The 56774-nt window shown below is 54.5% G+C and carries 55 protein-coding genes and 2 pseudogenes (2 of these 57 cut by a window edge); 31 read left to right on the forward strand and 26 right to left on the reverse strand.

Features of this window, described 5'->3' with window-relative positions:
• Positions 1-232 carry the 3' end of a 2,4'-dihydroxyacetophenone dioxygenase family protein gene (locus AC2FJ5_RS00275; protein WP_050606110.1) on the forward strand. Its footprint begins 287 nt before the window's first position, so 232 of the gene's 519 nt are visible here — the last part of the coding sequence; its start codon lies off the left edge, out of view; the stop codon is at positions 230-232.
• A complete protein-coding gene (locus AC2FJ5_RS00280; protein ID WP_496791976.1) occupies positions 213-626 on the forward strand; it encodes a methylglyoxal synthase in 414 nt (137 codons plus the stop codon). The genes AC2FJ5_RS00275 and AC2FJ5_RS00280 overlap by 20 nt, the downstream gene beginning before the upstream one ends.
• A gap of 24 nt (positions 627-650) precedes the next feature.
• Here AC2FJ5_RS00280 and AC2FJ5_RS00285 read toward each other — a convergent pair whose 3' ends face one another.
• The 4 genes from AC2FJ5_RS00285 to AC2FJ5_RS00300 all read right to left on the reverse strand — a co-directional run bounded on the left by AC2FJ5_RS00285 (position 651) and on the right by AC2FJ5_RS00300 (position 4700).
• Positions 651-1796, reverse strand: a complete 1146-nt coding sequence (locus tag AC2FJ5_RS00285; protein ID WP_496791977.1) for an alpha-hydroxy acid oxidase — start codon at positions 1794-1796, stop codon at positions 651-653.
• 47 nt (positions 1797-1843) lie between these two features.
• On the reverse strand, positions 1844-3127 hold the full coding sequence (locus tag AC2FJ5_RS00290) for a TRAP transporter large permease (protein ID WP_496702296.1): 1284 nt from the start codon (positions 3125-3127) through the stop codon (positions 1844-1846).
• Positions 3128-3137: 10 nt separating this feature from the next.
• Entirely contained in the window at positions 3138-3623 is a 486-nt protein-coding gene (locus AC2FJ5_RS00295; RefSeq protein ID WP_496702549.1) for a TRAP transporter small permease, read from the reverse strand.
• A gap of 78 nt (positions 3624-3701) precedes the next feature.
• A complete protein-coding gene (locus AC2FJ5_RS00300) occupies positions 3702-4700 on the reverse strand; it encodes a TRAP transporter substrate-binding protein (RefSeq protein ID WP_496791978.1) in 999 nt (332 codons plus the stop codon).
• Positions 4701-4817: 117 nt separating this feature from the next.
• Between AC2FJ5_RS00300 and AC2FJ5_RS00305 the strand changes: the two genes are divergently transcribed.
• Complete coding sequence (locus AC2FJ5_RS00305) at positions 4818-5489, forward strand: GntR family transcriptional regulator (protein WP_496691456.1); 672 nt, start codon at positions 4818-4820, stop codon at positions 5487-5489.
• 1002 nt (positions 5490-6491) lie between these two features.
• Here AC2FJ5_RS00305 and AC2FJ5_RS00310 read toward each other — a convergent pair.
• The 9 genes from AC2FJ5_RS00310 to AC2FJ5_RS00350 all read right to left on the reverse strand — a co-directional run bounded on the left by AC2FJ5_RS00310 (position 6492) and on the right by AC2FJ5_RS00350 (position 13400).
• Positions 6492-6749, reverse strand: a complete 258-nt coding sequence (locus AC2FJ5_RS00310) for a hypothetical protein (RefSeq protein WP_496691457.1) — start codon at positions 6747-6749, stop codon at positions 6492-6494.
• Between the two features lie 13 nt (positions 6750-6762).
• Positions 6763-7464 (reverse strand): NapC/NirT family cytochrome c, encoded by a 702-nt coding sequence (locus AC2FJ5_RS00315; RefSeq protein WP_496702551.1) that lies wholly within the window; start codon positions 7462-7464, stop codon positions 6763-6765.
• Positions 7465-7493: 29 nt separating this feature from the next.
• Positions 7494-7931 (reverse strand): nitrate reductase cytochrome c-type subunit, encoded by a 438-nt coding sequence (locus AC2FJ5_RS00320; protein ID WP_496702553.1) that lies wholly within the window; start codon positions 7929-7931, stop codon positions 7494-7496.
• A 12-nt stretch (positions 7932-7943) separates the two neighbouring features.
• Positions 7944-8861, reverse strand: a complete 918-nt coding sequence (napH, locus tag AC2FJ5_RS00325; RefSeq protein WP_496791979.1) for a quinol dehydrogenase ferredoxin subunit NapH — start codon at positions 8859-8861, stop codon at positions 7944-7946.
• Positions 8858-9676 (reverse strand): ferredoxin-type protein NapG, encoded by an 819-nt coding sequence (gene napG / locus AC2FJ5_RS00330; RefSeq protein ID WP_496791981.1) that lies wholly within the window; start codon positions 9674-9676, stop codon positions 8858-8860. The genes napH and napG overlap by 4 nt, the downstream gene beginning before the upstream one ends.
• Positions 9677-9703: 27 nt before the next feature.
• Entirely contained in the window at positions 9704-12196 is a 2493-nt protein-coding gene (gene napA, locus AC2FJ5_RS00335; protein ID WP_496791982.1) for a nitrate reductase catalytic subunit NapA, read from the reverse strand.
• Positions 12193-12486, reverse strand: a complete 294-nt coding sequence (locus AC2FJ5_RS00340) for a chaperone NapD (protein WP_496791983.1) — start codon at positions 12484-12486, stop codon at positions 12193-12195. The genes napA and AC2FJ5_RS00340 overlap by 4 nt, the downstream gene beginning before the upstream one ends.
• Positions 12483-12998 carry a ferredoxin-type protein NapF gene (napF, locus tag AC2FJ5_RS00345; protein ID WP_496791984.1) on the reverse strand — a complete coding sequence of 172 codons (516 nt, stop codon included), beginning with the start codon at positions 12996-12998 and terminating at the stop codon, positions 12483-12485. The genes AC2FJ5_RS00340 and napF overlap by 4 nt, the downstream gene beginning before the upstream one ends.
• Before the next feature lie 183 nt (positions 12999-13181).
• Positions 13182-13400 carry a transposase gene (locus AC2FJ5_RS00350; protein ID WP_496791986.1) on the reverse strand — a complete coding sequence of 73 codons (219 nt, stop codon included), beginning with the start codon at positions 13398-13400 and terminating at the stop codon, positions 13182-13184.
• Between the two features lie 5 nt (positions 13401-13405).
• Between AC2FJ5_RS00350 and AC2FJ5_RS00355 the strand changes: the two are divergent.
• The 5 genes and pseudogenes from AC2FJ5_RS00355 to AC2FJ5_RS00375 form a co-directional block, all read left to right on the forward strand.
• Positions 13406-13666: pseudogene (locus AC2FJ5_RS00355) on the forward strand (IS110 family transposase); the annotation flags it as partial.
• Between the two features lie 476 nt (positions 13667-14142).
• The gene (locus AC2FJ5_RS00360) at positions 14143-16065 is read left to right on the forward strand and encodes a DUF3604 domain-containing protein (protein ID WP_496791987.1); all 1923 of its coding nucleotides are present in this window, start codon (positions 14143-14145) and stop codon (positions 16063-16065) included.
• 160 nt (positions 16066-16225) lie between these two features.
• Entirely contained in the window at positions 16226-17056 is an 831-nt protein-coding gene (locus AC2FJ5_RS00365; RefSeq protein WP_496791989.1) for a peptidyl-prolyl cis-trans isomerase, read from the forward strand.
• Positions 17053-18042: a HupE/UreJ family protein gene (locus AC2FJ5_RS00370; RefSeq protein WP_496791990.1), complete on the forward strand. Its 990-nt coding sequence runs from the start codon at positions 17053-17055 to the stop codon at positions 18040-18042. The genes AC2FJ5_RS00365 and AC2FJ5_RS00370 overlap by 4 nt, the downstream gene beginning before the upstream one ends.
• 7 nt (positions 18043-18049) lie before the next feature.
• Positions 18050-18157 (forward strand): annotated as a pseudogene (locus AC2FJ5_RS00375) (IS6 family transposase); the annotation flags it as partial.
• 119 nt (positions 18158-18276) lie between these two features.
• Here the strand turns inward: AC2FJ5_RS00375 and AC2FJ5_RS00380 are convergent.
• Complete coding sequence (locus tag AC2FJ5_RS00380) at positions 18277-21153, reverse strand: autotransporter family protein (protein WP_496791991.1); 2877 nt, start codon at positions 21151-21153, stop codon at positions 18277-18279.
• A 231-nt stretch (positions 21154-21384) separates the two neighbouring features.
• Between AC2FJ5_RS00380 and AC2FJ5_RS00385 the strand changes: the two genes are divergently transcribed.
• The 9 genes from AC2FJ5_RS00385 to AC2FJ5_RS00425 all read left to right on the forward strand — a co-directional run bounded on the left by AC2FJ5_RS00385 (position 21385) and on the right by AC2FJ5_RS00425 (position 33179).
• Positions 21385-23484, forward strand: coding sequence for a tetratricopeptide repeat-containing sulfotransferase family protein (locus AC2FJ5_RS00385; RefSeq protein ID WP_496791992.1), 2100 nt, complete (start codon positions 21385-21387; stop codon positions 23482-23484).
• 576 nt (positions 23485-24060) lie between these two features.
• Entirely contained in the window at positions 24061-24816 is a 756-nt protein-coding gene (locus AC2FJ5_RS00390) for an SDR family oxidoreductase (RefSeq protein WP_496702273.1), read from the forward strand.
• Between the two features lie 1094 nt (positions 24817-25910).
• Entirely contained in the window at positions 25911-26570 is a 660-nt protein-coding gene (locus AC2FJ5_RS00395) for an ester cyclase (RefSeq protein ID WP_496791994.1), read from the forward strand.
• Between the two features lie 123 nt (positions 26571-26693).
• The gene (locus tag AC2FJ5_RS00400) at positions 26694-27932 is read left to right on the forward strand and encodes an ABC transporter substrate-binding protein (RefSeq protein WP_496709696.1); all 1239 of its coding nucleotides are present in this window, start codon (positions 26694-26696) and stop codon (positions 27930-27932) included.
• A 60-nt stretch (positions 27933-27992) separates the two neighbouring features.
• Positions 27993-29021: a carbohydrate ABC transporter permease gene (locus tag AC2FJ5_RS00405; RefSeq protein ID WP_496791995.1), complete on the forward strand. Its 1029-nt coding sequence runs from the start codon at positions 27993-27995 to the stop codon at positions 29019-29021.
• Positions 29021-29902: a carbohydrate ABC transporter permease gene (locus AC2FJ5_RS00410; RefSeq protein ID WP_496791996.1), complete on the forward strand. Its 882-nt coding sequence runs from the start codon at positions 29021-29023 to the stop codon at positions 29900-29902. The genes AC2FJ5_RS00405 and AC2FJ5_RS00410 overlap by 1 nt, the downstream gene beginning before the upstream one ends.
• A gap of 139 nt (positions 29903-30041) precedes the next feature.
• Positions 30042-31043, forward strand: coding sequence for a nuclear transport factor 2 family protein (locus tag AC2FJ5_RS00415; protein ID WP_496791997.1), 1002 nt, complete (start codon positions 30042-30044; stop codon positions 31041-31043).
• Positions 31040-32191 carry a nuclear transport factor 2 family protein gene (locus AC2FJ5_RS00420; RefSeq protein WP_496791999.1) on the forward strand — a complete coding sequence of 384 codons (1152 nt, stop codon included), beginning with the start codon at positions 31040-31042 and terminating at the stop codon, positions 32189-32191. The genes AC2FJ5_RS00415 and AC2FJ5_RS00420 overlap by 4 nt, the downstream gene beginning before the upstream one ends.
• Entirely contained in the window at positions 32184-33179 is a 996-nt protein-coding gene (locus tag AC2FJ5_RS00425) for a nuclear transport factor 2 family protein (protein WP_496792000.1), read from the forward strand. The genes AC2FJ5_RS00420 and AC2FJ5_RS00425 overlap by 8 nt, the downstream gene beginning before the upstream one ends.
• On the opposite strand, the gene AC2FJ5_RS00430 is transcribed toward AC2FJ5_RS00425, so the two are convergent.
• The gene (locus tag AC2FJ5_RS00430) at positions 33180-34205 is read right to left on the reverse strand and encodes a LacI family DNA-binding transcriptional regulator (protein ID WP_496792001.1); all 1026 of its coding nucleotides are present in this window, start codon (positions 34203-34205) and stop codon (positions 33180-33182) included.
• 529 nt (positions 34206-34734) lie between these two features.
• On the opposite strand from AC2FJ5_RS00430, the gene AC2FJ5_RS00435 reads away from it, so the two are divergent.
• Positions 34735-35313 (forward strand): tyrosine-type recombinase/integrase, encoded by a 579-nt coding sequence (locus tag AC2FJ5_RS00435; RefSeq protein WP_496792002.1) that lies wholly within the window; start codon positions 34735-34737, stop codon positions 35311-35313.
• 339 nt (positions 35314-35652) lie between these two features.
• On the opposite strand, the gene AC2FJ5_RS00440 is transcribed toward AC2FJ5_RS00435, so the two are convergent.
• From AC2FJ5_RS00440 to AC2FJ5_RS00455, 4 genes are all read right to left on the reverse strand, one after another.
• Entirely contained in the window at positions 35653-36285 is a 633-nt protein-coding gene (locus AC2FJ5_RS00440; RefSeq protein ID WP_496792004.1) for a tyrosine-type recombinase/integrase, read from the reverse strand.
• A 308-nt stretch (positions 36286-36593) separates the two neighbouring features.
• Positions 36594-38480, reverse strand: coding sequence for an adenylate/guanylate cyclase domain-containing protein (locus tag AC2FJ5_RS00445; RefSeq protein ID WP_496702260.1), 1887 nt, complete (start codon positions 38478-38480; stop codon positions 36594-36596).
• Positions 38481-38728: 248 nt separating this feature from the next.
• Positions 38729-39355: a DUF2306 domain-containing protein gene (locus AC2FJ5_RS00450; protein WP_496792005.1), complete on the reverse strand. Its 627-nt coding sequence runs from the start codon at positions 39353-39355 to the stop codon at positions 38729-38731.
• The gene (locus tag AC2FJ5_RS00455) at positions 39348-40058 is read right to left on the reverse strand and encodes a hypothetical protein (RefSeq protein WP_496792006.1); all 711 of its coding nucleotides are present in this window, start codon (positions 40056-40058) and stop codon (positions 39348-39350) included. Before AC2FJ5_RS00455 ends, AC2FJ5_RS00450 begins: the two co-directional genes overlap by 8 nt.
• Positions 40059-40141: 83 nt before the next feature.
• Here AC2FJ5_RS00455 and AC2FJ5_RS00460 point away from each other — a divergent pair, with 83 nt between their 5' ends.
• From AC2FJ5_RS00460 to AC2FJ5_RS00470, 3 genes are read left to right on the forward strand one after another with little or no spacing between them, the layout of a single operon-like run.
• Positions 40142-40594 (forward strand): MarR family winged helix-turn-helix transcriptional regulator, encoded by a 453-nt coding sequence (locus AC2FJ5_RS00460; protein ID WP_496691472.1) that lies wholly within the window; start codon positions 40142-40144, stop codon positions 40592-40594.
• Position 40595: 1 nt separating this feature from the next.
• On the forward strand, positions 40596-40820 hold the full coding sequence (locus tag AC2FJ5_RS00465; protein ID WP_496792007.1) for a hypothetical protein: 225 nt from the start codon (positions 40596-40598) through the stop codon (positions 40818-40820).
• Positions 40821-40825: 5 nt separating this feature from the next.
• Positions 40826-41449 (forward strand): SAM-dependent methyltransferase, encoded by a 624-nt coding sequence (locus AC2FJ5_RS00470; protein WP_496691474.1) that lies wholly within the window; start codon positions 40826-40828, stop codon positions 41447-41449.
• 868 nt (positions 41450-42317) lie between these two features.
• Here the strand turns inward: AC2FJ5_RS00470 and AC2FJ5_RS00475 are convergent.
• From AC2FJ5_RS00475 to AC2FJ5_RS00485, 3 genes are read right to left on the reverse strand one after another with little or no spacing between them, the layout of a single operon-like run.
• A complete protein-coding gene (locus AC2FJ5_RS00475) occupies positions 42318-43694 on the reverse strand; it encodes an MATE family efflux transporter (RefSeq protein WP_496792009.1) in 1377 nt (458 codons plus the stop codon).
• 12 nt (positions 43695-43706) lie between these two features.
• Entirely contained in the window at positions 43707-44294 is a 588-nt protein-coding gene (locus AC2FJ5_RS00480) for a helix-turn-helix domain-containing protein (RefSeq protein WP_496691476.1), read from the reverse strand.
• A gap of 11 nt (positions 44295-44305) precedes the next feature.
• A complete protein-coding gene (locus AC2FJ5_RS00485; RefSeq protein WP_496691477.1) occupies positions 44306-44884 on the reverse strand; it encodes a carboxymuconolactone decarboxylase family protein in 579 nt (192 codons plus the stop codon).
• 334 nt (positions 44885-45218) lie between these two features.
• Here AC2FJ5_RS00485 and AC2FJ5_RS00490 point away from each other — a divergent pair, with 334 nt between their 5' ends.
• Genes AC2FJ5_RS00490 through AC2FJ5_RS00510 form a run of 5 tightly spaced genes read left to right on the forward strand, consistent with a single transcriptional unit; the run spans position 45219 to position 49221 of the window.
• Positions 45219-45947: an amino acid ABC transporter ATP-binding protein gene (locus AC2FJ5_RS00490; RefSeq protein WP_496792010.1), complete on the forward strand. Its 729-nt coding sequence runs from the start codon at positions 45219-45221 to the stop codon at positions 45945-45947.
• 1 nt (position 45948) lies between these two features.
• Positions 45949-46791 (forward strand): amino acid ABC transporter permease, encoded by an 843-nt coding sequence (locus tag AC2FJ5_RS00495; protein WP_496698218.1) that lies wholly within the window; start codon positions 45949-45951, stop codon positions 46789-46791.
• Between the two features lie 36 nt (positions 46792-46827).
• Positions 46828-47661 carry a transporter substrate-binding domain-containing protein gene (locus AC2FJ5_RS00500; RefSeq protein WP_496691480.1) on the forward strand — a complete coding sequence of 278 codons (834 nt, stop codon included), beginning with the start codon at positions 46828-46830 and terminating at the stop codon, positions 47659-47661.
• A gap of 55 nt (positions 47662-47716) precedes the next feature.
• Complete coding sequence (locus AC2FJ5_RS00505; protein WP_496792011.1) at positions 47717-48598, forward strand: amino acid ABC transporter permease; 882 nt, start codon at positions 47717-47719, stop codon at positions 48596-48598.
• Positions 48599-48612: 14 nt separating this feature from the next.
• Positions 48613-49221, forward strand: coding sequence for a glutathione S-transferase family protein (locus AC2FJ5_RS00510; RefSeq protein WP_496792012.1), 609 nt, complete (start codon positions 48613-48615; stop codon positions 49219-49221).
• Positions 49222-49251: 30 nt separating this feature from the next.
• On the opposite strand, the gene AC2FJ5_RS00515 is transcribed toward AC2FJ5_RS00510, so the two are convergent.
• The 3 genes from AC2FJ5_RS00515 to AC2FJ5_RS00525 form a co-directional block, all read right to left on the reverse strand.
• Positions 49252-49569 (reverse strand): non-heme iron oxygenase ferredoxin subunit, encoded by a 318-nt coding sequence (locus AC2FJ5_RS00515; RefSeq protein ID WP_496792014.1) that lies wholly within the window; start codon positions 49567-49569, stop codon positions 49252-49254.
• Between the two features lie 3 nt (positions 49570-49572).
• Entirely contained in the window at positions 49573-50529 is a 957-nt protein-coding gene (locus tag AC2FJ5_RS00520) for a fatty acid desaturase family protein (protein WP_496702245.1), read from the reverse strand.
• A gap of 156 nt (positions 50530-50685) precedes the next feature.
• The gene (locus AC2FJ5_RS00525; RefSeq protein WP_496792015.1) at positions 50686-51771 is read right to left on the reverse strand and encodes a hypothetical protein; all 1086 of its coding nucleotides are present in this window, start codon (positions 51769-51771) and stop codon (positions 50686-50688) included.
• Positions 51772-51865: 94 nt separating this feature from the next.
• Between AC2FJ5_RS00525 and AC2FJ5_RS00530 the strand changes: the two genes are divergently transcribed.
• A complete protein-coding gene (locus AC2FJ5_RS00530; RefSeq protein ID WP_496691486.1) occupies positions 51866-52795 on the forward strand; it encodes a LysR substrate-binding domain-containing protein in 930 nt (309 codons plus the stop codon).
• 96 nt (positions 52796-52891) lie between these two features.
• Entirely contained in the window at positions 52892-53941 is a 1050-nt protein-coding gene (locus AC2FJ5_RS00535) for an aromatic ring-hydroxylating dioxygenase subunit alpha (RefSeq protein WP_496792016.1), read from the forward strand.
• 43 nt (positions 53942-53984) lie between these two features.
• Here AC2FJ5_RS00535 and AC2FJ5_RS00540 read toward each other — a convergent pair whose 3' ends face one another.
• Entirely contained in the window at positions 53985-54773 is a 789-nt protein-coding gene (locus AC2FJ5_RS00540; RefSeq protein ID WP_496698233.1) for a phytanoyl-CoA dioxygenase family protein, read from the reverse strand.
• A 356-nt stretch (positions 54774-55129) separates the two neighbouring features.
• On the opposite strand from AC2FJ5_RS00540, the gene AC2FJ5_RS00545 reads away from it, so the two are divergent.
• The 3 genes in view from AC2FJ5_RS00545 to AC2FJ5_RS00555 are tightly spaced (at most 13 nt apart) and all read left to right on the forward strand, a layout consistent with a single transcriptional unit that may run on beyond the window.
• Positions 55130-56380, forward strand: a complete 1251-nt coding sequence (locus AC2FJ5_RS00545) for an FAD-dependent oxidoreductase (protein ID WP_496792017.1) — start codon at positions 55130-55132, stop codon at positions 56378-56380.
• Positions 56381-56393: 13 nt separating this feature from the next.
• Positions 56394-56651: a sarcosine oxidase subunit delta gene (locus tag AC2FJ5_RS00550; RefSeq protein ID WP_496792019.1), complete on the forward strand. Its 258-nt coding sequence runs from the start codon at positions 56394-56396 to the stop codon at positions 56649-56651.
• Positions 56638-56774, forward strand: partial view of a 2Fe-2S iron-sulfur cluster-binding protein gene (locus tag AC2FJ5_RS00555; RefSeq protein WP_496792020.1) — the 5' portion only. Its footprint extends 2734 nt past the window's final position; 137 of the gene's 2871 nt are visible here — the first part of the coding sequence; its start codon is at positions 56638-56640; the stop codon falls past the right edge of the window. The genes AC2FJ5_RS00550 and AC2FJ5_RS00555 overlap by 14 nt, the downstream gene beginning before the upstream one ends.

A 56774-nucleotide genomic window follows, 5' to 3' on the forward strand; every position in this document is an offset into this window, starting at 1 on the left:
GGAAGAAGGGGGTTATGTCTTTGAGCCGCCGGGTGAGACGCATACTTTGGTCGTCCCGGACGATGTCGAAGAGATGGTCACATATTTTCAGGTCAATGGCGTGATGTGCTATGTTGATCCGTGGGGCAAGGTTACTGGCTACGAAGATGTCTTTACCAAGATTGATCTGTGCCGAAAACACTTTGCGGAAGTAGGACTTGGAGAAGACTACGTTGAACAATTCATCCGGTGATGCGCCGCGTTTCGCGCTAGTGGCTCATGATGCGCGAAAGGACGAAATCGTTGAATGGGTGGGTCTACAACAGTCTCGCCTGTCCGGCGTGCAAGTCTTTTCGACAGGAACAACCGGCAGCCGCATTAAGCAAGCCTATCCAGAACTGGATGTGACTTGCCTGAAAAGTGGACCACTCGGAGGTGACCAACAGATCGGCGCCATGATCTGTGAAGATAAACTGGATGCGCTGATTTTTTTTGTCGATCCTCTGTCGCCCATGCCTCACGACGTTGATGTTAAGGCTCTGACCCGCCTGGCGACGGTCTATAACCTGCCGATGGCTTGTTCGCGTTCAACTGCGGATCTGATCGTTAATGGATTGCTTGACGAGGCGACGAGCGGGTGTGTGTGATACGCGGTGCTTAGCGAAGGGTGATCAGCCACTCTTGAGAAGGTGCTCGGCCAAGTTGTCGAGATTTTCAGCACCCAACTGGCTCATATTGGCCTCAATGTCTGCTTTCAGGATGTGAACGAGATGGTCGACCCCTCGCACTCCAAACGCTGCGACAGCATATTGAAAGGCGCGTCCGACCATGACGAAATCTGCACCTTTCGCCAGGGCGCGCATGATATCCAAACCCCAGGCGATGCCGGAGTCGTAGATCAAGGGCACATCTGTTCCGACCGCGTCGCGAATATCCGGCAATTGATCAATCACGGCGGGTCCGGCTTCGAATTGACGCCCGGAGTGGTTGGATACCCAGATGCAGTCCACGCCCTCGGCCACCATTTTCTGCGCGTCCTCGGACCGCAGGACTCCCTTGACGATCAAGTTGCCCTCCCACTCCTGCCGCAGCTCGCGCAGGTACTCCCAATCCGGAATCCCACGGATCAAGGCACCCGCGTGGGTAAAGCTTTCGCGCCCGCGTGTCGGGACATAATCGTCAAAGAACCGCATGCGTGGCATGACACCTTCGCGCAGATGTGCGAGGCACCATGCGGGACGTGAAGCCATTTCTAACAGAGTGCGTAAGTCAGCTTTTGGAGGCACGGTCAGGTTGGCGCGACGTTGTCGTTCACGCCGGCTTTCCTCTGGTACGTCCACTGTGATGATCAGCGTGTGAAATCCAGCCGCCTTGATCCGCGGCAGCATTGCGCGGCGCAATTCACCGGAGTTCACCGGGTAATGCTGAAACCATCCATTGTGGCCAATGTGGGGCGCCACATCTTCCGGCGATGCTACTGCCACGCTGGACAACGAAAACGGAATGTTGTGAGCGACCGCCGCCTTTGCAAGCATCCGCTCTGCGCCCGCCCACATCAGGCCGGACATGCCCACAGGCGCTATTCCGAAAGGCAGATCATATGTTTTATCCATCAGTGTAGTCTGCAGATCGGCCTTTGTTCGGCCGCATAGAACACGCGGCATGAACCTGATGGAATCAAGTGCGTCACGGTTCACCTTTAACCCTAGTTCCCGGCCGGTCGCGCTGTCGAGATATTCGAAGGCAAACTTCGGGATGCGCTTTCGCGCGGTTTTCCGAAGGTCTTCTATCGACGGGTGGGATAGGTCCAGATCCATCCGGGTCCTCTGGTTTTGTTGTCTAACGTTTGAAGCGCCGCAGCCGGTCACCAAAGGGATGGCAAGGCTAGGGAAATTGCCGGCACATAGGTGATGAACATCAACAGTATCAGCATGCCGGCAAAGAATGGCAGGATTGCCCGGCTGAGGCTTTCGATGGAAACCTTTGAAATGCTGCTGGCCACGAACAGATTTACGCCCAAAGGTGGCGTGCAGAATCCGATGGCCAGATTGACCGTCAGAATGACGCCAAAGACGATCGGATCGACACCCAGCGCGGTTGCAACCGGCAACAGGATCGGCGTCATGATGATGATCGACGATATCGTCTCCATGAACATGCCGATCACCAGCAAAAGCAGATTGATCAACAACAGAATAATGATCGGATTGTCGGACAGGCTGGTGATCGTTGTGGCGAGTTCTGTCGGGATTCTTGCAAGCGTGATCAGTCTGCCAAAGGCGGTCGCCATGATCACCAATATCAGAATTGTGCCGCTCGTCTTTGCACTGCCCGCCAAAACCTCTGGCAGGTCCTTCAGGGTGATGTCGCCATAGACGACGATGCCGATGAAGGCGGCATAAACCACGGCCACCGCACCGGCTTCGGTCGGCGTGAAGATACCGCTGTAGATGCCGCCGAGGATGATTACAGGCACCAGAAGTGCCCAGATCGAAGACCGGAAGCTCTGCCAAACACCCGGGCCTGAGAACGTGGTTGTCGATTGCTGAACAACCTCATCCTTTCGCAGCAGGACACGGGCGACCAACATGAACATGAGGGCAAAGAGGATGCCGGGAACAACACCCGCAAGGAACAGCTTGCCGATCGAAACCTCAGCAGTAACGCCATAGATGATGAAGGGGATGCTTGGAGGGATCATCACGCCGATCATCCCCGAGGACGCCGTCAATGCGCCGCTGAATTTGCGCGTATAGCCGACCTTTTCCATCTCAGGGATCATGTTTGATCCGATGGCGGCGACGGTTGCAGGGGACGACCCGGATATGGCGGCAAAGAACACACAGGCGAGCACGTTCACATAAGCCAGCCCGCCCCGGATATGACCTATCAGTGCATTGGCGAACCCAACCAGACGGCGCGACATTCCACCGTGCTGCATCAGGTCGCCTGCCAGAATAAATAGAGGAACAGCTATCAGGGGAAACGAGTCCGCGCCTGTCACCACTGATCGTGCCAGCAAAACCATGGGTGGCGTGCCATCCACGAAGACCATTACGGTCATGGTCGCAAGACCTAGGCAGATGCCAATTGGTACGCTGAAGAGCAGAAGAGCGAAAAGCGTCAGGAAAAGCGTTGTTGCAAGCATGCCGGGTTCCTCACGCTTTGGTTCCTGCGATCAGACGCAGGGTTCGGATCAAATGTTGAGTGACGCGGATCGCGGATAAGCCTGCACCGACCGGCGCTGAGGCATACAGGATCGGGATTGGCAGCCCCAAAACAACTGAGGTTTGGCTGGCCACAAAGGGTTGCCGGATCAGCTTGATAGCTTCAATTGTCAGAGCGATCAGAAATCCAAGAACCAGAAGCGCGATCACAACATCCGCGTAAAGCCTTGCCCGCTCGCTCAGGACATCGCGCAGGACTGTAATGCGCACATGATCGCCGGTGTGAAAGGCATAGCTGACGCCAAGCCAGACGAACCAGACAAACAGCCAAAGCGTTAGCTCTTCTCCCCATGAAAGAGAGGCATTCATGATGTAGCGCATGAACACGTTGCCAAAAATCAACACGACAATCGCGGCTAGTAGCGCACTGGCTAGGACCTTTTCCGCGTTCATATCGATCCATTTGATCACCGACATCGTTCACCTCCCCTTGAACGAAAGGGGCGCCCGAACCTGCTCGGCACGGGTGCCCGGATTGGCTGAGTAAACCGTGGGTCAGCTTCCGCTTGCTGCGGACACCGCCGCGACCCAAGCGTCGTAGGCTTCGGCGCCAACTTCGTCGCGATATTGAAGACGAACGCTTTCTGTTTTGTCGGCAAAGGCTTGTCTCTGCTCTGCAGTCAGCTCCAGAATCTCGACACCAGCGGCGCGGATCTGTTCCAGTTGTTCCGCATCTTCGTTGGCGACCAGTTCTGCCTGATAGTCACGTGCGGCAGCCATCGAGTCCCGGATTAGTTGCTGATGCTCCGCAGGCAGCGAGTCAAAAAATGGCTTGGAGACGACCGGCATGTAGACCGCAAAGACATGGCCCGTGGTCGAAAGGTATTTCTGCACTTCGTAAAAACGCTGCGAAGTAATGATCGCCAGGGGGTTTTCCTGCCCGTCGATCACGCCTTGCTGGAGGGCAGAATAAACCTCGCCAAAGTTCATCGGCGTTGGGTTGGCGCCGAGAGTTTCGAAGGTTGCCACATGTGCTGGAACTTTCATCGTGCGCAGCTTGACACCCTCGAGATCTGCGGGGGTTGCAACTGGGCGGACATTGTTGGTCACATTGCGTACTCCCAATTCAAGCCAGCCAAGACCGACCAATCCCTGGTTTTCGACACGTGCAAGCATGCCTTCACCGGCCTCACCATCAAGAACATCAAAGGCGATGTCTTTGGAAGCATACATGTAGGGAAGTTCGATCACTGCAAAGGCCGGATCCCAACCTGCGAAGAACGAAGACGGGGGAATGGCCATTTCAAGAACACCGGTTTGAACACCTTCGATCATCTCGCGGTCCGGGCCCATCTGCGACGAGGGGAAAATCTGTACGTCGATCTCACCATTCGAGCCAGCTTCGACCAGTTCTTCAAATTTCAGTAGCGCGCGATGCATATGAAACGCTTCTGCTGCGCCGTGCCCAACCTTAATGACTGTTTCAGCGGATGCTGCAAAAGCAAGCCCGGCTGACATGACGACGCCAAGCGCCAATGTTGATTTCTTGAACAAGGTATCCTCCCACGGATTTGGTTATTTTATATCTATTATCTGAGATATCAGATATAATATAGAAATCAAGCGTACATGTGCTATTGTGTTAGAGAGACGAAATAGGACGAAGTGAAAATGACCGAGATTTTGCAGATTAAGCGACCGGATTCGTTGAGTAAAACTGCTGAAGAGCACATCCGAAAAGGCATTATCAATGGCACGTTTCAATTGGGTGAATCGTTGCCGGAAGTGAAGCTGTCAAATGCCATGGGCATCAGCAAAACTCCGATTCGCGAAGCGCTATCGGCTTTGAATCTTCAGGGGCTCGTTCAGATCTTTCCTCATCGAGGAGCTTTTGTATTCTCTCTTTCTCAAGAGGATGTGGTGCAGCTTTGCCAATACAGACTCATCCTCGAAGCTGCTGCTATGGAGCAGGCAGTCAAAGAAAATGGTAACGCTCTGCTTGATGAACTTGCAGATACTGTATCGAAGATGTCTGAAGCGCGGGAAGCAGATGAATTCGAGCAGTACTTGGAACTAGATGCAGAATTTCACCACGCCTTTTTCAGGTACTGCAAAAACAGCTATTTGAGTGATGGTTACCAAAAAGTCGGCGACATCGTCCAAACCATGCGGACTCATCTGTCCAAGCGTTCTGATCGAACGAAGAAGTCGTTCCAGGAGCATCAAGCGATCACGGCGCTTCTGAGCGAGGGTAAAGTAAAAGCTGCAAAGAACATCCTCAAACGACAAATCACTCGCGGCGAGCGTTCCTATTCCGATTTGGTGGGAGTCGATCAAAGATAGGTGCCTCACCTATAGAAGTCGCACTGAAGACTGGTGGAGGCACTCTGACTACTCTGATTTGATGGCAATACTTTGAGTCGTAAATGGTAAAACTTGTGCGTTTCAGAAAATCCAGTTGATTCAAAATCAATAGCTTAGCTGTCGCTGGTGGCAGAACCATGCAATTTTCGGCTCACTTCCTTCATCCAGCACTAAGACCGATTTCATTGATCCTGATTTCCCATTTGGGAAAATCAGGGCTGATTTGCAGATCAGACAACGAAGGCGGCTGTTCCTGCTGATCTGCCAAGTGGCGAACGCGGATGGAGGCGAGGCAATGCTATTCGACAATAGTGGTGCGGCCCGCAGGCGCAGCCGAGGACACGGTGTTGTCTAATAGGGTTGCCCGAGGGGAAAGGCAGCGTCTCACCCCAGATGGCCAGAGGCGTTTGGCTTGTCCAAATCCTGCTGGCCCTAAAACAAGTGCGGCGGTGCGGGCTGCGCTGTTACTTTTTGCGCCAGAACAGGTTGTTTTTTTGCGCAGTACAAAATGGTGGGAGTAGTACAAGCAGAGCCCGGATCTTGCCAGGCCAATCATGGTTCCTAGGATTACGCGCTTAGGGGCGCCATTTTGCGCAATAAGATATGGAATCAATCTGCAGTGGACTCATTGAGGCCTACTTGCCTGAATCAATTTGGCTGAAACACTATCTTTAAGGGTTTGATATGATATCTATTTTATTGCAGCTAGATGTCGTAATACCGGTCCATTGCAAGGCGTGGTCGAATGCTCCAGTGGCGCGTGGGCTGCAGCTGAAAATCTACACCAACGCGAGCAATGGTCCCTCGGCACGGATTGCTCGATGGTTCTGACGGCTTCCATCTCCAAATCTTATCAGATGAGAAATCAGGGGATGTCCATTCCATCAGATCCCTTCTGCACCTAGCCGCTATCTACCCCAGAGCGTCGGGTAAAGGACCAATCACTAAGCCGCCATTGCCCAGCACGCTCCGGTCTTTCTGTTAGACCGTTGCCCCTTTGATACGGATCGCAGAACCCAGTGTTCCAGCACACAGACCCACAACAATGGCGATCAGAAGTTCGGTCGTTGCAACATTGGCAAAGTCCCAATGGGCAAACAGCAGCGTCCCAACAATGCCGATCAAACCGCCCATCATGGCCCCCAGCCAGAGGCGGCGCGTCATCATGCCAAGCGCAATGCCGAGAATACCTGGAAGGCCGATGATGTTGCCTCCGATTGTTCCCAGAAGTTCCAGCATAACTTACCCCTTTTCAGTCCGACTGTATGGTCAGGTATGACCGGATTTCTGTGCTGCCGTCAGCAACCTGTTGTTGCAAGTTACCTGCAGATTTATTAGCCAACGCATCGGTGATTTTCTGGTATTCTTCCTGATAACCCTGCGGCAGGCTGTGTGCGATGCCTTGGTGGCAGTCGATGCAGGTCATGTTGTTGTCAATTGCCCGCTGATGTTCCGATGCAGCGCGTGCTTCTTGAATGGTGAAATCCATATAGTCAAAGTTATGGCAGTTGCGGCACTCGCGGCTATCAGAGGCCTTCATCTTTTTCCAGACCGCGGAAGCCATACTTAGCCGATGCGCTTCGTATTTCTCAGGCGTGCTGATGGTTCCGGCAAGCTCGTGATAGACATCTTTAACAGCCATGATTTTGGCCTTGATCTTGTGGTTCCATTCATGTGGCACGTGGCAGTCAGAACAGATCGCGCGGACACCGGAGTGGTTGTTATAGTGGATCGTCTCGCGGTATTCGCCCAGATTGGTTTCCATCGTGTGGCACGAGGTACAGAATTCCTCGGTATTGGTCAGTTCCAATGTCCAGTGGAACCCACCCCAGAACAGAATACCGGCCAGAAACCCGGCGAGGATCAGAAAGCCCGAGCTGAACATAACAGCCGGGGTCCAGATCGCGTTCCAGAGGCGGCGGATCCAACCGCGGTTTTCGGGGGAGTCTGCCATCTTGGTGCTCCTTTCAGACATGCGTTGGATTAATTGCCGGACGAGGGTTCAAACACGTTGTCGACCAACGCAGGCGCATCTGCCTGAGGCACGTGGCACTGGTTGCAGAAATAACGGGTCCCGGCGATGTGATCCAACTCATTGCCGTCACGATCCAGATAATGGGTCATCGACAGGGTCGGCGCATTGCGTTCCCCGGCTTTGGTCCAGTCATGGCAGGACAGGCATTGATTGGTGCGCACGTCAATCTGGTATTGCTCGATCGAGTGGGGGACAAGCGGTGGTTGCTGGCGATAGTTGCGCTGCATCCGTCCTTCCACGTTCTTGTGAATCCGGTCCAACGGAATGGGTTCATCCACCTCGGCGCCACGCAGGGTTTGCACCGGCGCAGATTGCGCAAGGACGAACCCACTCAGGAATATAACGGGGATCAGGGCGACGACACCTGTCAGGATTGGCTTGTTCATCTCGGCACTCCCTTAAATAGGTCTGGCTACGCGCGGTTCAGGCGCGGGAACTGGGTCGGAAGGTGCGGCGACTTGGTCGTCGAACCGGTGAGTAAATTTGAAGACATCAACTGCACAGACATCGATACAGCGACCGCAGTTTGAGCAGTCGGTTGATAGGATCAGCGGCGTGGCACCCGGCTTGCCCTTCAGCGCGGGCGAAATGATGTGGTTTTCGGGGCAGACGGCATAGCAATCCATGCAATCGTCACAGGCCGAGCGGTTAACCGCGCTGACCCGTAACAGGCTTTTGGTGCCGATCAGGCCATAAAACGCACCGACCGGGCATATGTGGCCGCACCAGCCGTGACGGGCGACAAGCACATCAAAGACAAAGATCGCAACGACCATGGCCCAGACAAAACCGGCCCCAAAAATCAGGCCGCGATGCAGCATGGTGATTGGGTTGATAATCTCCCATGCGATCACGCCGGTGAGACCCGAGACGATCAGTGCGGTGGCCAATATCCACAACCGCGTGCGCCGTTTAGGTTGCCAACCTTTCGGCAAATCCAACCGCCTGTGCAACCAGTTGGCGGCGTCGGTCACCGGGTTGATCGGACAGACCCACGAACAATAGACGCGGCCCCCGACCAGCGCATAGGCCACCACGACGATCAAGCCGCCAATAAAAGCGGTCATCGCCGGCCAATGCCCGGCGATGATGCTTTGCAACAGGATGAATGGGTCCGTCAGCGGCAGTACACCCAGGGTCTGCGATCCTGCCAAGGTACCTGTAACGACCCAGATGCCGAACCAGGGTCCCAACAGGAACAGGACCAGAAAGAACAGCTGACTGATACGGCGCAGTATCAGGTATTTATGCGCACCGACCCAGCCTTTGACCGCCACGGCTTCTTGGCCTATGGGCATATGTGTGCGGGTGGTCATTGTCCCACCCCTGGAAGATCATAGCCGGGTTCAAAACCACCTGGTGCGATCAGGTTGTCGACCCCCGGGCCGGGCAGGCGGTCGGGCAGGTCGATTATGCCTTCGACAACCGGCGCGCCCTTGGCATCTTTTTCTTCCCAACCTTTGCGGTAATGATCCGCGCTGCTGCCCCGCGCAAGACGTGCCGGCAATACCTTGATTGCGGCTTCTGGCAGAACACAGCTTTTTTCACACATGCCACAGCCGGTGCAGCGGTCGGCATGTACGGTTGGGATAAACATCGCATGGTGGCCCGAGCGGGCGTTATGCGCCGTTTCCAGCGTGATCGCTTCGTCTATCACGGGGCAGACACGGTAACAAACGTCACACCTCAAACCCAGGAAGTTCAGGCAGTTTTCCTGATCGACCAAAACCGCGACGCCCATTTTGGCATCGTCAATGTTATCCAGCTTGGGATCTAGCGCACCGGTCGGGCAGGCGGCAACACAAGGGATATCGTCGCACATTTCACAAGGCACATCGCGAGCGGTGAAATAGGGCGTGCCCGTCGCCCCAGCATCCGACCCAAGTTCGGCCAGTTTCAAAGTATCATAGGGGCAGTCTCGCACACACAGCCCGCAGCGAATGCAGGCCGACAAGAACTCCCGCTCTGGCAGCGCGCCGGGGGGGCGCAAAGCCTCGGCCGGCAATGCACGGGCGTCGCGGGCCAGCCAGGCCAGCAGTGACCCGGCGACCACACAGCCGCCTGCCGCACGCGCCGTATCCTGAAGGAAGCGGCGACGTTTCGGCGAAAGAGGTGTCTCGGCGAGTGGCATGGGGATTACCTTTGCGATCCGTGCCGATTACGCGCGCTCGACCTTACAGGCGCATTTCTTGTAGTCGGTTTCCTTCGACAGCGGACAGGTTGCATCCAGCGTCAGCTTGTTGGTCAACTGGTGTTCATCGAACCAGGGCATAAAGACCAACCCGCGCGGCACCTTGTTGCGCCCGCGTGTCTCAACCCGACTGGTGACCTCGCCACGGCGGGTCGAGAGCACAATTTCCTGCCCGCGGCGCAGGCTGCGATCCTTGGCGTCTTGTGGATGCATATAGACAACTGCCGACGGGAAGGCCCGGTGCAGTTCCGGCACCCTGCGCGTCATCGAGCCTGAATGCCAATGTTCCAGCACGCGACCGGTCGACAGCCACAGGTCATATTCTTCGTCCGGCTCCTCAGCGGCGGGTTCGTATGGGGCAAAGATGATTTTTGCCTTGCCGTCCTTGTGACCGTAGAATTTAACATCCGCGCCTTCCGGCACATAAGGATCGTACCCTTCGCGGAAGCGGTAAAGGGTTTCTTGCCCGTCCACGACTGGCCAGCGCAATCCACGCGCCTGATGATAGGTTTCGAACGGTGCAAGGTCATGTGCGTGGCCACGGCCAAATTCGGCATATTCCTCAAACAGGCCTTTTTGAACGTAGAACCCAAAATGCTCGGATTCGTCGTTGTCAAAGCCTTCCGCAGTTTCGGCTAGGGGGTACTTGTCCACCGATCCGTTGGCGTAAAGCACATCATACATCGTCTTGCCGCGGTGTTCGGGCATCTTGGCCAGCAGCTCTTCATCCCAGACCTCTTCAACGGTGAAGCGTTTCGAAAACTCCATCAACTGCCACAGGTCAGATTTTGCTTCTCCTGGCGCTTTCACCTGCTGACGCCAGAACTGCGTACGGCGTTCCGCGTTGCCATAGGCACCTTCTTTTTCGACCCACATGGCGGTGGGCAGGATCAAATCTGCAGAGACAGCCGTGACTGTTGGATAAGGGTCAGAGACTGCGATGAAGTTTTCCGGGTTGCGATAACCCGGGTAACCTTCCTCGTTGATATTGGGTGCCGCTTGCATGTTGTTGTTGCACTGCACCCAATAGGCATTCAGTTCACCATCCTTCAGCTTCCGGTGCTGCAAGACAGCATGGAACCCGGGCTTTGGTGGAATAGTACCTGCCGGGATGTTCCAGACGGTTTCGCAAATCTGACGGTGTTCGTCATTTGCCACCACCATGTCAGCAGGCAGCCGGTGTGCGAACGTGCCCACCTCACGCGCGGTTCCACAGGCCGAGGGCTGACCGGTCAGCGAGAAAGGCGAGTTGCCGGGTTCAGAGATCTTACCAACCAGCAGGTGCACATTATACATCAGCGAATTCACCCACGATCCGCGGGTGTGCTGGTTGAAACCCATGGTCCACAAGCTCATCACTTTGCGGTTCGGGTCTGCATATTGTTGCGCCAGCTTCTCAAGTTTATCGGCGGGCACGCCAGACAGTTCGGCTGTGTATTCCAACGTATAAGGCGCGACCGCCTCGGCGTATTCTTCAAAGCTGATCGTCTCGAGCTTGCCCGAGTTTGGGTTCTCTGCCTCTTGCTGCAGCGTGTTTGTATCGCGCAGACCATAACCGATATCGGTGGCGGTCTTGGTGATATTGACGTGTTTGTTGACAAACTCTTCGTTCACCGCGCCGTTCTGAATGATGTAATTGGCGATGTAATTCAGGATCGCCAGATCGGTCTGCGGGTTAAACACTAGGCCATTATCGGCCAGTTCGAACGAGCGATGTTCGAATGTCGATAGAACATGCACTTCGCATCCCGGCTTGGTCAGGCGCGTGTCGGTCAGGCGCGACCACAGGATCGGGTGCATTTCGGCCATGTTCGATCCCCACAGCACGAAGGTATCCGCGTGTTCCAGATCGTCATAGCAGCCCATCGGCTCGTCAATTCCGAAGGTACGCATAAAGCCCACGACCGCGGACGCCATACAGTGCCGCGCGTTGGGGTCGATATTGTTGGATCGGAACCCGGCTTTCATCAATTTCGAGGCAGCATAGCCTTCCCAAACCGTCCACTGGCCTGACCCGAACATGCCGACACTGGTCGGGCCCTTCTTGGTCAGCGCCTCTTTCCACTTGGTGGCCATGACGTCAAAGGCTTCGTCCCAACTGACCGGCTCAAACTCACCGTTCTTGTCATATTCGCCGTTGGTCTTGCGCAGCAGTGGGGTGGTCAGGCGATCCTTGCCATACATGATCTTGGACAGGAAATAGCCCTTGATGCAGTTTAATCCGCGATTGACCGGCGCGTCAGGATCGCCCTGAGTGGCGACGACACGCCCGTCCTTAGTGCCGACCAGCACAGAGCAGCCGGTGCCACAGAATCGGCAGGCAGCCTTGTCCCAGCGAATGTCTGGGGCACCAGCCTGCGCGTTGGCTTGACCGGTGGCCAGAGGAATACCTGCGGCAGAGGCCGTCGCTGCGGCCGCTGAGGCCTTGAGGAATGTCCGACGAGTTTCTGATATGGTCATAGCGTGGGCCTCCGGTTGGTGGTTTGGCTTGGGGCATCGGGATGCGGATGGCCGTCCGCCGTGTCCTCGAAATGGTGGTACGTCAGCGTCAGAGAAATCACCCCGGGGATCTGGTGCAGGTCCATGATGATCTCGGACGCAAGGCGTGTCGGCGTGTCTTCGACAACAATTACGAAACGACCGTCTTCGGCCTCGGCGTGAATTTCGACACCGACAGTGTCCTTCATTGCCTCGGACGCCGCCAGTGCCTGCGCTGGCGCGATATGTAAAAGGCATCCGCAGATATTCATTGGCTGACTTCCGTTTGAGATATGGTTTTGCGTTTCAATGTGACGGCATCGACCGGGCAAGACGCTATACACGACCCACAGCCAGTGCAGGCGTCGAGGTCTATTGATGGATCCGCGCGGCCACCCAGTTGCAGCCTGAAGTTGATGGCGTTCTGTTCGCAATTATCCTGACACACCCGGCAGCTGACACCATTGACAGACAGGCAGGACGCAGCTTCGACCGACGAGCGCCACGGCCAATCTTGCAGGCGTTCTATGTCCAGGGCATCCGTGGGACAGGATTGAGCGCAACTCCCACAAAAAGTGCAGGGACCCTCGGTGGGTTGAAACACCGGATACCCATCCTGACCAATGGCAATCACACTTTCGGGGCAAGCTTCGACACAGTCGCCACACTTACTGCATTGATCTGCAAAACCAGGCACAACCGAACCCGGAGGTCGAACAAGATTACTGTCCTCCCGGAATGCGGTGACGCCCAAAAACGCGCGTCGGCTGGTCAGTTGGCTCATATCGCTTTGACCTGGCTACCTCTGATTCCTTTTCTGAGTTTACTGCATAATCGTTCTGAGGCTGGTACATTTTGATCCAGATCATTATTTGAGCGCATCGTTCTTAAACGATTTGAGCTATTTGACGTCTGGAATGCCACCATCCGTGCTGCTTGAAACCAGATGAGCGATGACACAACAAAGTCAAACCGCCATCTGTCTCAAAACATCTGATGACGTATAGCCGTCCATTGCCAACCGTTGCCACGTCGACAGGTGATTGGGCCGTAGATCATGTCGTCGCGCAACTTCATTGACCTCACACTCAGGACTGACGACTTGGCCACAACACGACCCTTGAACGGTGCTGAAAGTGTAGACGCCCCGGCTGGCCTCGGTGTGCCATTGTGGGTTTGCAAACATCCTGAATGGAGGCGTCACTGGAAGAGATTGGCCTGAATTTGGCGAAGAATGTGTTCCAGGTGCACGGAGCGGCTAGAACAGGTCACCCGGTTCTTCAGAAGAAACTTCGCATGGGCCAGGTCCTCGAGTACTTTGCCAAATTCCCGCGTAGCGTGGTTGCAATGGGGGCCTGCGCCAGTGCGCATTATAGGGGGCGCGAGATCGGCCGTTTGGGTCACGAAGTCAGGCTGATCCATCCGGCCCTTGTTTCAGGCTGGGCGAAGCGCGCGAATGGCGGGTAGGTTTGGTGTTTCCATGACTGATCCTCCGAACCGCCATTCCATCCCACTTCAACAACCCGACGTTGACCGGTGCAGCATATCACTGGATGCTGCATCGCATCCGACGTCGAGTTTGAGCCCAAAATGATCCATGCCGCGATAGCCAAGAATGTCATCTAAGCGCAGCTATGCCGACTTTGCTAAAGTGCATACATGGCTCACGATAGACATTCGCCAATTCAATCCGCAATTTCTCCAAAGCTTCCGTTCTCAATGTTGAGCCCAACAATCGAGGCTATGACTTATCGAGGCATTTTCAGACCAACTTCGGCAGCCACACTCCTACTTGCATCATCGTGACAAAGCCGAGAGCTGAGTATTCCCACAAATGGAAAATTGATGTTATATAGAGAAATAGGAATATTAATTCTTGAGATGTAAGTCACCGGCACCACCGGGCGATCTTGAGTTGGGAGGTCAATATGCTTCGAGCTTTTGTTTATTCTATCTCACTGGGGCTGGCATCATCGACGGTCTTTGCCGACGCTGTTCCTAGCGAAGAAGCGGCGGAAGGCTTGTTCTCAAAGCAGCCGTATTCTCCATATGCGAACCGGACTTTCCCTGAGCGCCCGCTGTGGGGAGACTCGCATCTTCACACCGGACTTTCGCTGGATGCAGGTGCTTTCGGGAACACACTGTTACCTGATGAAGCTTGGCGCTTTGCAAAAGGTGAGCAGGTCATTTCATCCACGGGTCAACCAGTAAGACTGGCCCGGCCTCTCGACTGGATGGTTCTCACGGATCACACTGACCTGATGGGATTTGCCCCGGACCTTCAGGCTGGGAAGCCGGGCGTCCTTGCGGATCCAAAAGGATTGGAATGGTACGAAGGTTACAAGGCAGGTGGCGAAGAGGCCGGCAAAGCGGCGTTCGACATCATCACTAACTTTTCGCAAATGACCCTGCCAGAAGTTCTTCTGGAATCTTACAGCCCGGGTGCTGACGCTTTTGCTTTTACATGGGAGCAAATTGTTCTGGCTGCGGAAGAACATAACGACCCCGGCAATTTCACAGCGTTCATCGGATTCGAATGGACCTCTGTACCCAAGGGTTTCAATCTGCATCGAAACGTCATGCTGCGTGATGGGCCGATCAGGGCGCTTCAGATGGTGCCGCCGGTCACGCAACCACCCTTTGGTGATACCGACCCAAAGGCGCTCTATGCATGGCTAGAGGACTATCAAGAAAAAACGGGTGGGCGAGCGGTTGCTTTCGCCCATAACGGCAACCTTTCGAACGGATGGATGTTCCCGACCGAAGACACCTATCACGGTGGCAAGGTAGACGAGGAATATGTGGCCGCCCGCGCGAAATGGGAACCCCACTATGAAGTCACGCAGATCAAGGGCGACGGCGAAGCGCACCCCTTCCTGAGCCCCGATGATGAATTCGCGGATTACGAAAACTGGGACGTCGGCAACCTCGACATAACCGAGCTGAAAACCGATGACATGCTGGCTGGAGAATACGCCCGAGAAGCTTTGAAGCGCGGTTTGTTGTTAGAAGAAAAGTTCGGCGTTAACCCATATAAGTTCGGCATGGGCGGAGCAACGGACAGCCATACGTCTCTGGCAACTGCCGAAGAAGACAACTTCTTTGGAAAATCCGTCAGCGTTGAACCATCGGCCACGAGAATAAAGCATCCTTTCATCGCCAATGACCTTGGCGAAATTCCTGGCGACCTTCTTGTCGCATCGGGATACACGGCAGTTTGGGCGACCGATAATACTCGCGCTGCAATCTTCGATGCGTTCAAGCGACGCGAAACCTATGCAACCACCGGACCTCGGATCGGCCTGCGGTTCTTTGGCGGTTGGGGTTTCAGTGACGCGGATGTTGAAACACGCTTCCTTGCAGATGTGGGCTACACCAAAGGTGTTCCGATGGGCTCGGATCTGCGACCTCGCGAGGGTGAAGGTGCGCCCGCATTCCTGATCGCTGCACTACGCGACCCGGTTGGTGCCAATCTGGATCGCGTGCAGGTGGTAAAGGGTTGGCTGGATTCTGAAGGGGCCTTGCAGGAAAAGGTTTACGATGTGGCGTGGTCGGACAACCGTGTTGCTGACCAAAACGGCAAGATCCCTGCGGTTGGAAACACAGTAGATGTTGAAACCGCCAGTTGGACCAACACGATTGGAACTGCCGAACTTGTAACCGTTTGGTCTGATCCTGAATTCGATCCAAACGCACGCGCATTTTATTACCTACGCGCGATCGAAATTCCAACACCGCGTTGGATTCTTTACGATAAGCTGAGATTTGGCGCCGAATTGCCCGAAGACGCGGTGCTCACACATCAGGAACGCGCTTACTCTTCCCCGATTTGGTATACACCGGCAGAGTAACACTGCCGACCACGGCGTTGGCAACCGAGGTAGAAGCCTTTACCTCGGCCCATTCACCAGACGATTGATTTGTGCGTCGCGTTGATTTTCTTGCAATGCTCAATCGACTGATGTCAGCATCGATATGTAAAACCGGAGCGCGTTTCATGCAGGAGCTTTCATGCGAATATTGAAAGAACCCCTGTTCCATTTCTTCCTGATTGGAGCAGCTATTTTCATTTGGTTCCAAATGGTTGCGCCGGAAAACGAGACTGTCGAAGATTTTGGGACAATAACAATCGACGAAAACGATATCGCGCTTTTGTCTGATCAGTTTGAAGCACGGTGGAAACGGCGCCCAAGCGGTGCCGAGCTGCAAGCTTTGACCGATGCAACAATTCGCGAAGAGGTACTGGTCAGAGAAGCAAGAAAGCTTGGCCTTGATCGCGGAGACTCTGTGATCCGGTCTCGTCTCAGTCAAAAAATGGATTTCCTGACCGAAGCGATCGCCACGTCTGTTGTTCCGGAAGACGAAGATTTAGAGGCCTTTTTGCAAAACAACTCGGAGCGCTATGCGACGCCCCGCAAGCTGGCCTTCATTCAGGTCTTTATTGGTGAGGAGCCAAACAAAGCTGAAGTCGAGGGGGTATTGGCCGCCCTGCGCGCGGGAGATGAGGTTTCCGACCTGGGCGGCTCGACACTGCTGCCCGCATCTATGCCCTTGACTGCGACCAGAGTGATAGACTCGGTCTTTGGACCTGGCTTTTCCAAGGGTCTTACAACATTGGATAAAGGTCAGTGGGCTGGCCCGATCCAGTCGGGTTACGGAGTCCATCTAGTTCAGGTGCAAGACATCGAACCTAGTCAAATACCCCCATTGTCAGAAATTCACGATGCCGTGCTGCGGGATTGGCGTCGCGTGATGAGCGAAGATCTGGCGCAAGCGCAATATGAGATTCTTGCTGCCAACTATGAGATCATAGTGCCCGATCTCTCAGGTCAAACCAAATGAAAGCTGTATTTGGCCTACTGATTGCGTTGCTGATTTCGTGGGTCGCAGGAAATGCCTCGGCGCATGAGCTTGATCCGGGGTACTTGGAAATTCGCCAAATCACATCGGACACCTGGAGCGTTCATTGGCGAAAACCCGATGTGAATGGTCAACCCATGGCGATTGATGTCATGGCGCCGGATGGTTGCACCCCGGCGCGCGGCCCTACCCCAATTTTCGATGGCAGAGCATGGGTTTCTTCCTGGGTTATCGAGTGCCGCGGGGATATTGCGGGCCAACCCATCCAGATAGAAGGTTTGGAGGTTCAAAAGAACGACGTATTGGTCCGTGTGCAGCCCCTGCAGGCTGAGCCCACGACGCTTCGGTTTACATCAGAGATAGCAGCTAAGAACATACCTTCTGAACAGACCACATGGTCTGTTTTCACCGCGTATTTCCAGTTGGGTTTTGAACACATCCTGGAAGGCTGGGATCATCTGCTGTTTGTCTTCGCGTTGTTTATTTTGGTCCGTGATCCGTGGAAACTGGTGGGAGCAGTCACAGCATTCACACTGGCGCATTCAATAACACTGGCACTGGCAACGCTAGGTTTTCTGAATGTCCCTGGTCCGCCGGTCGAGGCCATCATAGCGCTTTCTATTGTTTTTCTGGCGATGGAAATTGTTAAGGGTGGCGACGGGCGTTTCCGACTTTCAAAGCAGAAGCCCTGGATCGTTTGTTTCGGGTTTGGGCTTTTGCATGGCCTTGGTTTTGCAGGCGCTTTGGCCGATATCGGACTACCCTCAAACGATATTCCTGCGGCCTTGCTTGCCTTCAACCTGGGCGTCGAGGCCGGCCAGTTGAGTTTTGTCGGGGCCTTGGCACTTCTTGTCGCGATCTGGCGGTTGATGGCACGTCCAGTTAGCCAAAGGGCGACTGTGATTACAGCCTATGGCATCGGGTCGGTATCGATGTACTGGCTCATAGAACGCATAAGTGGATTCTGAAGCGCTTTCAGCATCAGCAACTCCAGCTGGAATCGAAACTGCGCACATGATCAGGAAAGGTCAACTCACGCCAGGAGTCTGTCCATTCAAACAATGCGCCGAACTAGCCGGTTAACACCGATGCGATCGCTCAATCAGCTCACCATGCTCAAAAGTTTGCAACAGAGCCCGACATAGTTCAGCTTGGAGCCGATTTCTGCGGCACCGCTCCGGGTGCCGCAGTGCTCTTTAGATCTAGAACGACCAGCGAAGTCCGGCGCGCAGGAATGGCCCCTGAGCGTCGCTGCCGATTTCCTGTTCCGCCGTCAGTTCAAGCCGCATGTCCTGAATGAGATCTTGCTCGTATCCGACCACGACACTGGCGCCGGTAAAGTCGGTTGACGCAAAGGCCAGAGACTCGGTCTGAGAGAAGACGGTTACGTCGCCCTCGGAACTGCCTAGGTCGCGCCGCAACACGCCGCCAAGCTGACCGCTGAGAACACCGCCGTTTTCAAGGTCCTTTGATGCCTCAACCCCCAAACGGGCCTCGACAACTTCGGTGGTGATATCGCCGACGGTGGCATTCGCAGATGACCCCGTCTCGGTATAGCCGTCATCCTTTTGGTTGGTGTAACGGGCGCTGGCAAAACCAAGCAAACCGAAATCCTCACTGACATCGAATGCACGCTCGACCCCGATATTCGCGGTCAATAGCCTGCTGTTGTAATCAGCCTTGGCGTCAGAACTGCCCGCGATCGACCGGCTACGATCGGTCGTGAGCCAACCAATGCCAAACCCGGCATCCAGCGTGTAGGCACCAAACTGACGACCCACTGCGGCATCAAGATAGAAGCCATTTGTGTCAAAGTCGGTGGTGCTGTTGTCACCATCCGAAGTGAACACGCCCATGGCAACAGCCAGAGACACTCCGTTGTCCATCTGCCCCGTATACCCGGCGCTTCCGCTGAACATCGTCACGTCCGTGTCATCGTTCGAGCCGCTCTCGAACTCTCGATACTGGGCGTCGATCATTGCGAAGGGCCGGAAACCAGCGAAAGTTGCGCCCTGCGCGACCTGCGGTCCCTGACCATAGCTAAGCGCATTGCCACTGCCGCCGACAATGCTGCCGAAGAAGGCCGCGACATCGCCCGATGGTGCAATGTCATTGCCGTCGACCACAGAATAGATCGGGGCCGCGCCGCCCTTGTCCTGCACGAACCAAGCGGATTGCCCGTCAGACACGGTGGTCTTGAAGGTACCCGTACCCGGCGCGGCATCTTCGAACGCAAACACGCCACTGCCGCCTTTGGCTTCTAGGTTCACGTCATGGTCCTGAACGCGGATCAGACCCTCAACGTCGTCCATTGTATCGACATTCAGCGTCCCCGTGCCGGTTCCAAGGTAGACGGCGTAGACCTCATCATTCCCCGAAACCCTGATGGTCCCCAGATCATGAATCGTTCCGTCGAAATTGTCGAACTGAATACCGGCTGCACGGGTGCCGGAACTGCCGGTCGCGTGCACGGTAATCGGGCCCGTGTTCGAGAACGTTCCCTGCATGTCGCCGGCGTACACGCCGAATGCCTCGGATGCGTTTGGCGGTGGCCCACCATTCTGTTGCGCACCATTGGCGGTGACGGTGATGCTTCCGGTGTTCTTGATGTCACCGGTTACGATTTCATCAACATAAATCCCATAGGCCTCGGCAGAGGTGTCATGCGAAATCGCAGTCGCTGTAATCTCGCCCGTGTTTGCCAGAGAGCCGCTTAGGTCATCGGTAAGATAAAACCCCGAGGCTTCTGCAGAATCTTCGGCAGCTTCTGCGAAAAGCGTCATAGTGCCCGAGTTACGAATTGCACCGGAAACGTCATCCCCGGCATAAATGCCCGTCGCGGTCGCCTCGTCCGCGGTGTTGAGAGACAAAGCAGTGGCCGTAATCGTGCCCGAGTTTACCACGATCCCGTCAACAAGGTCCTCAAGGTAAAGCCCGCCCGCATATGCTACGTCATCGGTATCCGCACTGGCAAAGGCCTCAATTGTACCGCTGTTATGTACGGACGCGCCGGACAATACGTCATCATCGACGTAAATGCCGAAAGCAGAAGCGTCGGATTCAACACCGATTGCGGTTACCTCGATGGTACCGCTGTTATCGATCTGACCGGACAGGTCACGATCGACCAAAATTCCATAGGCAATCGCCTCATAGGTCGACGGGGCAGAGGCCAGAACCTCCAATGTGCCGGTATTGCGGATCACACCGTCCGCATTGCCATTGACTTCGATCCCAAAGGCAGACGCGGTACTGTCACTGGTCGATATGGCAACCGATTTGATTGTTCCCGAGTTCACGATCTGACCGGTTTCTTCCAGGTCACTTTGCACGTAAATGCCCCAGGCATAGGCATAATCATCGGCGAATGATCTGGCGCGGACATCAATCGTGCCGCTGTTTCTGATCACACCCGCGACGTCGCGGTCGACCGCAATACCGTAGATTGATGCGGTGCTTCCGTCGGTGATCAGCCCATCAACCTTGATCGTCCCGGTGTTGACGATCTTACCTGTTTCAGAAACGTCACCGTCAACGTAGATACCCCAGGCCTCGATATCGCCATCCGTGGACAACACGTCGACATCAATCGTTCCGGTGTTTTGGATTACCCCGTCGGCGTCACCGTTCACCAGCAAGCCATAGATATCCTGAGGATCAGACCCGGTGACATCTACAGAAATGGTGCCATTGTTCACCAAAGCACCGGATTGCTGCAAATTTCCGTCCAGCAAAAGTGCCGTCGCAGTATCGGTATCCGTTGCCGTGACCGAGATTGTCCCGTTATTCGTGAACGTGCTTGAGTAATCGGTCGTGATCGTCAAAGCTGCAGCGGTGGAAGAAGTTATCTCGATCGCGCCGCTTGCCGTTACTTTGTGATCCGCATCGGTCGAGAAAACCTGAGGTGTCGTCACCACATTCGAGATCGTATCCGCATGTACGTCCCCGGCCATCAGGGCAACCATTGATACTTGCGCCAGCAACGCCGCTGGAGCCGCGCTGACAATTTGGCCTTTCCACTTGAAAATACGCCCCCCACGGAGCTTGGGGGCGTTCGCCCTCGACTCATTATTAGTCATTTACTATCCCGTTAGATTATCTTGTTTTTTCTCGAAACTCGTCGCGTTTTTGCAATCGGCTCCGCTTACGAACCGTTAATAAATCGTTAACATGTATGCAATCTACCAATTTTCCATTGCATAGGATGACCTATTGCTGTTGGAAATTCGTAGGAAAACTGCAACACATTGTGGCGACTTGACGGCGCTTGAGATCAGGCAGTCGTCATGCGCCAGCCCGGAGCTACTTGAATGCCCAAAAACCAGACATTATCCATCGGTGAGGCCTACAACCAAGGAGTTCAGGCCTACGATACAGGGCATTTGAATAAAGCTGTCAACGTTCTGAACCAAGTGCTCAAGGCTGCGCCCGAATACGCGCCAGCGCATCAACTGCTTGGCGTAATTGCGTTTCAAACCGGTCAAAGCGGGCCAGCTGAAAATGCTATGCGCGAAGCGATCCGATTACAGCCGGACAATGCTGGGTTCCTTTCGAACTTCACCGAGGTGTTACGCACGAACGGAAAACCTGAAGAAGCAATCAGGGTTGGCAAACGTGCAGTCCAGCTTGACCCGGGGGTTGCAAATGCGCATTCAAACCTTGGGCTTGCCTATTACGATATAGGTGATTTATCCGAAGCCGAGGCATCTCAGAAGAGAGCGCTGGCCCTTAATCCAGATCTGATTGCTGCGCTGAATAATCTTGGATCAATCGCGCGCGACAACGAGGACAGGGAAGGGGCAATCTCGTTCTATCGTAGGGTGCTAGATTTGCGCCCGGACTATCTCGAGAGTGTCAACAATCTCATTTCTGTAATGATAGAAGCTGAGGAGCTAGAAGAAGCCAAAGATTTTGCAGATGACTGTCTTGGCAAGGGGCATATTTCCGCAGAGTTGCACCGCAATCGGGGACGGTTACACGTTTTGCAGAGCGAATGGGACGAAGCCGAATGCTGTTTTCGAAATGCGATTTCGCTAGATGAAAAAAAGCCCGAAGCTTATGTCGGGCTTGCGCAGGTCCTGATCGAGAAAAACCTGCATGAACTTGCCCTTGTCGAGGCAGAAAAAGCGCAGCACATAGACCCCGGCCACGCGCCTGCATATCACTATATAGCCGTTTGCAAATCGCACCTTGGCGACCTCGAGGCCGGTTTTGCCAACTATGAGAAGACCCTTGAGCTAAAACCGGATTTCTCGGCCACAATGATCGCCTTGGGCCATCTGGAGATGGAGCAGGGCAATTTTGACGCTGCCCGCAGCTGGTTCAACAAGGCCGCAGAAAGGGACAAAGCGCGTTTGAATGCGCAGATCGCGTTGGTTAAGTTGGATAAAGTTACCGAAGACAACCTTGATTTTCAGGGTCTTGTGGCTGCGTTGCCTGAAGCCGACAAGATGCTTCCTGAACAATCGGTATCGTATCACTACGCATTGGGAAAATGCTATGAGGACCTCAAGCGCTACGACAGCGCTTTTGAGCATTTTGCAAAAGGGGCTGCAATAAAGCGCAGCATTATCGATTTTGATGCCGACCAAATCGAGGAAACGGCAGACGACCTGATCACGGCCTTTACACCGGAACTGCTCGAAAAACTTCACCAGAGCTCGGTGGACAGCAGCCAACCAATTTTTGTTGTTGGCATGCCGCGGTCTGGAACGACGTTGACGGAGTCGATCCTCGCCAGCCATCCAGACGTATTCGGAGCCGGAGAGCTTAACTATTTGCACAAACTTTTCACCGATCAACTGCGCGGTGGAAACAAGAAAACTGGAAGTCTGATTGCGGCTCTCTCGGATCAGGAGCTTTCAAAACGCGCCCAACGATATGTCCAGCGGCTCGATGCGCACGCTCCTGGTAAACCTTATATCGTTGATAAGATGCCTGCGAACTTTCTGATGGTTGGCCTGATTCATGCGATCATGCCCAATGCGCGGATCGTGCATGTCGCGCGCAATCCGCTAGATACGTGTCTGTCCTGCTTCACCCGAGTGTTTCAGCGCAGTCAGCTCCACAGCTACGACCAGATCGAATTGGGTCGATACTTCAATGCCTATGTGCGCGTTATGCAGCATTGGAAGGAAGTTCTCCCCGCCGGCAGCTTTCACACCATTCACTATGAGAGCCTTATCGATGATATCGAGTTCGAAGCGCGACGCTTGATAGCATATTGTGGCCTCGAGTGGGATAATCGTTGTCTCGAGTTTTACAAAGGGGCACGACGTGTCCGCACTGCAAGTGTTCAGCAAGTGCGCCAGCCATTATACAGCTCGTCAAAGGAGAAATGGCGAAACTACGAATCTCACTTAGCACCGCTTATCGAGACAATCGGAGAAGCAAGGATTCCGTTTCGATGATCTTTGGATGGATATTGGTTCTAAAAAGTGTCGGATCTACTAAGGCGTGCTGTTATTGAGGCAAATTCCTCTGAGCCGCACATGAAATTGAGTGCAATCAATCGAACTTTGTTCATCCAGCCACAAGCGACGGAGAGCCAGCAAACCTAGCTTCTAACACCAAATTTCTGGGTGCATCTTTTCACTTGGTTAGAAAAAAGCAGTCATTCGAGTCAAAATCATCAAGGTCAGCAAAGTCCCGCAGACTGTGAGTTACCGTTCTACAGGTTTTTGCACGCGCGACGAACGGCAGCTATGCGGGTTGCGAACGCAGAAATGTAGTGCCCTGTCGAGTGACTGGTTTGGGCCGTTCTCGTAGGCTCAATCGTTAGATATTGCACTTGCAACAGCGTTGGTACTGATCCCAATAAAGTGATTTCGCTACCGCGAACGAACGGCGGCTCCCGTTTGAGGTCAACCAATTGATCCGTTTCTTGCGCTTTCACCTCAAGTAGCTCAACACCCGCAAGAACCGGGTCGCGATTCACTCGCATCATTCCTTAGGTGATTGGCATGTAATTTCAAAAAGGCATGACCATGGAACTTAAAGACAAAACCATCATCATTATCGGCGCGAGCAGCGGAATCGGTGCTGCAGCAGCGCTTCTGTTTGCCTCGGAAGGGGCGAATGTTGTGTTAGGTGCCCGCCGGGAAGCTCAGCTAAACACACTCGTCGGGCAGATTACCCAAAGCAACGGGCGCGCCGTTTACCTTGCGGGCGACGTGACGGACGAAACATATTCCAGGGATCTTGTTGATCTGGCGAAACGGCAGTTTGGCGGCCTTGATGGCGCATTTAACAATGCGGGCATTATGGGCGAGATGGGTCCAATTCCCGAAATGGAGTCCGGCAACTGGCAGTCGGTTCTTGCTACAAACCTCAACAGTGCATTTTTTGCGGCCAAAGCGCAGATTCCGGCAATGGAGGAACGCGGTGGCGGGTCTATTGTATTCACCGGAACTTTTGTTGGTGTCAGCAATGGGGGAATGCCCGGCATGGGGGCCTATGCCGCATCAAAGGCAGGTCTGATTGGGCTCGTACAGTCTTTGGCATCTGATCACGCGGCTAATGGCGTCCGTATCAACACCATTTTGCCGGGTGGTACTAAAACTGACATGGCTGGCGATGATCCTGCGACGCACGACATTATTGCCAACTTGCATCCCCTGAAACGCATGGCGGAGCCAAAGGAGATTGCCCAATCTGCATTGTTCCTGCTGTCAGATCGGGCAAGCTTCGTGACGGGTTCTCCGGTCGCCGTTGACGGTGGTATGGCGACCCGCCTGCTTTAGATATCTGCCGTTGGTTGCTTCGTAACCAACGGCGGTCTCCATCCAGACAAGATAGCTCGCCCAAAAATCCATATCGTGGTGAACGCCATCTTCGACGACTTTCGCCAGGGTATCGTCACCGCAGACTGAATATTCGGATTGGACTTTCGCTGCTCGCCACCTTTTTGATCAGGTAGATGGGCTTTGTTGCGCAAATCGGAGTTTGAGCGCAGTTCCCCCTTCCCCGGACAGACTTATCCTATATCTGCGGCTCAACTGAGGATGATGCCGCGCTGCCTCCGAGGTCCGCTCTGAGCCCTTCCTGTGAGTTCACTGTTCTTGCTGCGAGCGCACGCAGCGCAGATTTTTCTGCTGTTGCTGAATTTAGGCGGTCGCAACGCGGCGAGAAAACCGGCCGTTTAAACATATCGCAGCAAATCTGGAATCATCAATTCATAGGTCGCGGACAATGCAGAAGATCGGCATTCGCGACCCGAGGTCCACCTTAGTGAGCATCGCGAAAGCAGGGAAAGCGCCACAACGGGATCCGAAAATTTGATGCGGTTATTCTCTCAGCCTAGCTCAATGTGGAAATTAGAAGCTAGTATCATGCGTGAAGTCGTGGCGCATGCTCTTCCCTATCGTCCACCAAAGCTGAAGGGAGTCCCTTTCAGGTAAGGTTGGTGTTGATACCATTTTCAGGGTGTTCTTTTGGGATAGAGTGAAAGCGGTAATTTGTAGAGAAAAGGGCACCAATGGATCGACGTGAGAGCGCATTAGACGCAGCCAAGAAGACAGTCTTGTCGCATCAGCGGCACATAGACACTGCACCGAAGTTTGCGCTTGCTGAAGGGCTTTCGGTCGAAACCAGCGCGAATTGCAGTTTTCAGTTCACTGCACCGTTCCGGGAATGCGTCGGCGCCGAAGATGCCGACAAGAATTTTTGGGGCCCATTGCGAAGTTCGTTTTCTCCCCTTCAACGCAGACCGGACATATTTTTTGCAGGCTACAATCACCTGAGCGATGAACCTGGCGTTTGGGTTGCTTCTATGGGGCACCTTCTTGGTCTGTTCGATCAGCCGTTTCTCGGAATGCGTCCGACCCGACAGTCAACAATGCTCAGATACGCAGAATTCAGCATGGTCGTGGACGGCAAGATAACCGAAACAACGATGTTCCTGGATGTGCTGAATCTGATGGCGCAGGTGCGGGCCGAAGCACTTCCGCCGTCGACCGCCGCGACGATGGTGACGCCCGGGCCGCGCACGCATGACGGCCTGCTTTTCAACAGCCAACCTTCGAGCGAAGGCGAAAAGACTTTGAAGCTGTTTCTCAGGATGATCGACCGTTTGCTGGCGGAAGATGTTCACACAACAAACACGGATCTGTCGTTGGATTGGAAGGAAGACATGATCTGGTGGGGGCCAGGCGGCATCGGTGCACCCTACACCCAGGAACGCTATCTTGAGCAGCATTGCGTTCCCTTCGAAGAAGGCTTGAAGTGGGGCGACTTTTTCGGTCACCGAACGGAGTTCGCAGAAGGCCACTATGGTGGATTCTTCGGTTGGCCCACATTTGATGTGACCTCGCTTGGGGGATATATCGGGCTTGCCCCGAAGTCCGAGAAGAAGGCGACGATGCGCGTTGTCGACCTCTATCGGCGGGAGGGTGACAAAATCGCTGAAAATTGGAACTTCATTGATCATCTGCACTTTCTTGAACAATTAGGTGTCGATCTTATTGCGCGACAACGCCTGCTGACCGGATTGGATTGAGGTTTTGATATTTTAAGAGAATCGAGTATAGTCGACATCGCATACGTATGCGATGTCGAGCGACCAAACTGCTCGTATCTGCTTCTAAGCTGACCCAACGAGGTCGAACCCAGGGAGAAAAACATGTCTATCATCACTCGTCTGGCAGTTACTTCAACTGCGCTTGGAATGACGGTCGGGGCTGCGTTCGCTGATTGTCCGGTTACCAGCGGAAGCGTCAGAATCCTTGCCAACGACTTTCCAGCGTTGCATGCGGTTGTCGATAACGCCGAAGCGTGCGTCGGAGAGGGTGCGGAATTCTCGAAAAACCACTCAACCAAGCACAATGAAATACAGGTTGCAGCGCTCACGGCCAATCCGGCTGAGTATACGACTAAAATCGTAGCGAACTCGTCCATCGTTCCTTTGTTGAATGATGGGCTGATACGCCCGCTGGATGATCTCGTCGCCAAGCACGGTCAGAATTTGCAACCAAACCAGCTAATTCGTGTCGATGGTAAGATCATGGCGATTGCCTTCATGGCCAATGCACAGCATCTGATCGTGCGCCAGGACATTCTTGACCAGGTCGGCAAAGGGGTGCCGACATCCTACGAAGAGGTGCTTGATGTTGCCGAAGCCATCCGCGCGGCTGGCATCATGGAATACCCTTTCGCAATGTTGACCAAATCGGATTGGAACCTCGGCGAAGAGGTCGTGAACATGTATCTCGGTCACGGCGGCGAATTTTTCAAACCCGGCACGGCTGAGGTGTCCATCAACAACGAAGCAGGCGTCGCGACGCTGAACATGCTGAAATCGCTGATGGAATATTCCAACCCTGACTTCCTGACCTACAATACTGGCGCAGTCGTGCCGCTTTGGGAATCGGGCGAGTTAGCAATGGCTGTCATCTGGGGATCGTCGGTGGGTGGTCTGCTCGACGACGAGGGTTCTACACCTGAAATCGTTGCGGCGACGATGCCTGCCGGTGCGATGACTGTTGCGGGCGGTTCGACGCCAGCGTCATCGCTTTGGTGGGACGGTTTCACCATCGCCGCGAATATCAGCGGTGAAGATGCCGAAGCTACTTTCATTGCGATGGTCAATGGCATCTCTGATGACATGGTCATGGCTAATAACGACAAGGCCGTTTGGTTGATGGAAAGCTACAAACCTGGCGTCGCTGCTGAGGGCGTCGCGGCCGTCGCAGGTGCCGGTGCCGAGCCTTATCCGATGCTGCCCTACATGGGGCTTCTGCATTCGGCATTTTTCCAAGAGGTGCCAGACTTTCTGCAGGGCAACGAAAGCGCTGAACAAACCCTAGCTGACATCGAAGCGGCTTATACCGCTGCTGCAAAGGAACAAGGGTTCCTCAAGTAAACACTCAAATGGTGCGCGGCGCTCTTTCTGCGCCGCGCACAACTTTGCCGGGTTTTCACTATGCCGCACGGAACTTTTGCACGATTTATCTGGCCATCATTCCTGGCAATGATCCTGTTCATTGCCCTGCCGATCGTGTCGGTAGCGATGCAGTCGTTCTTTGTTGAACATGAACAGGTCATGCGTGAGGTCGAGAATTGCGGGCCCTTCACATGTACCACGATTCTGCAGGTCGATCTGGAAGCAACCGACGCGTTGAAGGTCGACGCACCTCTCGGGCGTTATAACGGCTTGGGAACCTACACAAACCGTGGGCATCTGGCCTTTGACGAAGTGAGTGAGATCTGGGCAGCATCTGAATCTTTCGGGGGATTCATCTCGGGGGTTTACAACCTGCCGTTCTACAAGGCGCTTTTCTTCACGCTTGCCTATACCTTCGTCGTCACACCGTTGGTGATCGTCTTTGGTCTATTGATAGCTCTGGGTGTGAACCGCCTTCCAAAAGTCACCAAGGGGCCGACAATCTTTGCCTCGCTCTTGCCGATGATCGTGACGCCTCTGATCGGGGGCTTGATCCTTTTTTGGATGGTAGACGCAGACGGCATCATCGGGGCTACGCTGCAGATCATCTTTGACGATCCTGATCTGAGCCTGAAAGCTTCGGCACCGCTCACTTGGATCATGCTGATGGTCTACGGCGTCTGGCATTCGACGCCCTTTGCCTTCGTTGTGTTCTACGCGGGGTTACAAACGGTTCCCACGGACACTCTCGAAGCTGCGAAGATCGACGGGGCAAGCCGGTTTCAACAAGTCCGATATGTCATTGTCCCTTACATGACGCCGCTTCTGGTCTTTATCACCTTGATGCAACTGATGGACAATTTCCGCGTCCTTGAACCCATCGTGTCCTTCTCGGCCGAAGCCAAGGCCAGATCGCTCAGTTGGATCATCTACAACGACCTTTCGGGGCAGGATAAACTCTTCGGCTCCGCGGCAGCGACATCGATGCTGACAATCCTCGGCGTTGCCATCCTGCTGACACCAGTGCTGATCAAGACCTGGCGCGACTTTAATCGGAGGGCCGTCTAATGGCATCGACGGCGAGTAAATCACCACGTCTGCTCACCTGGTTCGCAACCTCGATGATCATCTTCTGGCTGATGATCGCGATCGGGCCGTTTGTCTGGACGGTCTGGGGATCCTTTAAGGTTCAGGGCGATTTCTTTTCCAAAGCTGATTGGCGGAACGCGATCTACGGCGTCTATACGCTTGCAGAAACCGGCAGCAGTTTCACCGGCAATGGCTATCATGGTGCCTGGATCCAAGAAGAATTCTGGCGAAATGTGCTGAATACGACCGTTGTCGTTGTTTGTACCGTCATTATATCTTTAACCTTGGGAACCTTAGGCGGATACGCGTTGGCGCGTTCCGGATATCGTTACGCATTCTGGCTTTTGATCGCCGCACTCGTGTTTCGGGCCATGCCGCATATCACGCTCGTCTCAGGCTACCTACTGCCTTTCTTCGAATGGAACCTATGGGGGCGGCTTTCGACCACCATTGTCGTTCTGGTCGCAATCAATCAGCCATTCACGCTTTGGATGCTGCACTCATTCTTTCTGAACATCCCGAAGGATATGGACGAAAGCGCCATGGTCGATGGATGCACCCGGTTTCAGGCGTTCTGGCATGTAATCATCCCGGTCATGTGGCCGGGCGTGATTACAACCGGGCTGTTTTCCTTCCTTCTGGCCTACAATGATTTTGCAATTACCTCGATGCTTCTGAGTTCGGAAAACCAGACGATGGTACCCAAAATCGCAAGTTTCCTTACCCAGATACGCGAACAGGGCAACGTGATGTTCGCCGTTTCAGCGGTGGTGAGTGCCATGGTGCCTCTGTTCTTCCTGGTTTTGTTCTTCCAACGCCAGATCGTTAGCGGGCTAACTGCCGGCGCGGTGAAAGGGTGAGGCGATGGACCGTCTGACACTCGCCTCCGCACCGCTGATTTTCACATGGTATCTGGGAGATCGTCTTCAAACCTAGGGTGTGTCGCGCCGTTAACGCAACGCCGCAACCCAACAGCCACCTCTAGATTAAGGAAGATCCATGTCAGTAGACCTGCAATCCGCCAAGTCGCTTGTTCAAGCGTATTTCACTGCCCGTGACAAAGGCGCCCCCGGGGCCGAAACCGCTGCTGCTTGCGCAGAGTACCTGTCCCCTGCGCACGCCTACCGTGGTATGCGCCCATTTTACGATGTCGAAGGGCCTGAAGTATTGGCCGACACCGTCTGGACACCGCTGAAGAATGCCATGTCCGCCATCCAGCGGCGTCCCGATATCTTCTTCGCTAGCCATGCCGATCTTAACCCGGGTGCGGGAACCTGGGTTGTCGAAATGGGCAATTTCCTGTGCGATTTCACGGACGACTGGCTGGGCATATCCGCCACCGGAAAAACCACCTATTTGCCCTACGCGACGATGTCGCGGGTCCAGGACGGAGCCATTGTCGAAACGGTCGAGTTTCTGGATATTCTCGCCATCTTGAGCCAGGCCGGCCGGAACCCGCTGGCGAAACACCAGACCGGGGGCATGATGATGTCGCCGGGACCAATGACCCACGACGGGCTTCTGCATGACCCCCAGCCCGGGGACCTGACCCAGAACACCTATGATCTGACCCACGCCATGCTGACCGATCTGGCGCTGAGCTATACGTCGCCCGGCGATCATCTGGTCCGGTTCTGGAACACGGACATGAACTGGTTCGGCCCGGCCGGCATCGGAGCCAGCCTCTCCATTCCCGGCTACCAACGCGGACACACCCTGCCTTTCGAAGCAAAGCAAGACGTGGTGAAGATCCACGATTGGGAACTTGCACTGGCCGAAGGCAACATTGCCGCCTTCATGTGGTGGCCTTGCCTGACCCTTCGCAACACCGGCGATTACCTCGGCGCGCCTGCCAATGACGTGGCTGCCGAAATGCGCGTCGTGGACCTTTATCGCCGCGACGGCGACAAGCTCGCCGAGAACTGGATATTCATCGACATCCTGCATTTCCTTGCCGAACAGGGCGTTGATCTTTTGGCCAATACTGGAGAGACCGAATGACCCAATTCATGCCCGATCGCTCGAAATCGCATCATCCGGCCGCCGCCTTGTCGCGGGGTCACATGCCCACGTCGTTCGACATATCTCTCAAGAACTACACCAAGGGCGGGGCGCACCGGATCCCGCCCTATCTCGGGCCGTCGCAGTCGCTTGGCGGGTTCGATCCCGAGTACCGCAACATCGTCGACTATATCGTCCGCATCACATATCGCATCTGGGAAACCGAGGCCCGTGAAGTCGAATATATCGAAGCGTGTTACTCCGACGATAGCCTTGTCTATGACGACTATGGTCTGCAGCACGGCAACGCCAAGATCGTCGGCGACACGCACCACACCACCGGCGCAATCCCCGACATTATCCTTAACGCGGAAGAGGTGATCTGGGCTGGCGATGACACTATCGGATTTCACACTTCACACCTGACGCGCATCAAGGGCAAGAACACCGGGCCGAGCAAATACGGCGACCCGACCGGAGCTGAGGTCGACGTCATGGTCATTGCCAACTGTGTGGCACTTGGCAACGACATTTTTCTTGAGCACGTGCTTTACAACACATCCGCCATGCTCAAGCAGTTGGGCCTTGATCTTTGGGAAGAGGCGGACAGGCTGGCCGTCGATCCTTTCCCCGGCTGGCCGCGTAGCGCCGAAACTTGGGCCGATCTGCGGTCCGGTGTGCGTCCTGAGCGCCCGTTGAGCGTTGGCGAACCTGTTGAGGGGTTCGACCCCGATGCTTTTGCCAGAGCCATCCATGACAGCCTTTGGAATGCCGATGGGGCGGCACTGGATGAATGCTATGCCGCCGATGTGTCATTCGAAGGGACAACCGATCGCAAGTTTTTCGGGCGGGACGCTTATCGCGCCTACATCGCCGAACTGCGTGAAGCCTTCCCTGACATGAAACACCATGTCGACGAGGTCTACTGGATGGGCAACGATGACGACGGTTATCTGATCTCGACCCGTTGGAGCGCCGATGCCACCCATACCGGTGGCACTCTCTACCGAGACCCCACGGGGCAGAAATGCCAGATCTGGGGCATCACGCAACAGCGCGTCAAGAATGGCGTGGTTCAGCAGGAATGGCAGCTTTTCAACGAGTTGGACCTGATGATCCAGATCGCCATGGCCCGCCGCGATGGCTGATTATCAGGACGCCAAGGCGCTTGTCCGCTCCGCCAATGCGGCTATTGATGCGGCAGGCACGGAAAGTGTTTCCGAGGCGATGACACCTCTTTTCGCCGCCAATCTTGCGTGGCGCGGCATGTACCCGTTTCATGAGCAGATCAGTCCGGAACGCGTTGCTGACGTCTTCTGGCGGCCGTTGAAACAGGCCATGGGGCCATTGCAACGGCGGCCGGACATTTTCTTTGCCGGACGGAACGAACTTGACGGGTTTTCCTCGGTCTGGGTTGTCGAAATGGGGCATCTGATGGGCACATGGGATCAGTCCTGGATCGGGCTCGCACCCTCCCGCAAGCTTTCGTTTCTGCGCTATTGCGAGTTTCACCGCATTGAGAAGGAAAAGATCGTCGAAACCGCCTGCTACGTCGATATCCTGAACCTTTTGGCGCAATCGGGACGTCATCCAAGCGCGGGCACAACCGGATCGGTCCTGTTGACGCCTGGACCTGCGACGCATGATGGCCTTTTGTACGATGCGCATTCGGAAACCGAAGGCCGGGCGAGTGTCGGTCTGATCTCTGACATGGTCACCGATTTGCGCGCGAATAAAGTTGGCTCGCCCGAAGAGCACATGACCCGTTTCTGGACGCCCAATATGTGCTGGTTCGGCCCCGGCGGCATCGGCGCCAGCGCATTCTTCGATGGTTATCGGCGCGGCCACTCAGGACCGTTCGAGGAGGGTCTGGAATACGTTCGCCACACCGAACATGTCGCGCGTTTGGGCGAGGGCAACTACGGCGGGTTCTTCGGCTATCCCAGCCTATCCTTACGGTCGAAGGGTGGGTTTCTTGGTCTACCGCCTGGCGAAGTCGAAGCCGACATGCGGATCGTTGATCTCTACCGCCGCGATGGCGAAAAACTGGCCGAGAACTGGATCTTCATCGACATCCCACATTTCATGGCCATGCAAGGAGTGGACATTCTGGCAGAGCTTGGGCGCGAAAGCTGATCAGGTTCTGTTTGCCACGGTGCCGCGCTCGACCAGTTCTGGCACGATGCTCACGTTACCTGCTGTGTCGTTTCCGGCTATCGCAGCTAGCATCAGCGAGACGGATTGGTCGATCATCCGGTTGATCGGCTGGCGCAATGTCGTCAGATCATACTCAGGCATTGCCGCCATTGGAATGTCGTCAAAGCCGACAATCGACACGTCTTGCGGCACCGTGAGTTTCAACTCGCTGCGAATTACGCCGAGTGCTTCGATCGCCATGTAGTCGTTGGCGATGAAGATCGCATCTGGCCGCTTTGGCGCTGGTCTGTCCAAAAGTTTGAGCGCAGCAGAGCGCGTCTCAGCCAGATCAAAATGCCCGGCAGCATGATCAAACAGGCTGTGTCCCTGATCCGACAGCTCTTGCTCAAATCCCAATTGGCGGTCGCGCCCGGTCGAAGATTCCGCCCAACCGGACAGCAACGCAATCTTCTGGTGTCCAGTTTCAATGAGATAGCGCGCTGCCAAGCGTCCGCCCAGGACATTGTCTGACGACACGCAAGACACACCTTCCTCAACCTTTATCCGGTTGAACATAACGACTGAGATACCTTGATCCTGGCAATGCTTGCAAAGCGACGAAGACAGTTCGACCGATGCGGTGATAATCCCGTCAACCTTGTATTCCAGCAATTCGGATACCGTCTCTTCGACCCCGACTGCGGTTTCCGGCATCATGAAAACCATCGCGTGATAGCCGTTCTTCTGCAATTCGATACAGAGCTTTTCCAGTGCCAGCGCATAGAATTGATTGTCCAGATAGCTGAACAGCAAGGCGATGATCTTCGAGCGCCCAGTGATCATCGACCGGGCAAGAGCGTTTGGCCTATAGCCCAACTCCTTGGCCGCATCGAAGATTCTCTTCTTCGCTTCCGCCGATACGCCGGACTGAGTGGGTACACGAGAGAAGGCGCGGCTCACGGCGGATTGCGACACGCCCGCCCGTTTGGCGACGTCGACCGAAGTTACTGAATTCTTCCTGGCCATGTTCCAGATGCCCCGAATTTTTTGTTCCATTTGCCCCGTAATCAACGGAGAATCCGAGGATATTTTCTGCGTGGGCCGGAAGACTTTCCACGATCCTATCTCTACCGAATGACCCAGGTCAATTGACGGATAGGCAGTATGTTTTGAAGCCTTCACCCCGTCTCGACGTCCGCTCATTTCAGTCCTTCTAAGCGGCAGAGGTTTCGTTTCGTCTTGGCGCTGCACATCCTCAAACCATTGGGTGTCCTGCAGACATGACATTCTGCCGCGACCGTATCCGCGACACACGCTGCTGCATTGCCTATCATCGCCATGGAGGCCAAGGCCCGTCTTCAACATCCACAATGTCGGCTTATGCGTTTCGAGGCCATCGGCGCAGTTCGCCCTTGGACCTCCAAGCCGCCGAAAGCGCTCGCAGAAGATGCCCATTTGAGTGGTTGCCCTAAACGGGCGTTCAGCCCTGCTTGCACTATCGCCCAGTCAGCACGGTGCTGATGACGGGCGTGGAGGGAGGATCGGAGGGCAAATCATGCCAAGAGTCCAACTTCCCGCAGTTACCCCCATGTGCAAAGCCTGGAACAAAGGGCGCATCATCAGACAGAAACATCCACTGCTGCCAAAACAGGTTTGGGCGATCCGTGCTCGATTCGAGCTTGCAGGCAATCTGCGCGACCTGACTTTGTTCAACGTCGCCATCGACAGCAAGCTTCGAGGCTGTGATCTGGTCAAGCTAACCGTGCCTGATCTTATCAAAAACCATCGCGTCCGGGAACGTGTTTCGGTGATCCAGAGCAAAACCAAGCGACCCGTTCAATTTGAACTGTCGGAAAACACGCGAAAAACCGTTCTGGCCTGGGTCAGAACTCCAGAGATGCTTGCTTGCCTGTTCATGTTTCCAAGCCGGTTTCACGACCGACCACACATCTCGACGCGTCAGTACGCACGGCTTATTCGCGACTGGGTGAAGGCGATCGGGCTGGAGCCGAGTGGATACGATTTACACTCGCTCCGCCGCACAAAGGCGGCCGAGATCTATCGTAAGACGGGCAACCTTCGCGCGGCGCAACTGCTCCTTGGCCACACCAAAGTCGACAGCACGATGCGTTAACTTGGTGTCGAATTGGAAGATGCTCTGAGCATAGCCGAGCGCATCGACATATGACCTACCTTGGCGAGCGGTTCTGCCGTTCGCCATCTCATAACGCGATAAACGGCGACTTCGGCGATATGAGTTGCAAAACAGCGATAGCCATGCCGCAGATGCGAGGTATTTCTGCGTCAGCAATAGCTGCGACTGCACAAGTCCGGTTTGTCCCGCCCAGCGTAAGTTCAGTCAACCTTTGATTTTGCGCTCGCAGCGAACGGCAGGTTCGACGGGCCGCGCCGCAGCATGGAGACTATGGGGTGAAGGTCCGCAACGGGCCGTCCCTTCGAACGGCCCTTTAGTCTAGATTTCAATGGCTTCGGCAATGGCCAATGCATCCTCAAGTTCGACGCCAAGGTATCGGACCGTGCTGTCCATCTTCGTATGACCGAGTAGGAGCTGAACAGCTCGGAGGTTCCCTGTCTTCTTGTAGATCTGCGTGACTTTAGTTCTCCGCATTGAATGGGTGCCATACGCGCTCGCCTCAAGACCGATCGATGTGACCCAATCTCGGACGATCCGTACATATTGGCGGGTCGAAATGTGCAGGCGCTCATGAAAGCGCCCAGGCCAAAGGTACTCGGAACCGACCATCAGCTCGTCCTCCATCCACTTTTCGACAGACGCGCGCGTTCCTTCGGATATCTCGAAGCGCACAGGTTTTTGCGTCTTGCTTTGAAGGACCGAGGCTCGTTCTTTGATTTGGCCTGAAGCCATGACATCGACCACTGTCATCTTCACCAGATCACAGCCGCGGAGCTTGCTGTCGATCGCCATGTTGAACAGGGCGAGATCGCGGCGGTTCTCGGCCAATTCAAGTCGAACCCGTATCGCCCAGACGTGTTTTGGTTTCAGTGGTCGCTTCTGGCCGACGATACGCCCTTTGTTCCAGGCAGGGCGAAGTGCGCGAATGGCTGGTAGGTTTGGTGTTTCCATGACTAATCCTCCGATCCGCCATGCCCTCCCAAAACGACAACCCGACGTTGACCGGAGCATTTTATCACGACACGCTGCGCTGCCTCCGAGGTCCGCTCTGAGCCCAGAGTACCGAATGCTGTGCCGGGCACGAGCGGCAGGACTGCGCAGAAAGTTACCTTTGTAAAGCTTGAACGGATTCCCGCTGCGGGCATTTGCGCCGATAGCGGCGAGCGGCAGGCCGGATGCTCAGAATTGCAGTATTCTGCATTGCTGCCAAAGCCCTCGCTTTGCTGTCTTGCTCGCGACTGACATACTGGCTCAAGCATTTAACCAGTGGTTTCCGGCACCCCCAGTCTGCGCAAGTCATCCAGCCATCGGTTGAGGTAATCGTCGCTTTCGAACGGAGCTTTCCTTGCCTCTTCGATGCTGTAGTTGGGGTTGTCTGCCAAAAATTCGTCGGTCAACGTTTTTGCTTCTTCTTCTCGCCCCAACCGCAGGAGTATCGGCGCAAGGGTGCGTCTTAGGCGATCCGGGACCTCGTTCATCTTTTCAATCGAAGCAAGAGCGCCTGCGTAATCTTCTGCAAAATACTGTGCCCATCCCAGATTCCACAGATACCAGTCCGGATGATGCGGGTTGAGGCGGATCGCTGACCGCATCCGTTCAACGGCTTCATCGGCTCGTCCGCTATAGACCAGAGGGTCAGTTGAGTTCACGAGGGTACCTGCAGAATTCGGGTTTAGCGAGATTGCCTTGTCATACAGCGTTACCGCCCGTTCGAGATCGCCACTATACATCGTCACATAAGCCAGAACGGCGTAACCGGCAAAATCGAGGGGTTCCAGATCAATGGCCTTTCTGGCCATTTCAAAGGCAAGATCGAGCGATTCCTCGCGTGAAAGACCCTCGCTCCAGCCAAAGCGATAGCCGAAGGAATGCGCCCACGCGAGTTCGGCATATGCGCCCGCGAAGTTCGGATCGAGCGCAATCGCCTGCTCACTCAGTCGCTGGGCTTGAATATTGTCCGCCTCGTTAAATCTAAGCGAGTGTTCCTGAGCACGTGTGGAGAGTTCATAGGCTCCGAGGCTTTCTGTAGGCTGATGCTTTAACCGGTCATACTCAGCGAGATTGATACTCGTGCTTAACGTCGAAGCGACGGTACGGGTAATCTCATCCTGAACATCAAATATGTCCAGCAGATCACGGTCGTATTGTTCGGCCCAGAGATGCTTGCCGGTAGCGGCATCGATCAATTGCGCATTTGCGCGCAAGCGTTCACCTGCGATCTGAACACTGCCATCGACGATATATCTCACGCCGAGTTCCTGCGCGATCTGCTGCACTTCAACCGGCTTATCCTTGTACAAAAAGGTCGAATTGCGCGCGATGACAAAAAAGTCTGAGAACCTGGACAGCGCCGTCAGAATGTTCTCACTCAGGCCATCGCTTAGGTAATCTTGGCTCGGATCGTTGTTCAGATTGTCGAAAGCCATGACCGCGATGGACGGCTTGCCAGGCGCAGGCAGATATTGGTCGCCATTGGCGGAAGATATTGCGGCGGGGCTCCAGGGCTGCCACCATGCCGCTACGCCCAAAGCCAAGGCGAGCACGACACCGATGGCAACTGCCACCCGACGTTGTGCAGGCTTTGCTGCACTCCGCACAATGGGCGATACTAAAGCCGTGGCCTTTTCATCAAGCGCCAAACTGAATGCGTGCAACGGCTCCGCCATGTTCTTGACCTGATGCATTCCCGCATCTTCAATGTTGAGGTCGAGTTTGTCCTTAATCTGATCGAAGACGTTGACCGACATGCAGATGCCCGCAGGTTCGGCCAAGCTTTCCAGCCGGGCGGTGATGTTGACGCCATCACCCTGAATGTCGTCCTGATCAACCACGATGTCGCCGACATTGAGCCCTATGCGATATTGAACCTGAGCATCTTCCGGTAAATCCTTGTTCTCGATCCCGACGAAGTACTGCATTTCGACGGCACAACGAACGGCCTCAACAGCGCTGGCAAATTCAATCAGCAGCCCATCACCCATCAATTTTACAATGCGTCCGTTCCGTGCCGATACACATGGCTCGAAGAGACGTTCGCGATGCGCTTTGACTATCTCCAGAGTACCGGCTTCATCATTGCGGATGAGGCGGCTGTAACCAACGACGTCGGCGGCAAGTATCGCGGCGAGGCGGCGCTCCAAATTCATACCTCCAAGATTTGAAAACAGGTTAGGCAGAACGCCGCAACGAATCCAGCAACTTTGAGACCGCTGATACGTTCCCCTGATACTCCCGTTGACTGAGCAACCGCTGACGGCAGCTATTCCGCTGTTTTCCAATTAACGACCGGAGCGGTGATCTGCACTGCCGCATGATCGCAAAGAGCCCATTCTGACAAACGCTGCGCGCCCGACGCATATCGGCTCCTTGGCAAAATACCAAATCTCGCGTTCGGTCAACTTGTTGACGCTCTGCCTCTCTTGCGCGTTCTTCGAATCCATACTTCTGCAAGTAGGAGGTTGGGGACCCAACTCATCGCTACAGCGATGAAATATGCCGTGCCTGTTCCCTGACTGTCGCCTGCCAGGACCGGCACCCAGAAGCTGAATGTCACGAAGAAAAACGCCAGGAAATAACTTCGCAACATCCATTCACGGTGGAGAGAAATATTGCGTTTCCGGATCATCTTGTATGCGAAAATCGTGGACAGAAGCCAAAAGAATCCCAGCAGGAAAAACGACAATCTCGCGGCCCAGCTCACATCGAAGAATGCAGCATTGAGTACCGCCGCGATGCTCGCCAGACATGCGCTGTAGACATAGATGCGGCCACCCCAGCGATGCGCGCGAATGAAACGGGTTCGTATCGCAGGGTTGAACTGCATTATCCCGGCGATCAATGCGATTCCGCCAGCCAGAGCATGGATTTGAAATGGCAGCGGCAGCGCGCGCATCTTGTCAGTTTCAGCAAGGCCAATACTTGCTGCGATAGCGAAAACCCCATACGCCACGCCGGTAGCCGCAAGGATGCACCATGCGCCCCACATTTTCCAACGCCATCGCATGAAATGATCTTTATTCATGGCCATCTCCGCGCGCGCCTATCATCGACTTGCCTGCACCGGCCGTGAGCATTGACCCAGCATCCAGTTCGAGGATTTCGCAGGACCCTGGCCCCCGCACGTGGTCGTCACCAGACACCAGACCAGCGGCAACCGACCCTGCGTAACCAAGCGACACAATTGCAACCGCCGCCCACACGCACTTTGACCGAAACTGCAGGCCGATCAATATGGCGAGAGTGAGCCCCAAGCCGATCTCGAGTACCATGAAAACCCGACCGTAGTATCGAGGTTCCCAATAGGAAACTGGTGAGCGGAAGATCCAGTCCGTGAAAGGCATCCATTGCGCGCGCGCATCGTCATGGTGCAGCAGAAAATCAATCCCCACATGCAGCAGTGCAGAGCTGGCGAACACGATCACGATCAGCGCGATCCTGCGTGGCCAAACGGCAGGCAGGATCAGACCGGTGAGGCCCAGGGCGATAAGGGCGAGATACAAGGGGATCGAGTTCAGCAGCATCTGAAGCGTTGTCCATGGCTGCTCCCAGTACCGATAATGAAACACTTCGCACCCGCTGGCCCCTTGCTGCCGCTCGACCATGAACATCGCCCAGACATCGGTATCAGGCACTAACGCGCCCATCAGACCAGCCGGAGCAACCGTAGTGCGTCCCGGCCTCGCGAAGATTGCGGCTCCGATCAGTAGATGGGTTTGCGTGAACATGAGCAGCATCACCATATTGACAATTAAGTTGTCATAATTCATAATGACACCTAAGTTGTCAAATAGAATCCCGGAGCCCCCGCGTGACGCAGCAAAACAAAGAACTCACCGCGCTGATCAGAGAAATAAGGACAGCGTTCAACCGGCTCAAATCCGTTGCCGAAGCTCTGCACGCCGATCTGGATATCAATCCGTCGATGCGGGCGGTCCTTCAGGCATTGATCTTCAAGGCGCCACAAACGGTGCCCGATATCGCCAAAGCCAAAGGTGTCTCGCGTCAGCATGTGCAGAAAAACATGAATACCCTGTTGGAGAAGGGTCTTGCCCACGCGCAGGACAATCCCGATCACAAGAGATCAGTACTTTATTTGCCCACCCCAACCGGCATTGATCTTTTTGCCGAGATGCAGGACCGGGAAGACGCACCGATGGCCGCGTTGGCCGAGGCCACGGCAGCGCATGATGTCGCAGCTTCGGCGCAGCTGTTGGCCAGTCTCAACGACGCGCTTGAAATCATGATGGAGAAGGGGAGCTAACATGATTCAGCACTCGAAACGCCACAGCAAGACCCTCGGCATCGTCATTGTCGCACTATTTATATGGGGTGTCGCCGCCCTGTGGTCGTGGAATGCTTTTGCGGTGGACCTTCTGGGGTTTCCCGAGATGGCGTATCGCCATGCGCTTGCCCTCGGCGTTCTCGTTCTTTCGATTGGCGGGTTGCTGGCGATGCCCCTGTGGATGTCTCGCGCGGGTAACGCGTAGTGTCGATGAAACCGAAGATCGTCGCACAGTTTCGGCATCCATCGGGCCTGTTGGGTGCGTTGGCGGGACGGATCATGGCAGCGCGGCAATCGAACCGTTTCCGAAATGACAGAACAGTCGATTTGATGGCTCTGTCGCCCGATAGCCGCGTGCTTGAGATCGGCTGCGGCCCCGGTCTGGCCCTCGCAAAATGTGCCTCTGTTGTAACGTCAGGGCGGGTGGTCGGTCTTGACCATTCCGAGGTGATGATCCGGCAGGCTCGCAATCGGCTAAGAGAACAGTGTGCCGCAGACAGAGTCACGTTGATCGAGGGCGGGATCGACCGCCTTGCTAACTGGCCGGGCGCATTTGACCGCATCTTCTCGCTGAACGTCATACAGTTTCAGAGCGACAAACACGGGTTTTTTGGTGCAGTATATGAAGCATTGGCTACTGGCGGGCTTTGCCTGACCACCTATCAACCACGGCTGGACGCGGATGGCCCGGGTGCTGCGCGACGCATGATCGCCAGCATCGAGGAAGCGCTCCACGCTGTTGGTTTCGAGAACGTGACCGAAATCGAGATCTTTGGCGGGGCCACTCCGGCGATTTGTGTCATCGGCCAGAAGAACGATCCTTACCGAAACTAACCAAAGGAGATCTAACACTGCACAAATTTATGGAATTGGAGGATCTTTCTTCAGATCTGATGATCCGGCTAGACTAGCAGAATGGTATGGGACCCATCTATCAATCCCCTCAACTCCGGCTTCGCCCACCATGCAATCCTGGATCAGCGAGCGCAGCGTGACAATCTTTTCGACGTTCCCGAAAGACAGCGACTACTATCCCGGAGACCGGGGCTTCATCCTGAACATTCTACGTCGCGGACTTTGATGCGATGTTCAAAGAGCTGAATGTTGCCAGAATCGAAAGCGGCGCCGAAGTCGAGATGGGGGATTGGAAGGTTTGCTCGCATTCACGATCCGGAATTAGATCCAATCGATCTGTGGGAACCCATTCTGAGGTGTTGTCACATTAACCGTTGTTTGGTTACTCATGCTTGGAATTGGTCGTAGGTGGCATCGATGAATCCATCGTCCATCACCTACAAGCGTCGCCGATTTCCTCCTCGGATCATTACCCAGGCTGGGTGGCCTTATGTTCGAGCTTGCGTGAAGTTGACGCGAGGCTTCTGCAGCGCGGGGTCGATATTTCTTACGCGACCCTCCGCCGCTGGGTCATCAAGTTCAGACCGCTGACCGTAACACTGCGCGCAGAATTTTAACCTGAGCAGTACTGAGCGCAAAACGATGGTAAATCCAGGCGGCTTAGGCGATGATCTCTCGCGGAAAAACGATAGCCCTTCAGGCGCGGCATTTTGAACGGCATCTTTATGCGTGAGCGGTAACCAGTTCAGAACGCGCAAACAAGTTGGCACTATCCATTTGATGCCTGGAATGTCGCCTCCCAAGCAGCTTGAAATCTGAGCACGGGCACTTCTTTGTGGACTGGATGTTAACGTGACAACACCCAAAACCCCCCTATCTCGCGCTGTGCTACATGTGTGGTCACGATAAGAGCGATCGCCCATCCTGTCACAACGGCAGCCGCGGTGCCAAACCAAACACCGGTTTCGTTAAAGCCCAGCAGCCAAACAAAAACCCAGACAAAAAAGGCTACCCCAAACCCCTGCCGATACAGGCTGATCCACACCGTCCAGATCGGTCTTTTCAAAGCCTGCAAAAGAGAGTTGATCGAAAAAAGCATCATATAGAAAGGCAGTATCAGGCTGTCGACGCGCAAGTAACTCACTCCAACGCGGATGACTTCGGGGTCATCAGTAAACTGCCGCAGCAAGGGTCTTCCAAATATCCATAGAGTAGGCGCTGCGATAGCTGTCATGATGAAGCCAACTTTCCAGCAATAAAATACTGCTTCCCTTACTCTCGCGTATTCATGGGCTCCAAAATTTTGGGACGCAATTGGTAGCAGCGCCCCGGTTACACCAAGCACCGGCAAAAGTAGAATCTGTTCAAGTCGAATTGCCACTCCATGGCCCGCGATTGCGTGTTCCCCAAAGATTTTCAGGGCGAACTGCATGACAAAACCTGACAGCAACATCACCATGAAGGATGTGGCTGTTGGTAGAACCTGGACAGATATTTCGGCAAACTTCTCCAAACGTGGGGCAAAGTTTCGGAATCGTATGCGCCTCATCCTTCGCCGTCCGAGTACTTGCCGGACCATGAAGACCATGACGCCGGTCTGACTGATGACGGTCGAGACAGCCAAACCATCGAAGCCTATGCCGGGAGCCAGACCTGGAATGCCATAGATCAACAGCGGGTTTAGACCGATATTGACAAAAAATGCGACCACGAGTGCGCGCTGCATCGAAACCGCATCGCCGTGCGCCTGTAGGATACCGTTGCACCCAAACGCCAGCAAGAACCCAGGCAGAGCCAAAAGCAACCAATAGAAGTAACGCAGCCCCGCATCACGATATGCGCCCGGCTCAGACACCAGCCGGATCAGAGCTGGACCATACCAGTGCCCAGCCAATGCCAATAGGCCGGACGCTATGAGCCCATAGCTCATTCCTTGCGCAGCCAGCCGACGGGCTTTGCGATGATCGCCGGCTCCCAGAGCGTTTCCAACAAGAGCGCTCATCGCGGCCCCAAGCCCAACGCCGACCGATATGGCAATAAAAAACGCCTGAAACCCCAGTGCCAACCCGGCCTGTGCGCTGGTGGACAAAAGCCCAGCAAAGAACATGTCCACGACGTTGTAGAGGGTGTTGAACAGCATTCCGACTGCGGCAGGAATTGCCAGTGTTCGAAAATGCGCCGAGATCGGTCCGCGTGTCAGATCAAGTTCGGCTGGAATGGCCATATCAGCAGGTCATTACGGGCGCTCGGCCTGCACGGTCAAAAAGACAAATTCGGGTGTCAAAACTTCTTCAAACCCATGGTTCAGTTCGGCATCCACGCTGATACTGTCCCCCGCCGACAAAGTGAACCGGGCCTCACCATAACGATAAACCGCCTGCCCCTCGATCGCCTGAACAAAGACAACGCCGTGACCCACGTAGGTTGGTGGATGGCCCTCGTCACGCAGCAGGGTTACACGGCGCGCCTGAAACCTCAGATCTTTTCGGGAATGTAGCGCGAGATTGACATACTCATGGGAATGACCGCTCGCCAGCCGGGTGGATTTCAATCCCTGACCGTGACGGACGAGGGTATAGTCGGTGTGATCCGTTCTTGCTTCGCGAAACAACGAGACGATGGGCACTTCAAGCGCCTCGGCCAATGCGGCCAATGTGTCGATCGAGGGCGAAACCAATCCATTCTCTATGCGGCTGACCATCGCCGCAGATATGCCAGACTGTTCGGCAAGTCGGCGGGCTGATTGCTTCCGGCTTTGGCGCAGCTCTTTTAGCGACGCGCCGATGGCGCGATCAATTTGTCTTCCCGGAGTGTCACCTTGCATGATACATCCTGTCACTCGTCGGCGTAGTAACCCACGACGTCCCCATCCGTGGTGACGCCGAGACCGTTTAGTAAACGGTTGGCATAGTTGAAATAGCTCACAATCTGGTTGATTTCGAGGATCTCGCCGTCCTCCCAACCTTCATCTTTCAGTGTGGTTGCATCCGTCTCAACCATCGTTCCGGGTGCTAGGGTAAGTTTCTCGGCATAGATCAATGCAGCAAGGTGTGCCCCTTCAAAAGCATCCTGCGGTTGGTGGGCTTTTAGCGCAGCTTCAATTTCATCGGCGCGCGCATTGTTATCAATCAGGTGCCGAGCGTTTGCCCAGTGGTTGGCATAGGAGTAGGGGCAGTTGTTCAGGGTCGACACGTAAGAGCTGATGACTTCCTGAAACCACATCGGTATGGAGTTTGCGTGATCGTGCAGGCACGCTCGGTACAAAATAACATGCCCTTTCATTGTGTTGGGCCGCAGGGAATGCACGCGCATGACATTATCCACCGTCCCGTGCGGCGTGCGTGCCATATCCAATGTGGCCTTTAGCTGATCGTCGGCTTCTTCGTCAGAAATCATCCGAATCCAGGCAGACATTTATGTTTCCTCCCTTGGTCGTCAGCTCAATTTTTAGGCAGTCAAAACCTGCCCGTTGAGTTTTTTATTGACGAATATTGCATATTAAGCAACCATATTAATTAGCGTGCAACAGATTTGAGGATTCTATGGCCTTGCCCGATTGCTCCACTCAATCGCATCGCCAAGCCAACGGCTGCTATCTGGGCAATCCCCGGATCGAGCCACGGCAACAGAATTTCCCGACGGATTTTCGGGGCGGTAGCTTTCTCACCTCTGATTTCATCCACTCACGAGGACACCCGAAAGTGTGGTCTCCCGAAACGACAGGCCCGTCATGAACCAACCTTCTCCCATGATTGAGGTAACCAACCTGGATAAATTCTATGGCTCATTTCATGCGCTTAAGAACATTGATCTGAGTGTTCATCAGGGTGAAAAGGTGGTGATCTGCGGCCCGTCCGGTTCGGGGAAATCCACGTTGATCCGCTGTTTCAATGGTTTGGAGTGGCACAATTCCGGGCGTCTCGTGATCGATGGGATCGAAGTATATGAAGGCATAAAGGAAATCCGCGAATTACGGCAAGAAGTTGGGATGGTCTTCCAACAGTTCAATCTGTTTCCGCATCTGACTGTTCTTGAAAACCTGATGATCGGACCGATGAAGGTGCGCAAGGTATCAAAATCTCAGGCCGAAGAGACTGCGCGCAATTATCTGGACCGGGTCCACATTCCTGAACAAGCAGATAAATACCCGGCTCAACTATCTGGTGGACAACAACAGCGGGTGGCCATTGCCCGATCCCTGTGCATGGAAACCCGGATCATGCTTTTTGATGAGCCGACCTCTGCCCTTGATCCCGAAATGATCAACGAAGTGCTGGATGTGATGGTTGAACTTGCTGAGACCGGTATGACCATGGTCGTCGTCACCCATGAGATGGGATTTGCCCGTAAGGTCGCTGATACGATGGTTTTTATGGAAGCGGGGCAAATTGTCGAAGTTTCGCCGCCGGAACAGTTCTTTACCACCCCCTCAAGCGAACGCTGTCGCTTGTTCCTAAACCAAATTCTGGAACACTGATATGAGCGATTTGGGCATATCGGGACCTACAGGTCAGGCGCTGCCGAAACCGCCGGTCATTAAGAGGTTTTTTGGCTCAGTACCCGTATCGATCGCTATCTATACAATCATCGTAGGTTTGATTGCCTATGGCTCTTATGCTGGTGCTCAGGGCATGGGGTATAATTGGCAGTGGTACCGCGTACCACAGTTCCTTTACCGCAATACCGAGGTTGGGTTCGAGTGGGGCGAAATTCCTATTGGTCTGGTCGCCACTATTCAACTATCCGTCACGGCCTTTTTGCTGGCAACCGTTCTGGGGTTGTTGTTGGCGCTATTGCGGCTGTCCGGACTGGTCGTGGGTTCAGCGGTTGCGGTTGGCTACCTTGAGCTTATCCGAAACATCCCGCTCTTGGTTCTGCTTTATCTCTTTTACTATGTGCTGGGTCCGATCTTCGGGTTTAATCGTTATACCGCGAGTATCTTGACCCTGGCGGTGTTTCATTCTGCGTTGATATCTGAGATTTTGCGGGCGGGGATCAACGCCATCCCCACGGGTCAGTGGGAAGCGGCCAAATCCATCGGGATGAGCCCCTTTCAGGTATATCGTTACATCATCCTGCCACAATCGGTGCGGTTCATGCTCCCGCCGATGACCGGCGAGGTCGTTCATCTGATCAAATCATCAGCAATTGTCAGCGTGATTGCGGTGGCCGAACTGACCACTTTCGGACGTAACATCATTTCTGACACCTACATGAGTTTCGAAATCTGGTTCACCATCGCATTGGTCTATCTGGTGGTGACCCTGATCCTGTCGATCGGCGTGAGCTATCTGGAGAAGAAATATGCCGTCGACCAATAAACCTGAACAAATTGTCGGACAACAAGGAGAACCAATATGAAGCTTTCTCGCAGAATGCTCGGGGTAGCCCTGGGTGCGGTCGTGGCGACTGGACTGGCGACCTCAAGCTGGGCACAAAGCGCGACCCAGGAACTGTCCAGTGAAAGTGTGATTGAAACCATCAAGCAGGACGGGGTGATCCGGATTGGTCTTTCACTGTTCGTGCCATGGTCGATGCGTGACAATAATGGTGAGCTGATCGGCTTCGAACTGGATGTCGGGCGCAAATTGGCCGAAGACATGGGGGTCGAGGTCGAATTCGTTCCAACCGCCTGGGATGGCATCATTCCTGCGTTGGTGTCGTCCAATTTCGACGTGATTATCTCAGGTATGTCGATGACCGCGCAGCGAAACCTGACCATCAACTTTACCGATCCTTACGCCTATTCAGGTCTGGCCATCCTGGCCAACAAATCGATGACCGAAGGCATGACCCTGGAAGATTTCAATAAACCAGAGATCACTTTTGCCGCCCGCCGCGGTGCGACCCCGGCTGCGGTGATCGCACAGAACTTCCCTGATGCAACCTTGCTTTTGTTCGATGAGGACGGGGCCTCGACCCAGGAAGTTCTAAACGGCAACGCGCATGCATCAATGGCTGCGCAACCGACTCCAAACCGCGAAGCGGGGCGCAATCCTGAAACGTTGTCCGTTCCGTTCGAAAATCTCTATGACCCGCGCGGTGAGGCCTTTGGGGTGCGCAAAGGTGATCCGGATGCCATGAATTTTTTCAACAACTGGATTGCACAGCAATGGCGGTCCGGTTGGCTGGAAGAGCGTCACAACTATTGGTTCGCCACCGAAGAGTGGGCTGATCAGGTTGCGCAGTAACTAAACTAACCGGGGGCGGGTGCACCGCCCCCGAGATTGACGCGGAGCGCGCCCGGTGCAGAATTTCATCAAGAAGCTCAGATGGCCCGACTACCTGATCATGGCGATTTTGATTGCCTTTTTCGGGTATATCTGGCTGTCGATCGAAGGCACGCTCAATTACAAATGGCGCTGGGAGCTTATTCCTGGATATATCGTCGGCTGGCATTCAAGTCGTGAAGAGTACTTTGCCAACCTGCTTTTGCAGGGGCTAGCTGCCACCGTCCGCATCAGTATCTATTCCGGCATTCTGGCCCTTCTGTTGGGCACTATTTTGGGCGTTGCCCGGTGTTCAGCTAATTTGACAATCCGGATGCTGGCCCGAACCTACCTCGAGTTTTTGCGCAACGTGCCACCGGTTGTTGTCGTCTTTATCTTCTTCTTTTTCCTGTCCCAACAACTGATTGACGCCCTGAATCTCGAACGCTGGGCGCGTGGGATCGCGCGACAAGAGAACAACCAGGTCTGGACTTTCTTTTTTGGCGAAATGCGGCGTTTCCCTTCGCTGGTTTCCGGAGTCATCGTTCTGGCGTTGTTTGAAAGCGCCTTTGTCGGGGAAATTATCCGGGCGGGTATTCAGTCAATTCCGAAAGGCCAGCGCGAAGCCGCGCGTTCGATCGGGATGAGTCAACTACAGGAACTTCGCTATGTAGTCCTGCCTCAAGCGTTGAAGAAAGTGGTCCCGCCGCTGGCAAACCAATTTATTTCGCTGATTAAGGACAGCTCGATCTTGTCACTGATCTCAGTACAGGAACTGACATACAAGACCGTCGAACTTGTTGCGTCCTCACGTATGATCTTTGAGGCCTGGATCACGACAGCAGCTTTCTATTTTATCGTCTGTTTCGGCCTCAGCCGTATCTTTGCCCGCTTCGAAAAACGATCGGATAAACGATAGGTCGGACGACCCGAATGATACGTCTTTATGATTTCAAGTTATCTGGTAGCTGCCACAAAGTCCGATTGTTGTTGTCGATGCTGAAGCTTGAATATCAGCTCATCGATATTGATCTGCTGAACTGTGACCAGACACAGGAAGAGTTTCTGCGGATAAACCCGCTGCACAAGGTTCCTGTTATCGATGATGACGGATTTGTTCTGCGCGACAGTACGGCAATCATGTTGTACCTGGCACAGAAATACGACGCTGAGAATTGGGGACCCAGGACACCGGAAGAACACGGCGAGATTCAGCAGTGGCTCTCATTCTCGGTCAATGAGATATTTCACGGCATGGCAACAGCCAGAGCGATTGTTATATTTGAACGGGATATTGATCTTATCGGACCGCAATCACTGGGCGAGGCGTCGCTGGAGATCATGGAGCGGCAGTTGTCAGACAGCCCTTGGCTGACGTGTGGCAGGCTGACCCTGGCGGATCTGGCCTGTTACCCGTACACAGCGTTAGCTTATCAAGGCAACATTCCATTGTCCCCGTACCCGTCGGTTCGAAATTGGATCCGACGGGTTGAAGCATTACACGGATATGTGGCTATGCCCGGAATACCCGCGCTTGCCTAACGCACATGGCTGACAGGTATGTGGACACATTCATAGCCTGACCTGAACCATTCCATTTTCGACCCGAGTGTCAAAAATGCGCATTGCTCGCGTTGCGGGTGCTGACACGGGTTTGCCGTCTCGTACATCGAACGCGCCCTGATGCAACGGACATTCAATCACGTGTCCATCGAAGTAGCCGTCACATAAATCAGCGCCGCCATGGTTACAAAGCGCCAGCGAGGCATAAACACCGCTTGGCGTATCATAAACGGCAATTAGCCGTGGTCCGATCTCAACGCGCGTGACCCAGTTCTTTTCCAGCTTCGCAACATCGATCAGGTCGTGCCATGGTTTCTCATTTCCCATCGCTCAAACCTCTGCCGATTGCTCGGGTTCACGCTGCAAAATTTGCCGCAGAATGTCACGATGCGCTGCCAAATAGCCGCCTCTTTCGACAAAAATGTGATCCTTCAGCTTTTCATGCAAACGCGGCAGCGAATGGAATGGAACCGATGCAACGTAATGATGTTCCGCGTGATAGTTCATGTTCCAGCACAGAAAGGCCATCGGTGTTGATACTAGATTGGTGCGGGTGTTTTCCGACATCTGAGCAACCGTTGGTCGTCCCACATGTTCGGTCATTCGCACAAATCGCATAACTGGTTCCCCCAGAAACAGTGGAATGATCCAATACCAGATCAGGCCCCACCAGCCGGTCAGAGCCATGGCTAGAAAAATGGCGGTGTAAATGGCAAGCATCCTGCGCGCGTCCCGAAAAACCGCTTTGTGCTCGACCTTGGGGATAAAGCGCAACTCTGTCTCGTTCAGTCGTCCGCGGGCATGTCGGAACACTTCGGTGAACTTACCGCGCCAATAGGGCAGGGCTGAAAGGTAAAGAAGATACTGTCCAATCGTCTTGGGCATAGGGATAAGTTCAGGATCTTCGCCGGTGAGTTGGGTATAGGTATGATGGTCGCAATGCTCGTACCGGAAAAACCGGTGCGGCAGAATGATGATCAGCCCACAGATCTGACCAACCAAATCATTCAGCCAGCGTGTCCGAAACACTGTGTAATGGACACATTCGTGCTGCAACGAAAAATGATGCACCAGGACAACGCCTTGAAGGAACATTGCCGGCCAGATCAGCCAGCTGTTCCAGGCAAGTGTTATCAGCGTCGTGGTGAACGCAAGCAACAGGATCCAAAGCGCCAGATGGCGCAATCCCGGTCCGTTTGAACGTTGCATGAATCCTTTGAGTTCTTCGCGCGTGAGTTTTCCTTCGGCCAAGGCCTGAGTCAGCGGCGTAACGATAGCTTTTGACATATGGGTTCCATAATTTTGCCGGTGCGGGGGACTTTGCCCTCTTCGTACATACCGGCACCGGAGACGGGAGTGCTCCGCACCATAAGACCAACTTGATCGGGTCCTATTAACAATAGATCATCCTATCTGGGCGCGATTCGATCAAGTTAGGAATGATCAGATAACCGCACGCAATCCGATATTCGGATCAGGATCAGCAAACAATGCCGCCGCGCAGGAATGGCGATCGAGAATTGACGGTCCAGCAGGCAGCCGTTCAGCGTAAAAAACACCATTGTCCCAGTAAGCCTCGCCGTCGATCACAATGGTCGGATCGATTACGTTCCAGCTGATTTCACCGGGGGCATAAGCACCACAAGTGTGGAAATGCAGAATACGCGGATTGCCAAAAGCAGACCCGCCCCATCTTTCGTAATTTTCTCGCATATCCCAGGGATATCCGCAGCCTGGGTGAATCCCAGCATGCCATGAATGTACGAAATTACGATCTATGTCGAACTGCCCGGCAACCCGATCATAGTGGGCCTCAGCTCTTGCAACATTAGCAGGGTCGCCGTCAAACCGCGTTAGCTGGCCATTTTCCATGATTGCAAAAACCGGTTCGTCGAATTCGATAGTATAATTGTCATAATACCTCGACCCGGTCCCGGTAAGAAAACTGACGGCCACCCTGCCAGAAAAACTATGTGCTGGAACCGGTGTAAAGACGGACATTGGAAAGCGCAGGATCGAGGTATCCCCAGTGGGCTTCAGATCCATAATCGGGTGTCCACTTACATCAGTACCCAGCGGGCAGGTGATCCGGACTTCGTCTGCCGCATCAAGCACCGCATTGACGTCTGACTTGAGGTCCAAAAACGCATCGTGGTGGCCGTTCGAAAACCCCGAGCCCAGCAGTTCTTTGTTCACCGCAAAACTGACAATAATCCTTTTGCCCCGCGGCATGTCCGAAAACCGCAACTGATCGCCCAAGCGCGCCAAGAACAGGATGATGTCTGCAGCCCGAAATCGGACAAGAAGGTCGGGCGAGAGATGGGGGTTGTCAGGGTTGAAACCCACATCAACCGCATCAACAATTAGCCCTAGCTGCTGTGCCGCCTGGCTGACGATGTCTACACAATTTGAGTCGAAATACCCGAACTGCGGAGGCTCGTAGGCGATTAGCAACCGGTCGCCCGCTGTTGCATGGGCACAGTTCACCAGAAGGTTTAGCGCTCCTCGCCCGGGCGTTGTGTCGGACATCAGTACCCCCAAAGATTTGATCTTAGAAATCTAGAGCCCTGTATCGACTCTAATCCATTTGAAAGAAGTAATGCCTGACATTAGGATAGCTAATATGATCCTGAATTTGCCATATTCGGCGCTTCGCGCTTTTGAGGCGGTCGTCCGCCATTCCGGCTTTTCGCCAGCAGCCGAAGAGCTGGGTGTAAGTCAAAGTGCGGTAAGCCAGCATGTAAGGTCGCTGGAGGAATGGCTTGGCAGAGAATTGCTGGTGCGCGGTGCGCGTCAGTCACGTCCCACACGCGAGGGCGAACAGCTGGCTCTGGCTATATCCGATGGATTGGGGCGTATTTCTGACGTCTGCGCTCAGTTGCGGGATAAAACTCGCAGCGACCGAACAATAGTCATTTCATGTCTGCCGGGCTTTGCGTTTAACTGGTTGTTTCCGCGGCTTATTCACTTTGATTTGGCGCATCCCGACCTGTCGATTTCGATCGCTACAGATACCGGGCAGCACCCCTTTTCTGGTGCCGATGCGGATATCGGCATTCGGTATGGGCTGGGTGAGTACCCGGGGTTGCAGGCCGATCTGTTGATGGAAGAACGGCTTTTTCCTGTCTGTGCTCCAGCTCTGTTACCCGATCTTCATGGCATCAAAGATTTGTCTCGTCACACACTGCTTGTGGATGAAAACCTACGTCATGGTGCGGCTAACCCGACGTGGGAATTCTGGGCCCGGCAATGTGATCTTAACTTGCCGACAGTGCTGCGTACACGTCGGTTGGGGCAGTCGAATATGGTTGTACAAGCTGCAATCGAAGGGCTCGGCGTAGCGCTCGGTCGTGAGCCGCTCGTGATCGACGCACTCTGTGATGGCCGATTGGTGCGACCGTTCCCACATTTGACGCAATCGCCTTTGTCCTACTGGCTGGTGCGGCGGCATGAGACGAAGGATAGCCAAAAGGTCAGCGAATTCCTGAACTGGATTCATGCCGAAGCCAAAGCGCAACCCGACATCCCGCTGCTCGCAAACGAGTCAAATTAGTAGACCTTATATGTCCCATTACCAATCCAGCATGGCGAAGTGCGGGGAAATTACCCCATATTGGCGCAAGCTAGATATTGAACGGAGAGCGGGATCATGTATCTGAAAAACTGCTGGTATGTTGCCGCATGGAGCAAAGATATTGGTCGCGATTTGAAGGCCGAGACCTTTCTGGGCGAAAACGTCGTGCTTTATCGCCAGCAGGATGGCGCGCCGGTTGCCCTGGAGGATGCGTGCCCGCATCGCAAGCTGCCTTTGTCAAAGGGCAATCTGATAGGCGATCTGGTCGAGTGCGGCTATCACGGTTTGACTTTCGACTGCTCGGGCAAGTGCATAGACAGCCCCACCCAGCGTGGGATGACCCCACGCCGTGCGGTTGTCAAATCTTATCCGGTGGTTGACCGCTATCGATTGCTCTGGATCTGGATGGGGGATCCGGCACTGGCAAATCCTGATCAGATTTTCCCCGTAGAGAATTTCGATAACACAACCTGGGGCATGACGGATGGTGGCGTGATGGATATCGATTGCCACTACCTTTGGGTCTGTGACAACCTGCTTGATCCCAGCCATGTGGCTTGGGTGCACGTGAGTTCGTTTGCGGGGGCAGGGACGGACGAAGAACCATTGAACGTGGAAAAGACAGATCGCGGTGTAATCGTGTCGCGCTGGATTGAGAACAAACCGCCTTCACCTTACTATTCCAAGCTTGTGGCGTTCGGGGGCGAATGCGACCGCTTGCAACATTATGAGATGTGCATGCCTGCCATCGGGTTGAACAAGTCCATTTACACGCCGGTTGGAACCGGTGGGTATGACAAGAGTCCGGTTGCTGAAACCTTCATCAATATCTCATATAATTTCATGACCCCGATTGATGAGGATCGGACGAGGTATTTCTGGTTCCAGCATCGTAATTCCCTTGCCGACGATGCCGAAGTGTCAACCTACATGAATGACGGTGCGCGTATGGCATTTCTTGAGGATAAGGATGTGCTGGAGGCAGTCCACAAAGGTATGAAGAACGCCACCACGTCGAATATTGATTTGGGCCTCGATGCGGGCGCCAAACAATTCCGACGCGTTCTTGACCGTGCTATCGAGGCCGAGAATACGTCACAGGAGGCCGTCGCGCGGAAGGCCTGAGATCTTGGCAGAGGGCTGGGAAATCCAGCCCTCTGCCGCAGATTTACGCAGTTTCGTAGATGACGGGGAACCGTCCACCGGCAAACGGCGCGCCGGGTTTAAGACTGTCATCATGCAGCCATTCGGTGACGGAATCGCGTGGCTCATAAGTTGCTCCGTCAACGGCAAATCGGATTGCATACCCTCGCCTGCGACGGGTGGTGGTTCTGTTACCCATAGCAGAATGCACGGTCATCCCGTCAAAGGCCAATGCATCACCGGGCTGCATATTCTCAAAATGGAAGATGTCGTAGTCGTCGCGGTTTGCCTCAAAATCTGGCATATCGATATAGTCGGGATTGTCCTGTTCCAGATAGTGTAGAAAACCACCGAGTTGATCGGTTTTGAACGGACGGTACTTGGCCCCCCACGCATGTGAACCACGTACAAATTCCAGCGCTCCATTGTCCGGGTCGACCGGGTCAAGCGCGATCCACATTGTCATGATCGGGCCGGATACCGGCCAATAAGGCTGATCTGTATGCCATCCGGTTTGAGTCTGCGTTCCCGGCTCCTTCACGAATATTTGGTCATAGATCAGCGATGTCCATGGGCTGCCAGCTACCTGAGACACGCGCTGGCCGATATCCGACTTCAGGCAATAGTCCTGAAACACACCCGGCGTTTCACGCATATTCTTGTAGGCGAAATAGCGGTCGCCCTTTTTGATTTCGGTATCTACAGCGTGTCGCAGTTTGGTCAGCCATTCGTCAGATAGGATATCCCTTAGCAGCACGACACCGTCGCGTGCATAGGTATCCTGAACCGTCATAGTTTCAGTTGATGTTGTCATTGCTTTTCCATCCATAGATTCCACCCGAGATTGAGGGCGGTAAAAAAACAGGCGCTATGCGCCTAAGTTCTCATGGAGTTAGGATGTTGGAGAGCTGCGACAGTTTATGATGAAACAGGGCCATTTCGACCGGGTTGACCATTTTCCGGCTAGGTTTCGGTGAAACTGTTTGATGCGAACGTGCATGACGCACCCTACCCGAAATAACCTGACCAAACCAGCAAATACCACAACAAGTCATGCACGCGATGTGCGCGATGACTCGTTCAAATGCAGCGGCGCGCCAAAACGGGGATTGCATTCAGGTAAATTTATTTATTGACGAACGTTGCTTATTAGTAAATATAATTACCAACATGCAAAAATACTCTGTGTTCTCACTCGCTCGAAACGCGCTCTCTGGCCATCGCAACTGGCCCTTGGCCTGGCGAAGCCCACCCCTGAAAGACCAGTATGAAGTTGTCGTGATTGGGGCAGGGGGTCACGGTCTGGCCACTGCCTATTATCTGGCCAAGGAATTTGGCATTACCGACGTCGCCGTGCTGGAGCGAGGCTGGCTGGGCGGCGGTAACATCGCGCGCAATACGGTGACAATCCGTTCAAACTACATGCGGGACGAGTCGATCCCGTTCTATGTCAAATCAGTCGCAATGTACGAAGGGCTTACGCACGAGCTGAACTTCAATATGATGCACTCAAAGCGCACCATGGTAGATGTCGTACAGACCTGGCCCAAGCTGCGAGAGCTTCGGCGACGGCAATTGGTCATGGACATCTACGGCTCAACTTACGAGCAGATCAATACAGACGAATTGCGCCGTCGCATTCCCGCGCTGACTGGCGGAGGACCTGATGCTCGGCTGCCAATCATTTGCGGCATGGTACATACCGATGCGGGTGTGAACCGGCATGATGCAGTGGCCTGGGGATATGCCCGCGCGGCGGATGCGATGGGGGTCGAGATCCACCAGCAGACCGCAGTGCAATCGCTGATCCGAGGTGCAGACGGCGCGATCGACGGTGTCGAAACCAATCGCGGAACCATTCGAGCCAAGAAAGTTGTCGTAGCGGTGTCTGGACATACCACAACGTTGACGGAAACCGCCGGGCTGAAGCTGCCGCTGCGAACTATGAACCTGACAGCTTTTGTTTCCGAGCCAGTCCAGCCGTTGGTCGATGTGATCGTGAATTGCCCCGACAGCGGGTTCTATTTCAGTCAATCTGACAAGGGTGAAATGGTAATTGGCGGCGCGCCTGACATGGGCCAGAGCTTTCGCCGGGACATCAAGCAAAACGTGTTCGAAGATACTGTGACGACGATGTTGTCGTTGTTCCCGTCATTCAAAAAGCTCAAGCTGATGCGACAATGGGGCGGGCATCTGGATATCGCGCATGACGCCTCGCCTATCATGGATCAGACCGAAGTGCCGGGGCTGTTCATCACGGCGGGTTGGTGGGGTGGCTACAAGGCGATCCCGGCAGGCGGTCTGACCCTAGCCCATCTGGTTGCTAAGGGTCAGCCTCATCCGCTGATGTCTTCATTTACCCTCGACCGATTCCGTCATCTGGATTTTGTGATGGAAGCCGGCACCACAACCGCCCGATAGAGAGGACAGGACCATGTTGCTTATCCCCTGCCCATTCTGCGGCAAGCGTAACGAAAGTGAATTTATCTTTGGCGGCCCTGTCGGTGCCGATCGGCCTGATTCAAATGCCGTGAGCGCCGCGGAATGGGTTGAGTACCTGACTGTAGCACCGAACCCGTTAGGACCGGTGCAGGAAAAATGGTGGCACGGGCGAGGTTGTGGTGAATGGCTGACAATCTGGCGCGATACCCGAACCCATGACATTGTGGAGGCACCCGATGGCTCAGAGTAATCGTCGTGCCTCGGGTGGGCGTATAGATCGCACCTGCCCAATGACGTTCCGGTTTAACGGAAAAACCTATGAAGGTTACAAAGGAGATACTCTGGCCTCGGCCTTGCTGGCCAATGGGGTCCG

This window comes from Ruegeria sp. CDSA221 (genome assembly GCF_059611825.1).

What these genes read in the sequence shown, in the direction of transcription:
- napH (WP_496791979.1), bottom strand. Translation starts at nt 8,861, where the DNA reads ATGACCACCCGCACACATATGCCCATAGGCCAAGAAGCCGTGGCGGTC.
- AC2FJ5_RS00525 (WP_496792015.1), bottom strand. Translation starts at nt 51,771, where the DNA reads ATGTCCGACACAACGCCCGGGCGAGGAGCGCTAAACCTTCTGGTGAAC.
- AC2FJ5_RS00415 (WP_496791997.1), top strand. Translation starts at nt 30,042, where the DNA reads ATGTCAGTAGACCTGCAATCCGCCAAGTCGCTTGTTCAAGCGTATTTC.
- AC2FJ5_RS00320 (WP_496702553.1), bottom strand. Translation starts at nt 7,931, where the DNA reads ATGAACAAGCCAATCCTGACAGGTGTCGTCGCCCTGATCCCCGTTATA.
- AC2FJ5_RS00295 (WP_496702549.1), bottom strand. Translation starts at nt 3,623, where the DNA reads ATGTCGGTGATCAAATGGATCGATATGAACGCGGAAAAGGTCCTAGCC.
- AC2FJ5_RS00365 (WP_496791989.1), top strand. Translation starts at nt 16,226, where the DNA reads ATGCGAATATTGAAAGAACCCCTGTTCCATTTCTTCCTGATTGGAGCA.
- AC2FJ5_RS00385 (WP_496791992.1), top strand. Translation starts at nt 21,385, where the DNA reads ATGCCCAAAAACCAGACATTATCCATCGGTGAGGCCTACAACCAAGGA.
- AC2FJ5_RS00535 (WP_496792016.1), top strand. Translation starts at nt 52,892, where the DNA reads ATGTATCTGAAAAACTGCTGGTATGTTGCCGCATGGAGCAAAGATATT.
- AC2FJ5_RS00445 (WP_496702260.1), bottom strand. Translation starts at nt 38,480, where the DNA reads ATGAATTTGGAGCGCCGCCTCGCCGCGATACTTGCCGCCGACGTCGTT.
- AC2FJ5_RS00480 (WP_496691476.1), bottom strand. Translation starts at nt 44,294, where the DNA reads ATGCAAGGTGACACTCCGGGAAGACAAATTGATCGCGCCATCGGCGCG.
- AC2FJ5_RS00285 (WP_496791977.1), bottom strand. Translation starts at nt 1,796, where the DNA reads ATGGATCTGGACCTATCCCACCCGTCGATAGAAGACCTTCGGAAAACC.
- AC2FJ5_RS00340 (WP_496791983.1), bottom strand. Translation starts at nt 12,486, where the DNA reads ATGAATATCTGCGGATGCCTTTTACATATCGCGCCAGCGCAGGCACTG.
- napF (WP_496791984.1), bottom strand. Translation starts at nt 12,998, where the DNA reads ATGAGCCAACTGACCAGCCGACGCGCGTTTTTGGGCGTCACCGCATTC.
- AC2FJ5_RS00410 (WP_496791996.1), top strand. Translation starts at nt 29,021, where the DNA reads ATGGCATCGACGGCGAGTAAATCACCACGTCTGCTCACCTGGTTCGCA.
- napA (WP_496791982.1), bottom strand. Translation starts at nt 12,196, where the DNA reads ATGACCATATCAGAAACTCGTCGGACATTCCTCAAGGCCTCAGCGGCC.
- AC2FJ5_RS00485 (WP_496691477.1), bottom strand. Translation starts at nt 44,884, where the DNA reads ATGTCTGCCTGGATTCGGATGATTTCTGACGAAGAAGCCGACGATCAG.
- AC2FJ5_RS00465 (WP_496792007.1), top strand. Translation starts at nt 40,596, where the DNA reads ATGATTCAGCACTCGAAACGCCACAGCAAGACCCTCGGCATCGTCATT.
- AC2FJ5_RS00495 (WP_496698218.1), top strand. Translation starts at nt 45,949, where the DNA reads ATGAGCGATTTGGGCATATCGGGACCTACAGGTCAGGCGCTGCCGAAA.
- AC2FJ5_RS00305 (WP_496691456.1), top strand. Translation starts at nt 4,818, where the DNA reads ATGACCGAGATTTTGCAGATTAAGCGACCGGATTCGTTGAGTAAAACT.
- AC2FJ5_RS00435 (WP_496792002.1), top strand. Translation starts at nt 34,735, where the DNA reads ATGCCAAGAGTCCAACTTCCCGCAGTTACCCCCATGTGCAAAGCCTGG.
- AC2FJ5_RS00405 (WP_496791995.1), top strand. Translation starts at nt 27,993, where the DNA reads ATGCCGCACGGAACTTTTGCACGATTTATCTGGCCATCATTCCTGGCA.
- AC2FJ5_RS00540 (WP_496698233.1), bottom strand. Translation starts at nt 54,773, where the DNA reads ATGACAACATCAACTGAAACTATGACGGTTCAGGATACCTATGCACGC.
- AC2FJ5_RS00395 (WP_496791994.1), top strand. Translation starts at nt 25,911, where the DNA reads ATGCTCAGATACGCAGAATTCAGCATGGTCGTGGACGGCAAGATAACC.
- AC2FJ5_RS00515 (WP_496792014.1), bottom strand. Translation starts at nt 49,569, where the DNA reads ATGGGAAATGAGAAACCATGGCACGACCTGATCGATGTTGCGAAGCTG.
- AC2FJ5_RS00510 (WP_496792012.1), top strand. Translation starts at nt 48,613, where the DNA reads ATGATACGTCTTTATGATTTCAAGTTATCTGGTAGCTGCCACAAAGTC.
- AC2FJ5_RS00530 (WP_496691486.1), top strand. Translation starts at nt 51,866, where the DNA reads ATGATCCTGAATTTGCCATATTCGGCGCTTCGCGCTTTTGAGGCGGTC.
- AC2FJ5_RS00470 (WP_496691474.1), top strand. Translation starts at nt 40,826, where the DNA reads ATGAAACCGAAGATCGTCGCACAGTTTCGGCATCCATCGGGCCTGTTG.
- AC2FJ5_RS00425 (WP_496792000.1), top strand. Translation starts at nt 32,184, where the DNA reads ATGGCTGATTATCAGGACGCCAAGGCGCTTGTCCGCTCCGCCAATGCG.
- AC2FJ5_RS00430 (WP_496792001.1), bottom strand. Translation starts at nt 34,205, where the DNA reads ATGGCCAGGAAGAATTCAGTAACTTCGGTCGACGTCGCCAAACGGGCG.
- AC2FJ5_RS00350 (WP_496791986.1), bottom strand. Translation starts at nt 13,400, where the DNA reads ATGTTTGCAAACCCACAATGGCACACCGAGGCCAGCCGGGGCGTCTAC.
- AC2FJ5_RS00420 (WP_496791999.1), top strand. Translation starts at nt 31,040, where the DNA reads ATGACCCAATTCATGCCCGATCGCTCGAAATCGCATCATCCGGCCGCC.
- AC2FJ5_RS00290 (WP_496702296.1), bottom strand. Translation starts at nt 3,127, where the DNA reads ATGCTTGCAACAACGCTTTTCCTGACGCTTTTCGCTCTTCTGCTCTTC.
- AC2FJ5_RS00450 (WP_496792005.1), bottom strand. Translation starts at nt 39,355, where the DNA reads ATGAATAAAGATCATTTCATGCGATGGCGTTGGAAAATGTGGGGCGCA.
- napG (WP_496791981.1), bottom strand. Translation starts at nt 9,676, where the DNA reads ATGCCACTCGCCGAGACACCTCTTTCGCCGAAACGTCGCCGCTTCCTT.
- AC2FJ5_RS00360 (WP_496791987.1), top strand. Translation starts at nt 14,143, where the DNA reads ATGCTTCGAGCTTTTGTTTATTCTATCTCACTGGGGCTGGCATCATCG.
- AC2FJ5_RS00380 (WP_496791991.1), bottom strand. Translation starts at nt 21,153, where the DNA reads ATGACTAATAATGAGTCGAGGGCGAACGCCCCCAAGCTCCGTGGGGGG.
- AC2FJ5_RS00520 (WP_496702245.1), bottom strand. Translation starts at nt 50,529, where the DNA reads ATGTCAAAAGCTATCGTTACGCCGCTGACTCAGGCCTTGGCCGAAGGA.
- AC2FJ5_RS00550 (WP_496792019.1), top strand. Translation starts at nt 56,394, where the DNA reads ATGTTGCTTATCCCCTGCCCATTCTGCGGCAAGCGTAACGAAAGTGAA.
- AC2FJ5_RS00310 (WP_496691457.1), bottom strand. Translation starts at nt 6,749, where the DNA reads ATGCTGGAACTTCTGGGAACAATCGGAGGCAACATCATCGGCCTTCCA.
- AC2FJ5_RS00545 (WP_496792017.1), top strand. Translation starts at nt 55,130, where the DNA reads ATGCAAAAATACTCTGTGTTCTCACTCGCTCGAAACGCGCTCTCTGGC.
- AC2FJ5_RS00455 (WP_496792006.1), bottom strand. Translation starts at nt 40,058, where the DNA reads ATGTTCACGCAAACCCATCTACTGATCGGAGCCGCAATCTTCGCGAGG.
- AC2FJ5_RS00315 (WP_496702551.1), bottom strand. Translation starts at nt 7,464, where the DNA reads ATGGCAGACTCCCCCGAAAACCGCGGTTGGATCCGCCGCCTCTGGAAC.
- AC2FJ5_RS00370 (WP_496791990.1), top strand. Translation starts at nt 17,053, where the DNA reads ATGAAAGCTGTATTTGGCCTACTGATTGCGTTGCTGATTTCGTGGGTC.
- AC2FJ5_RS00500 (WP_496691480.1), top strand. Translation starts at nt 46,828, where the DNA reads ATGAAGCTTTCTCGCAGAATGCTCGGGGTAGCCCTGGGTGCGGTCGTG.
- AC2FJ5_RS00390 (WP_496702273.1), top strand. Translation starts at nt 24,061, where the DNA reads ATGGAACTTAAAGACAAAACCATCATCATTATCGGCGCGAGCAGCGGA.
- AC2FJ5_RS00490 (WP_496792010.1), top strand. Translation starts at nt 45,219, where the DNA reads ATGATTGAGGTAACCAACCTGGATAAATTCTATGGCTCATTTCATGCG.
- AC2FJ5_RS00400 (WP_496709696.1), top strand. Translation starts at nt 26,694, where the DNA reads ATGTCTATCATCACTCGTCTGGCAGTTACTTCAACTGCGCTTGGAATG.
- AC2FJ5_RS00475 (WP_496792009.1), bottom strand. Translation starts at nt 43,694, where the DNA reads ATGGCCATTCCAGCCGAACTTGATCTGACACGCGGACCGATCTCGGCG.
- AC2FJ5_RS00440 (WP_496792004.1), bottom strand. Translation starts at nt 36,285, where the DNA reads ATGGAAACACCAAACCTACCAGCCATTCGCGCACTTCGCCCTGCCTGG.